The following is a 57,671-nucleotide window of genomic DNA, read 5'->3' on the forward strand; positions in this document are numbered from 1 at the left end:
CCCGCAGCGGTCACCCGGCAGATCGGGCGCAGGACACCACGGTCAGCGAGTCGGTGAGCCAGAACGACCGCTGCGGGGCTCCCCTACATCCTCACTGCGAGTCGGGGGCGGGGCGCACACGTGTCGCGGGCCGACTGCGGTTGTCCGGGCCGGTCCCTGGCCCCAGACTCGTTCCGTGGACGCCTCACTCGCTCGTGCCGGGATGGTCGACGCCCTGCGCGACGCCGGGAGGGTGTGCTCGGCCGCCGTCGAGGAGGCGTTCCGGGCCGTCCCGCGCCACCTGTTCCTGCCGGGGCTCGGCCTGGCGGAGGCCTACGCCGATGAAGCGGTGGCCGTGCAGTTCGCCGGGGGCGTGGCCACGAGCTCGGCATCCCAGCCGTCGATGGTGGCGATCATGCTCGAGCAGCTGGACGTGCGGCCCGGGCAGCGGGTGCTCGAGATCGGCGCCGGCACCGGGTACAACGCGGCGTTGCTGGCGCGGCTCGTCGGCCCGACCGGTGCCGTCACATCGGTGGACATCGACGAGGACCTGATCGACCGGGCGGCCGTGCACCTCGCCTCGGCCGGCGTCGACAGGGTGGAGCTCGTCGCAGGCGACGGAGCGCTCGGGCACGCGCCGGGAGCGCCGTACGACCGGATCGTGCTGACCGTCGGCAGCGATGACGTGCGACCGGAGTGGCTGGCACAGCTCGCGCCTGGAGGCCGGCTGCTCCTCCCGTTGGCCGTGCGCGGCAGCCAGCTCTCGACCGCGTTCGACCTCGGACCCGACGGGGTCCTGCGCAGCCACTCGGTGCGCAGCTGCGCCTTCATCCGGCTGCGCGGCGCTGCGGCGAGCCCGGACGCGAACACGTGCCTCGACGGGATCGGGGTCGCGCTGCAGGTGCCCGCGGACGGCCCGCAGCCGGACGCAGCAGCCGTGGCGGGCGCGCTCGCGGATCCGCGGGGGCACCGCGACTGCACCGTGCCGCTGGGCTCGGTGGACGTGTGGGACGGTTTCGGGCTGTGGCTGGCGTTGACCGAGCCCGGTGCGTGCAGGCTGCTGGCCGTGGAACCGCAGACCGCACTGCCCGACGACCTGCTCCCGCTCGGAGCCGGCAGCGGCACGGTGGGGCTGGTCGCGGCGCCCGGCGCGGTCCCCGGAGTGGCTGCGGTGGTGCTCGGGGGAGACGACCGGGCCCCGTTGCGGGTGCGCGCCTCGGGTCCGAGCGGGGACGCCCTCGCCGAGCGGCTGCTCGCCACGCTCGAGCGCTGGGGCGCCGTCGAGCGTCCCGGTGCGCCGGACTGGCGGTTCGTCGCAGTCCCCCGCGGCATCGATGTCGACCTGCCCGAGCGCGCGGCGGTGGTGGACAAGCGCCACTGCCGGCTGCTGGCCGACCTCCCGGGCCGCACGATCGTCTGACACACCGACTTCTGCGCTCTCACACCGACTGCAGTCGGTGCACGAGAGCAGAAGTCGGTGCACGAGAACGGAAGTCGGTGTGCGACGCGGAAGTCGGTGTGTGGGCGTCGCACACCGATTGTGGCGCTGGCGCACCGACTGCAGTCGGTGCGCCGGCGAAGATGTCGGTGTGCCGCTACTCGACTCAGGGTTGGAGACGCAGGAGCACCTTGCTGCTGCCGGGAGCGGCAGCGGCGCGCAGGGCCTCGGCTGCGTCGTCGAGGTCGAAACGGTGGGTGACGAGCGGGGCGACGTCGAGGCCGTCCTGCAGGGCGCGCAGCGCGTCGGAGATCTCCTCCACGAACCGGTACGAACCGACCCAGGTGATCTCCCGGGTCACCAGATCGCCCAGCTGAGCGGGCGCCGGGGTGCCGGGGAGGTTGCCGACCTGCACCAGCGTGCCGCCGCGCGCCGTGGCCCGCAGCACCGCGCCGAGCGCGGCGGGAGCGCCGGACGCCTCGACGACCAGCTCGACGTCGGACGGGAGCGACGCGCCGGCCCCGAGGTCGACGGTCTCGTCGGCGCCCATGGCGGTGGCCACGGCCAGTGATTGAGCCGAGAGGTCCGCGGCGATCACGCGCGCGGCGCCGCGGTGCTTCGCGGCGGCGACGACGAGCGCCCCGATCGGCCCGGTGCCGTTGACGAGCACGGTGCGCCCCCGCACGTCCCCCGACCGGTGCACGGCGTGCAGCGCCACCGCCAGCGGCTCGGCGAGGGCACCCTGCTCCGTGCCGACACCGTCGGGCAGCGGGCGGATCTGGTCCGCGGGCACCACCCGGTACTCGCTGAAGCCGCCGTCGGTGTGCGGATCGAAGGCGGCGGAGCCGAAGTAGCGCACCTGCGGGTGCAGGTTGGTGCGCCCGGCGATCCGGTCCGGCAGCTGCACGTCACCCACCAGCAGTGCGGGGTGGACGGTCGCCGCCGTGCCTTCGGGCAGCCCCGTGACACCGGCGCCGACCGCCGCCACGCGCCCGGCGACCTCGTGCCCGAGCACCAGGGGGTGGCGCAGCTGCGCCGTGCCGGACGCGCCGCGGGCCCAGTAGCCGAGGTCGGAACCGCAGATGCCGCCCCACTCCATCGCCAGCAGGACCTCGCCCGGGCCGGGCTCGGGATCCGGGAAGCGGTCGACCCGCACGTCGCCGGGACCGTGTACCACGACAGCTCTCATGCAGCGTCCTCCAGACGGACCAGGTCGCGACCCCGGGTCTCGGGGGACAGCACCGCGGCCACCAATGTGATCAACGAGTACGCCACGAGCATCGCGGCGATGGGCCACCAACTGCCCGTGACAGCGGTGAGCGTGGCCGCGAGGACCGGGCCGATCGCGGTGGTGAGGATCCCGCCGACCTCCTTGGCCAGCGCGAGCTGGGTGAACCGGGTGCGGGAGCCGAACAGCTCGGCCATCGTGACGCTCTCCATCGCGAACAGGCCGAGCACACCGATGTTGAGCGCCAGGACCATGCCGATCACGAGGGCGACGGTGCTCCCACTTGTGATCATCAGCAGCAGCGGGAAGGCGAGGACGGCGGTCAGCGCGCTGAACGCGACGTACACCGGGCGGCGGCCGAGGCGGTCGCCGAGCAGCCCGACCACGGGCACCGTGACGAAGCCGAGCACCGAGCCGTAGACGATCGCGTCGGTGGGGACGGAGCGGTCCACCAGCAGCGTCGTGGCCACGTAGCCGACGAGGAACGTCTGGACGAGGCCCGAGTTCCCGGCCTGACCCAGGCGCAGCCCGAGCGCCAGGAAGAACGCCCGGCCCTTGCGCTGGCGCAGGCCCGATTCCAGTACCCCTTCCCCGCGCTCCTCCGCGAGCTCGCTGCGCGACAGGGCGCGGCCGTCGACGACGTCGGTACGCTCCTCGAAGACCGGGCTCTCCTTGAGGCTCCGGCGCAGCCAGACCGCGAAGATCATGAGCGCGAAGCTGAGCAGGAACGGGAGTCGCCAGCCCCAGCTGAGCAGCTGCTCCTCGGTGAGGACGGCCAGCAGGATCGCCCAGATGCCGGACGCGGCGAGCGTGCCCGAGTTGGTCCCGAGCGACACGAGCGAGGAGATCAGCCCGCGGCGCTTCACCGGGGCGTACTCGGTGAGCATCACGGTGGCGCCCGCGATCTCCGCACCCGCGCCGAAGCCCTGCACCAGGCGCAGCACCACCAGCAGGATCGGGGCGAGGATGCCGATGGTCGCGTAGGTCGGCAGGACGCCGATCAGCGTGGTCGACGCCCCCATCAGCAGGATCGTCAGGTACAGCACTCGCTTGCGCCCGATCCGGTCGCCCATCCGGCCGAAGTAGACCGCGCCCGCGAGCCGCGCCACGTACCCGACTCCGTAGGTCGCCATCGCGGCGATCAGCCCGATCGCCGGGCTGACCTCGGGGAAGAAGAGCTGGTTGAAGACGATGGCGGCCGCCAACGAGTAGAGCTGGAAGTCCATGAATTCCATCGCCGTGCCGAGCCAACCGGACACGGCGGCCTTCGTCAGGTCCCGCGTCGTCCTGGTCGCCGGGCCGGCCGCCCCGGTGGTCGTGTCGTCGGTCATGGTGAGCTCCGTTGGTCTACCTGTCGAGCAGTACTGGTATACAAGCATCTGTCGGGCAGGTGCCGCAACCGCTACGCTGCTCGTGTGGCCCGTCCGACGTCCCGGAGCAACCGCCGCACCGTCTACGAGACGCTGCGGCGCGAGGTCCTCACCCTCGAGCTCCCTCCTGGCTCCGCGCTGTCGGAGAACGAGCTCGCGGCCCGGCTCGGCGTCAGCCGCACGCCCGTGCGCGAGAGCCTGATCCTGCTCGCCGAGGAAGGCCTGGTGCAGGTCTTCCCGCAGGTCGGATCGTTCGTCTCGCGGGTCGACCCGGCCCGCGTCGCCGACGCGCAGTTCCTCCGCGAGGCCGTCGAGCTCGCGTCGCTCGAGGACCTCCCCGCCCGGCCGGACCCCGACCTGGTCCGGGAGCTGCGGGAGAACCTCTCCGCTCAGCGGCGTCCCGGCCTGGACGTGGAGGAGTTCTTCGCCCTCGACGAGGCCTTCCACCACGCCCTGCTGCGCCTGTCCGGGCACGGCAACGCGTGGACCACCGTGGTGGCGGCCAAGGGGCACCTCGACAGGGCCCGCCGCCTCGGGCTGCAGGCCACCGCCCCGCCCGCCTTCACCGACCAGCACGTCGAGATCCTCGACGCCGTGCTGGCCGGTGGTGTGGCCGCGGCGCGGACGGCCATGCGCGCCCACCTGCGCGCCGTCTTCGACGACGTCGAGCAGATTCGCGCGCGCACGCCCGAGCTCTTCGCGAGCGGCCCGACCTCGGTGCCGGTGCGCCGCAACGTCGTGGTCTGGGAGTAGCAGACCTGCTGCTGCAGGAATTCCGGCCGGGCAGGGTCGGGTACGTGCTGGAGTGCCGGGGGCGCGACTCGCGGACATGGCACCCCAACTCGCGGGGGTGGGGGCGCGACTCGCGGGGGTGGGGGCCCGACACGCGGGGGGCCCGCGAGTCGGGGTTTGGGTGCAGGTGTGTCGCGGGGCGGGCGTCGCCTCAGGCGCCGCGCATCGGGACGAGGTCGTCGGCGTGCACGACCTCGCGGCGCTGCTCCGGTGCCAGGTCACGGCTGCGGCGGCCGATCAGGGACGGGAGCTCGGCCGCGTCGAAGGCGACGACCCCGCGGGCGACGACGGCGCCGTGCGGTCCGACCAGGTCGACGACGTCACCCGCGACGAACTCGCCCGAGACACCGTGGATCCCGGCCGCGAGCAGCGAGCGCCGGCGTTCGATCACCGCGGCGACCGCGCCCGCGTCCAGGTCGAGCGTGCCCCTCACGTCGGCGGCGTGGCGCAACCAGAACCGGCGCGCCGACATCCGGCGGCCCGAGGGCCGGAACGCGGTGCCGACCTTCGGGCCGGGCTCGGCCGCGTCCAGCGCGGACGAGACGTCCTCGGCCGCCGCGAGCAGCACCGGGATGCCCGCTGCGGCGGCCATCGCGGCCGCGGTGATCTTCGTGGCCATCCCACCGGTGCCCAGGGCGTCGGCCCGCGCCCGCGCCACCTGCACCGCTTCCAGGTCGGCGGGGGCTTCCACCTCGGGCAGCAGGTGGGAGGTGGGGAGCCGGGGGTCGCCGTCGTACAGGCCGTCGACGTCGGAGAGCAGCACCAGCCCGTCCGCCCCGATCAGGTGGGCCACGAGCGCGGCGAGCCGGTCGTTGTCCCCGACCCGGATCTCGTCGGTGGCCACGGTGTCGTTCTCGTTGACGACCGGCAGCACGCCGAGCCCGAGCAGCCGCTCCAGGGTGCGCTGCGCGTTGCGGTAGTGGGCGCGGCGGATCATGTCGTCGGCGGTGAGCAGCACCTGCCCGATCGGCAGCTCGTGACGGCCGAACGCCGCTGCGTAGGCCTGTGCAAGCTGCAGCTGCCCGACGGCCGCGGCCGCCTGCTGGGTGGCGAGGTCGCGGGGGCGGCGGGTGAGCCCGAGCGGGGCCAGCCCGGCCGCGATCGCGCCCGACGAGACGAGCACCACCTGGCTCCCCGCCGTGCGCCGGGCCGCGAGCGCGTCGACGAGGGCCTGCAGCCGCAGCGGGTCGAGACCACCGTTCAGGCTGGTGAGCGACGACGAGCCGACCTTGACGACGATCCGACGGGCCGCACCGAGCTGCGCGCGGGGGGTCATGCGTCCTCGGGATCCTCGGCGGACAGCTCCTCGTCGGAACGCGCGCGACGGCGCTCGGAGCGTGCGGCCTTGCGCTCCGCAGCGGCGGGCCGGGAGCTCTGCGGCTCGACCCTCCGGTCCGTGCCGCGGCCCGACATCATCACGGCCACGCCGGACGGTGTGCTCGGCTCCCAGTCGAAGGTGACGTCGCCGATCGTGACCGGGCAGCCCGGTTGCGCGCCCGCCGCGGCGAGGGCGTCCTCGACGCCGAGCCGGGCCAGCCGATCGGCGAGGTAGCCGACGGCCTCGTCGTTGTCGAACGAGGTCTGACGGATCCACCGCTCGGGACGGGCGCCGCGGACGATGAAGCCGTCCGGCTGCTCCGGGTCGGCCTCCACCCTGAAGCCCGCGTCGTCGACCGCCTGCGGACGCAGCACGATCCGGGTGGGCTCCGCCACCGGCTGGGCTTCCCGGTGCGCGCGCACCTGCTCGGCCATCGCGAACGCCAGCTCGCGCAGCCCGTTCCGGGACGCGGTGGAGATCGGCAGGACCGGCCAGCCGAAGCGCTCGGCCAGGTCGGCCGCGACGAGCTCGGCCATGTCCTTCGCATCGGGCACATCGATCTTGTTGAGCACGATCAGCCGCGGCCGGTCGGAGAGCTCGCCCCCGAGCGCCGGCGTGTAGCGGGCGAGCTCCTCCTCGAGCGCCTGCACGTCCGACACCGGGTCGCGGTCCGGCTCGAACGTCGCGCAGTCGACGACGTGCACCAGCACCGAGCAGCGTTCGATGTGCCGGAGGAAGTCGAGCCCGAGCCCGCGGCCCTCGGACGCGCCCGGGATCAGCCCCGGCACGTCGGCGACGGTGAACACGTCCTCGCCGGTGGTGACCACCCCGAGCTGCGGGACGAGCGTCGTGAACGGATAGTCCGCGATCTTGGGCCGCGCCGCGGACAGGGCCGCCACGAGCGACGACTTGCCTGCCGACGGGAACCCGACGAGCCCGACGTCGGCCATCGAGCGCAGCTCGAGCACCAGGTCGGCGCTCTCACCGGGCTCCCCGAGCAGCGCGAACCCGGGCGCCTTGCGGGCCGCCGACGCCAGCGCGGCGTTGCCGAGCCCGCCACGGCCACCTTCAGCAGCGATGAACCGGGTGCCCACCCCGACCAGGTCGGCGATGATCGCACCCTGTGCGTCGAACACGACGGTGCCGTCCGGGACGCGCAGCTCCATGTCCTCGGCGTTGGCGCCGGCCCGGAACCCGCCCTGCCCCTGCTTGCCGCTGCGGGCCATGGCGTGCGGGCGGTGGTGGAAGTCGAGCAGCGTGTGCACGCCCGGGTCGACGACCAGCACGATCGATCCGCCACGCCCACCGTTGCCGCCGTCGGGCCCACCGAGCGGCTTGAACTTCTCGCGGTGCACCGAGGCGCAGCCGTTGCCGCCCGCGCCCGCCGTGGCGTGTACCACCACGCGGTCTACGAACTTCGACATCGACTCTCCTCACACGACAACGGCGGGCCACCCCTCGGGCGGCCCGCCGTTGTCCGGTTCTGCGGGGTGGGTGCAGGCCTCAGACCTGCGCCGGCACCACGTTGATGACCTTGCGGCCCTTTGCGTAGCCGAACTCGACCGAGCCCTCGACCAGCGCGAACAGCGTGTCGTCGCCGCCCCGGCCGACGCCGAGACCCGGGTGGAACTTCGTGCCGCGCTGGCGGATGAGGATCTCACCCGCGTTGACGGCCTGGCCGCCGAAGCGCTTCACGCCGAGACGCTGTGCGTTGGAGTCGCGCCCGTTGCGCGAGCTGGACGCACCCTTCTTGTGAGCCATGGTGTCGCCCTCCTACTTCGCGATGCCGGTGACCTGGACCTTGGTCAGGGGCTGACGGTGCCCCTGGCGCTTGTGGTACCCGGTCTTGTTCTTGAACTTGTGGATCCGGATCTTCGGGCCCTTGGTGTGCTCCACCACCGTGGCGGTGACGGACGCGGACGCGAGCGCCCCGGCGTCGGCGGTGACGTCGTCACCGTCCACCAGGAGCACGGCCGGAAGGCTCACCTCGGCGCCGGGTTCACCGTTGATCTTCTCAACGGTGACCACGTCGTCGACGGCCACCTTGTACTGCTTACCGCCGGTCTTGACGATCGCGTACATCGACGCACTGCTCCTGAAGCTCGGGGGACATAGCACAAGAGGACCCTGTGCGGGCCGCGACTGCTCGGAGCGCGGCGCAGGTTTCCCAGAATACCGGACGGGTGGACAGGTGGGTCATGCCGGGTCGCTCCCGCCCTCGGCGACGGGCGGGCCCGCCGGTCGAGACGCCGCGCGGCGGGTGCGGCGAGGCCGCGCAGCGGGAGCGGGCTCGGGCTGCGGCGGCGCGGTCACCGGCACCGCGGGCTCCGCCGCGGCCGGCACCGTCGGCGGTGTCGCCGACGATGCCTCGGACGGCGCTGCCGCCGTCGGCTCGGGCGTGCTCGCGACGGTGACCACGGCCGCAACCGGGGTGTCTCCCACCGTGGCGGTGGGAGAACCGGCCGTGCGCGTGACCCGGCCGCGACGCCGTCCGCGGGCCCGGCCGTTCTGCTCGCCGTCCGCGTCCTGCCTCGGCTCGGCCACGCCGTTCTCGGTGCCGCTCTCGGTGCCGCCGCTCGTCGCGACGGCCTCCTCCGCGGCGGCCATGTCCGCAGCAGCCTTGTCCGCAGCGGCCTTGTCCGCAGCAGCCTTCTCGGCCGCAGCCTTCTCGGCCGCAGCCTTCTCGGCCGCAGCCTTCTCGGCCGCAGCCTTCTCCGTGGCATCCGGCTCGGGACGCGAGTGCGCTGCCGCCACGGAGCGCTCGACGACGACCTCCTCGACCGCGTCGGCCGCCACGTCGGCAGGTCCGTCCGCGGGCGAGGTCTCGACCGCGGAAGGTCCGGCGGGCCGCCGCGCGCTGCGGCGCACGCGGCGCCCGCTCGGGGTCTTCGGCTCGGCCGGGGTTTCCGCGACCGGAGCCGGCGGCGCCGGGGTCTCCCCCGTGGCGTCGAGCGCCGCCGGGGTCACGACCGGAGCGGGCGCGCCCACGTCGACCGCGGCGTCGGCTCCCGACGTCTCCGCGCTGCGGCCGTTGCGGCCCGAGGCGCTGCCGGACGGTGCGGGGGTTGCCGCCCCGTTCCCGTCGGCGACGGGTTCGGCCTTGCGCACGTCGTGGCCGTTGCGGTCCTCCCCGTCCCGGCGGCCGCGACCCCGCGAACGGCGTCCCTCCCGTTCCGAACGGTCGTTGCGGGCCGCAGTCTGACCGCTGCCCACCTCCGGCTCGGTGGTGACGACGACACCGCGCCCGCGGCAGTGCTCGCACGGCGTGGAGAAGTGCTCCAGCAGCCCGCCGCCCACGCGCTTGCGGGTCATCTGGACCAGGCCGAGGGAGGTCACTTCGGCCACCTGGTGGCGGGTGCGGTCCCGGGCGAGGCACTCGGTGAGCCTGCGCAGCACGAGATCGCGGTTGGCCTCGAGCACCATGTCGATGAAGTCGATGACGATGATGCCGCCGATGTCGCGCAGCCGCAGCTGGCGCACGATCTCCTCGGCCGCCTCGAGGTTGTTGCGGGTGACGGTCTCCTCGAGGTTGCCGCCGGAGCCGGTGAACTTGCCGGTGTTGACGTCGACGACGGTCATCGCCTCGGTGCGGTCGATCACCAGCGTGCCGCCGGAGGGCAGCCAGACCTTGCGGTCGAGCGCCTTGAGCAGCTGGTCGTCGATGCGGTGCTCGGCGAACACGTCGGTGATGCCGACGTGGCGGTGCAGCCGGTCGCCGAGCTCCGGCGCGACGTGCCCCACGTAGTTGGACAGGGTCTCCCACGCCTCGTCGCCCTCGACGACGAGGCGGGAGAAGTCCTCGTTGAACTGGTCCCGCACGACCTTGATGAGCAGGTCGGGCTCCTCGTAGAGCAGGGTGGGCGCCTTGGGCTTGCTCGGCCCCGTGGCCTCGGCCTTGCCCTTGACGACCTCCCACTGGGCCTGCAGCCGGCGCACGTCGCGCTCCAGCGCCTCGTGGCTCACGCCCTCCGACGCCGTGCGGATGATCACCCCCGCCTCGCTCGGGACGATCTCCTTGAGCATGTCCTTGAGCCGCTTGCGCTCCACGTCGGGCAGCTTGCGGCTGATCCCGGCCGCGCCGCCGCTGGGCACGTAGACGAGGAAGCGCCCGGCCAGGCTGATCTGCGTGGTGAGCCGGGCACCCTTGTGCCCGATCGGGTCCTTCGTGACCTGCACGAGCACGCTGTCGCCGCTGGACAGGGCCTGCTCGATGCGTCGCTGCTTGCCCCCGAGCCCGGCGGCCTCCCAGTCGACCTCGCCCGCGTACAGCACCGCGTTGCGGCCCCGGCCGATGTCGACGAACGCGGCCTCCATGCTCGGCAGCACGTTCTGGACACGGCCGAGGTAGATGTTGCCCACCATCGAGCCGCCGTCCCGACCGGCGACGAAGTGCTCCACCAGGACGTCGTCCTCGAGCACCGCGATCTCGACGCGGTCACCGCGCTCGCGCACGACCATGGAGCGGTCGACGGACTCGCGGCGGGCCAGGAACTCGGCCTCGGACAGGATCGGCACGCGTCGCCGGCCCGCATCGCGTCCGTCGCGGCGGCGCTGGCGCTTGGCCTCGAGCCGGGTGGAGCCGCGGACGCTCTGGACGCCGTCGCCCTCGTCGTCGCGCTGCTCCCGCGGCTCGCGCGGGGCGCGGACCTTGGTGACCGTGTTCGGCGGGTCCACCTCGTCGCTCGTGTCACCGTCGTCGCCCGAGCCACGACGGCGGCGCCTGCGACGGCGCCTGCGCGACCCGCCCGACTCGCCGTCGGAGCGGCCCGACTCGTCCGACTCGTCCGACTCGGAGCCGTCGTCGGTGTCGTCGTCCTCGCCGGACGTGGTGTCGCGGGCGCGGCCCTCGCCGTCCTCGCCGGTGGACTCGTCGCTGTCCTCGTCGCCGGTCGACTCGTCGCCGTTCTCCTCGTCGCCGTTCTCCTCGTCGGCGCCGTCGGCACCGCGACCGCGGCCGCGACCCCGGCGACCCCGGCGCCTGCGCCTGCGGCCGGAGGCATCGTCGTCGTCGTCACCCTCGTCGGTGGCAGGCGCGGCGGGAGCGGCTTCCGCGGTGTCGACGGCGGGGGCGGGGGCGGGCTCGCTCTCGCCGGCCTGCTCCGCGGGCTCGACGGCCTTCTTGCGCGAGCGGCGGGTGGGCGCCTGGAACAGCGGGGCGGGCGGCGCGAACACCGGCGCCAGCGCGGCGGCGGGGGCTCCCTGCTCGGCAGCCCGCTCGTCCGCGGCGGGCGCGGGAGCGGTGGCGGGGTCGCTGCCCTCGCCGGCGGCCTGCTCGGTGAAGGCCGGATCAGGGGATGCCTGCTCAGGAGGCGCCGTGAGCGCGGCGGCCACCTGCTCGGCGACCTTCCGCTCGACGCTGGACTGGGCGCTGCGCACCTCGACGCCCAGGGTGGCCAGCGCCGCGAGCACCTCGCGGCTGGTACGTGCGAGCCTCTTGGCGAGCGCGTGCACCCGCATCCTCTCCGGCAGATCGTCCAGGGCGGGTACGGCGGCAGGCCCGCCGGGGCTTCCGGCGGGCAAATCGTTATTCGACATCCAGCTCCTCCGCCCCCGGGCGCCTCTGGTGGAGGCGGCCGCGCAGGGGCACGTGCAGTTCTCTCCTCGCGCGGTGCGCGACGAGCAATCCTCGGGTCTCGCTCCACCCCAGGGGGGCGGTCCTCCTCGGCGACGCGCCGGGCCCCGATCCGCCTGCCTCAGCCCTGGGCGGTGACCCGGGCGGAGCCGAGCGGATCGGCCAGTTCGTCTCGATGGTCGAGCAATCCTTGGGCCGTCCGTGTCGCCCTTGCGGGCGCCGGAAGCCTGAGGCCTGCGACAACATCGAGCGCACCCAACACGTCGTCGGGTCGAACGGCGGGTGTCGTCTGCCGCACGACCGCCGTCATTATCGCACAGACTCCCGCCCGATCGGGGGGCGCGACCGCCGTGCCACCCGTCGGGGAGGTCTCCTCGGACGCACGATCCCGCACGTCGATGCGCACGAGCGCGGCCCGCACATCGATCTGGCGACGGCCCGACGGTGTGACGCGTTCGACGACGACGCTCTCCTGCGCGAGCAGCGCCGCCACCGCCTCGGCCAGCGTGGACTGCTCGACGCCGGGCAGTTCCAGCACCCAGCGGCCCGCGTCGATCCGCTCCGCCAGCGCGGGGGGCTCGGCAACGGCGGCCGCGAGCACGTCGAGCCCGTCCGGCAACGCGGCGTCCAGCGCGGTGACGAGTGCGGCGGGGTCGACCGGGCGTGTCAGCCCCATCTCCACGTACTCGGCCTCGCTCGCCGTGCCGGTGGGCGCCGCCCCGACCCACGAGAGCCGCGGGTGCGGGCTGAAGCCGTGCGAGTGCGCCACCGGCAGGCCGGCGCGACGGACGGCCCGCTCGAAGCTGCGGGCGACGTCGCGGTGGGACAGGAAGCGCAGCCGACCCCGCTTCGCGAACCGGAGCCGGATGCGCTGCACGGTGGGCGGAGCGGGGTTTGCAGCCTCCCCCGGACGGACACGGGCCATGCGCGGGAGTCTAGGAGGCACCGCGGGAGCTGGCCGCTGCGACGGCCCGCCGGGTGGGATGCGGAGCGGTTCGGAGCGCGATCCCGTCGAACCGCGTCCGGTCGTCACCGTCTGGCGTGCGCCGGCCTCCTACGGTTCCGAGTCCCCGCACGGTGCAACAGGATCACCGTGGCGGCCACGCTCTGCGTGCCCAGCCACGCCCATCCCGCGCCGGCGACACCGATCATGGGCACCAGCACGACCGTGCCGGTGATCACGGCGATGCTGGTTGCGGCGGGCAGCCCGACGAGCACGGCGGCGTTGCGGTGGATGCGCGCGGCCCACGTCGTGGAGGCGGTGATGACGTGGGGGATCGCCGACAGCGCCAGGAGCACGAGCAGGACGGAGCCCGCCTCGGCGTAGGCGGACCCGAAGAGCGAGAGCAGGGGCCGCGCCCCCACGACGATCACGACGACCGCGGGCACCAGGAGCGTCAGCGCCTTGCGCTCCATGCCCCGGCGGGCCCGTTCGGCCCGGCCCAGGTCGCCGGCCGCGTGGGTGACCATCGACTTGCCCATGCCGATCGCCACGAGGTAGAGGCCGAAACCGATCTGCCAGATGACGTTGTACGTGGCGGCGCCCTCGGCGCCGGCGAGCGCGATGACGACCAGCGGCAGCCCGAACACGGCTGCCTGCCAGAAGACGTTGCCCGCGTAGTCGGCCCGCACGAAGCCCGCGAGATCCCGGGCGGTGACCGGTTCGCCCGGACGCCCGGCTCCGGAGGTCATCGTCCGGGCCAGGAACCCGATGACCACGAGCACGACGAGCGCGGTCGCGACGACCCACGCGACCGCGATCCCCCCGGGCACGCCCAGGAGGGCCACCAGCACGAGCAGGCCGATCTTCAGCAGTGCGAACACGGCGTTCTCCACCAGCACCAGGTCGGCACGCCTGATGGCGGTGAGCGCCGCGTCCTGCAGCACGAACAGCGTCCAGATCGGCGTGCTCACCACGAAGAAGCCGACCAGCGCCGGGTAGCCGAACGCGTCGACGAGCTCCGGCGCCCAGATCCCGGCACCGGCCGCGAACGCGAGCCCGAACACCGCGCCCACCCCGGCCCCGACCGCGAAGCAGCCCATCACGAGCGCCTTGCCGCGGCCTCCGGCCACCGGCACGAATCGCAACAACGCGTTGCCGAGGTTCAGGTGCGCGGCCGAGCCGAGCAGCGTCATCGCCGCCAGGGCCGCCGACGCGACCCCGACCACGGCGTGATCGAAAAGGCGCGCGGCGAGCACCCAGAACAGGAGCCCGATGACCGACGCCACGCCCGAGCTGAGCACGAGCGCCATTCCGTCGCGGTGCTGCGGGGCCCGCCAGCCGTCGAGAACGCCGCGCGCGACCGAACGGGCGCGGCCGGTCACCGGGGCGTTCCCCGGCTGCGACGGCATGGTCGTCGTTTCTCCTCCCGCGAGGCAATGGGCGTTGCGACGGTCCTATCGCCACGCGACCGCCTCACGTTAGCCCGCGACCTCGAAAGATTTGTCACGAACCGGGCAACGGCCCTTGCCCGACCAGCCGGAAAACGGCGCCTCGGGGCCGTGTAGCGTTTCCCGTTGCTACAGCCATTGCTCCCCATCGGGTGAATCGGACAAGCGGCGCAGAGCGGCAGCCGTGCTGGGCCGCGCAGTGGCTCGTGCTCCGAGTGCCGCCGATTGGGGGACGACATGAACGGTTTCTTCGACCACGTCATCGTGGGAGGCGGTTCGGCAGGCTCCGCCCTGGCGAACCGCCTGTCGGCCGACCCGGCACGCACCGTGCTCGTCCTCGAGAGCGGGCGCCCCGACTACTCCTGGGACGTGCTGGTCCGCATGCCGGCGGGCATCGCCTTCACCCGGGGTCGCAGCTTCTACGACTGGCGCTACCGCAGCGAGCCCGAGCCGCACCTGCGCGGGCGGCGCATGAACCTGCCTGCGGGCCGCATGCTCGGCGGCACCAGCAACCTCTACGGGATGCTGTACCAGCGCGGCAACCCGATGGACTACGACGGCTGGGCCGCCGCGCCGGGTATGCAGAGCTGGGACTACGCCCACGTGCTGCCCTACTTCAAGCGCATGGAGGACGCCGAGACCCGCGGCCCGTTCCGGGGACGCGGGGGCCCGCTGACCGTGCAGAAGTCCCGGCCCAGGAACCCGCTCGAGCAGGCGTTCCTGCTCTCCGCCCAGGAGGCCGGGCACCACGCCACCGAGGACGTCAACGGCTTCCGCCAGGAGGGGTTCGGCCCCCTCGACCACAACATCCGCCGGTCCCGGCGCTGGTCGGCCACCCGCGCCTACCTCCGACCGGCGCTGCGCAGGCCCAACCTCACCGTCCGCACCGGCGTCACGGTCTCGAAGATCGTCTTCGACGGCAAGCGGGCCGTGGGCGTCGAGTACGTCGACCGGCGCGGCCGCGTGCACCAGGCGCTGAGCCGGGACACGATCCTGTGCGCCGGTGCCATCAAGAGCCCGCACCTGCTGCAGCTTTCGGGCGTCGGCGACGCCGACGCCCTGGAGTCCGTCGGGGTCCCGGTGGTCCACCACCTGCCCGGCGTCGGCGCCAACCTGCAGGACCACCTCGCCGTGCAGATCCAGCACAACTGCACGAAGCCGGTGTCGCTGCAGCCCACCGCGAACCTGAAGAACGCGCCGTGGATCGGTGCCCAGTGGCTGTTCCTGCGCAGCGGCCCCGGTGCCACCAACCACTGGGACGCGGGCGGGTTCGCCCGCAGCAACGACGGGCTCGCCTTCCCGAACCTGATGTACCAGTTCCTGGCCCTGGCTTCGAAGTCCTACCCGACCTCGCCCACCGGCCCGCACGGCTACCAGGTGCACGTCGGCGTCATGAATTCCAACTCGCGCGGCAGCATCCGGGTCACCGCCCCCACCTGGCGCACGCCGCCTGCGATCCAGTTCAACTACCTGTCCACGGAGCAGGACCGCCGCGACTGGATCGACGCCATCCGCGTCACGCGCGAAATCATGAGGCAGCCCGCGCTCGCGCGCTACGACGGCGGCGAGGCCGCGCCCGGCCCCGATGTGCAGACCGACGACCAGATCTGGGACTGGGTGGTCACGAACGCGAAGTCGGCCATGCACTACTCGGGCTCGTGCCGCATGGGCACCGGCGACGACGCCGTGGTCGACCCGGACTCGATGGGCGTGCACGGCCTCGACGGCCTGCGCGTCGTGGACGCCTCCGTGATGCCGCAGGTCACGAACGCCAACACCTACGCACCGGTGATGGTGATCGCCGAGAAGGCCGCGGACATGATCCTGGGCCGGTCCGCCCTGGAGCCGGACCGCACCGAGTTCTTCCGACACCGACCGGACAAGCGTGCAGACGTCTCCGGAGCGGAGGCGTCCGCCTAACCGGGCCGGGTCACTCCACACACCGGCTGTCCACTCCACACAAGGCGGGCCTTGTGTGGAGTGGCAGCTGGGTGTGTGCAGTGGCGCCTTACCGGGCTTACCGGGCTTACCGGGCGTCTGGTTCCAGTACCAGGAAGCCGTCGCCTGCCGGGACGAAGCCTGCCCGCTTGTAGAACGGTGCGCTGCCGGCCGTCGGGGCCAGCAGCAGGCGCCGGTAGCGGCGGGTGTGCGCGTGCTCGACCACCGCGGTGAGCAGCGCCCCGGGCACGCCGCGGTCGGCGAACGAGGCCAGCACGAAGGCGTTGCCCACGTGCCCGATCCGGCCGCCGCGCGCACCCGGCCGGGGCATGTGCACGATCTCGAGCACGTTGATCGAGCCGATCGCGGTGTAGCCGCTGCGCGGCGATCCGATCTCGGCCAGCCAGAACGTGCGGCGGGGCAGCTCCACCCGCCACCACTGCGCGAACGCGGCCTCGAAGCCGGGGTCCTCGACGGGGTGGCCCGTGCGCTCCTCCAACCACGCGCGGCGCAGCCGGGCCAGCGCGCCGACGTCGCGCTCGTCGGCGACGCGGATGGCGAGCTGCCGGGCGGAGGTGGCGCCGCTGCCGGTGCCCTCAGCCACCCGCGCCTGCGTCCCCCCGGGTCGGTGCCGTCCCTGCGCTGAGCGGGTTCACCACGGTGAGCGGCAGCAACGTCGTGCCGCTCGGGCCGACCTCGATGTCGGTGCCCGTGGTGGGGCAGACGCCGCAGTCGAAGCACGGTGTCCAGCGGCAGTCGTCCTGCTCGCGGGCGGCCAGCGCGTCCTGCCAGTCGTCCCAGAGCCAGTCGCGCTCCAGGCCGGAGTCGAGGTGGTCCCACGGGAGCACCTCGGCGCGCTCGCGCTCGCGGGTGGTGAACCACTCCAGGGACACGCCCAGCGGCTCCAGCTCGGCCGCGGACGCGTCCACCCAGCGCTGGTAGGAGAAGTGCTCGCTCCAGCCGTCGAACCGGCCGCCCTCGCGCCACACCCGCTCGATGACGCGCCCGACGCGGCGGTCGCCGCGGGCCAGCAGGCCTTCGATGAGCGAGGGCTGCCCGTCGTGGTAGCGCATGCCGACGTTGCGGCCGAGCTTGCGGTTGCTGTTGACCTTCGCCCGCAGCTTGCGCAGCCGGTCGTCGACGACGTCCGGGTGCGCCTGCGCGGCCCACTGGAACGGCGTGTGCGGCTTGGGCACGAACCCGCCGATCGAGATCGTGCACCGCACGTCGTTGCGGCCCGACGCCTCACGGCCCGCGCGGATCACGTTGTGCGCCATGTCCGCGATCTGCAGGACGTCCTCGTCCTCCTCGGTGGGCAGGCCGCACATGAAGTACAGCTTCACCTGCCGCCAGCCCTGGGCGAAGGCCTCGGAGACGGTGCGGATCAGGTCCTCCTCCGACACCATCTTGTTGATCACGCGCCGGATCCGCTCCGACCCGCCCTCGGGGGCGAACGTGAGCCCGGAGCGGCGGCCGTTGCGGGAGATCTCCTTGGCCAGGTCGATGTTGAACGCGTCTACGCGCGTGCTCGGCAGCGAGAGCGACGTGTTCGTGCCCTCGTAGCGGTCGGCGAGGCCCTTCGTGATCTCGGCGATCTCCGAGTGGTCGGCGCTGGACAGCGACAGCAGCCCGACCTCGTCGAACCCGCTCGAGCGCACCGCGGAGTCGACCATCTCGCCGATCCCCTGCAGGGAGCGCTCCCGCACCGGGCGCGTGATCATCCCGGCCTGGCAGAACCGGCAGCCGCGCGTGCAGCCGCGGAAGATCTCCACGCTGGCGCGCTCGTGCACCGTGTCGGCCAGCGGCACGAGCGGCTGCTTGGGGTAGGGCCACGCGTCCAGGTCGCTGGTGGTGCGCTTGGTGACGGTGCGCGGCACGCGCTCGTCCAGCGGCGTGACGGCCGCGATCGCGCCGTCGTCCCCGTAGCTCACGGCGTAGAGCGACGGCACGTAGCACCCGTCGACCGCGGCGAGCCGCAGCAGCAGCTCCCGGCGGCCACCGGGGCGGCCCTCGGCCTTCCAGTCGCGCACGACGTCGGTGATCTCGCCGACGACCTCCTCGCCGTCGCCGATCGCGGCGACGTCGACGAAGTCGGAGATGGGCTCCGGGTTGAACGCCGCGTGCCCGCCCGCGACCACGACCGGGTGGTCGATGTCGCGGTCGACCGCGTGCAGCGGGATGCCGGCGAGGTCGAGCGCGGTGAGCAGGTTCGTGTAGCCGAGCTCGGTGGAGAAGCTGACGCCGAGCAGGTCGAACGCGCCGAGCGGCCGGTGCGCGTCGACGGTGAACGCGGGCACGCCGTGCTCGCGCATCAACGCCTCGAGATCCGGCCAGACCGCGTAGCAGCGCTCGGCGAGCGCGTCGGGCCGCTCGTTGAGCAGCTCGTAGAGGATCATCACGCCCTGGTTGGGCAGCCCGACCTCGTACGCGTCCGGGTACATCAGCGCCCACCGCACGGCGGCCGACTCCCAGTCACCCACCTGTGCGTTCAGCTCGCCGCCGACGTACTGCACCGGCTTCGACACGCGCGGGAGCAGCGGTTCGAGGTCCGGGAAAACCGACGGTGCCGTCATGTCGGTCCAGGGTAGCCGCGCCGTCACACGCTCCGTCACACGCCCGGGTGCGAGCGTTCGCGCCGGTCCACGAGGGGCCGCCGAGGAGGGGAACCATGAGCACCATCGACACACCGGCCACGCCCACCGACCAGCAGGTCAAGGCCAGGCACCGCGCGATGTGGGCGTCGGGCGACTACCCGGCGGTGGCCCGGGAGCTGGTCCCGGAGCTGGGACCCGCGCTCGTCACCGCGTGCGGCGTGCGGCCGGGTCAGCGGGTGCTGGACGTCGGGGCGGGCACCGGCAACGCGGCGCTCGCGGCCGCCGCGGCCGGCGCCACGGTCGTGGCGTCCGACCTCACGCCCGAACTGCTGGAGGTCGGGCGGAAGCGCGCCGCCGACGCCGGCCTCGAGCTGGAGTGGAGGGAGGGCGACGCCGAGGCCCTGCCGTTCCGGACCGGCGAGTTCGACGTCGTGCTGTCGTGCATCGGCGCGATGTTCGCCCCGCACCACCAGCCGGTCGCCGACGAGCTCACGCGCGTGTGCCGCCCCGGGGGCACCATCGGGATGCTCAACTGGACGCCGACCGGTTTCGTCGGCCGGCTGCTCAAGACGATGAGCCCGTTCGCGCCGCCCCCGCCGCCCGGCGCGCAGCCGCCGCCGCTGTGGGGCAGCGCGGAGCACGTCCGGGAGCTGTTCGGCCACCGGGTCACCGACCTCGACCTGCGCACCGCGATGGTGGCCTTCGACCACTGCGGCGACCCGCTGGAGTTCCGCGAGTACTGGAAGCGCAACTACGGCCCGACGATCGCGACCTACCGCCACAACGGCGCCGACCCGGAGCGCACGGCGGCGCTCGACGCGGCGTTCCTGCAGTTCCTCACCGACTCCGACGTGGCGGGGCCCGGCGAGCGGGCGCGGTGGGAGGCCGAGTACCTGCTGGTGACGGCAGAGCGCAGCGCCTGACAGAGCGCCGGCGCTGGTCCGGGCGGGCGCTCGACCCGGGCGCCCTGCGGTGGGATGCTGACCGGTCCCTCTCCAGTGGGGACCCGCCCATGACCACCGTCGTCCGCCTGCTCGGCCCGCCGCACGCGCTGCGCTGCGGCGCAGAGCTGCCCCGGCCCCGCGGCCGCAAGCCGTGGGCGCTGCTGGCGCTCGTCATCGCCAGCAGCGGCCCGGTCCCGCGCTGCCGCGCGCAGGCCCTGCTGTTCCCCGACGCCGAGGATCCGCAGGCGGCGCTGCGGTGGGCGCTCTGCCAGGCCCGGCGGGCCACCGGCGGCGCGGTGGAGGTCGGCGGCGACCCGTTGCGCGCCCGGCTGGTCGGCGACACCTGCGTCGACGTGCTGGACGTGCTCGCCGGGCGCGTACCCGCGCACTGGGCCGTCGGAGAGGCCGGGCTCCCGCTGCTGGAGGGCGCGGAGCCCGACGTCGCCGAGTTCGGCACGTGGCTGCTCGGGCGCCGGCAGGCGGTGCAGGAGGCCGCGGCGGCGCTGTCCCGACCGTGCGCCCGGCCGTCGGCGCCTGCCGGGCGCACGGCGGTGCGCGACCTGGTGCGGCTCGGTGGGCAGGTGCTGGACAGCGGGGCCGCGGCGGACGGCGCGCGGATCCTCGCCGAAGCGGTCCGGCGGGCCCGCGGGCTCGGCGACGACGCCGTGCTGGCCGACGCGCTCGCCCACTTCGGCAGCGGTGTCGTGCACGCGGTCGCCAGCAGCCACGCGGGAGCCGCGAGGGCGCTGCGCGAAGCGGTGGCCGCGGCCACCCGGGCGGCCGAGCGCGAGACCGCGGCGCTCGCCCTGCGCGAGCTGGGGTTCGTCGCGGCGGCCGCGGGAGACCTGCCGGGCGCGCTGCGCCTGCTCGCCCGCGCGCAGGACGCCGCGCAGGGCCTGCCCGACCAGCTCGCCGGCGTGCACTACGTGCGGGGGTTCGCCCTCATCGACGCCGGCCGGTCCACGGACGCCGTCGCGGAGCTCGACGCGGCGGTGCGCCTCGCCGAGCGGGCCGACCGGCCGCGGCGGCTCGCCTCGGCGCACGCGATGCGGGCCCGAGCCCGGCTCCAGCGCGACGAGGACGACCGGGCCGCCGAGGACGTGGCCGCCGCGCACGCGCTGGTGTCGGCGCTGCACTGGACGGCGATGCGCCCATGGGTCGACGTTCTGGACGCCGAGCTCCTGCTGCGTGCCGGGCGTGCCGACGCCGCAGAGGACCTCCTGCGCGACGCGCGCACGCTCGCCGAGGTGCTGCGCGACGACTGCTGGCTCGCGCTGACGTGCCGCGGTCTGGCCGCCACGCTCGAACGGCACGGCCGGCCCGACGAGGCGGTCACCGCGCTGGCCGACACCGCCGAGACGTTCGACGCCAGCACCGACCTGTGCCGGTGGATCGACCTGACCGTGCGCGACGCGCTCTGCGCCGCCGCGCTCGAGTCGGACCCGGGATCGGTGCGGGCCCACGCGGCGCGGATGGCAGCGCTCGCGGAACGGACGGGGCTGGTCGAGTACGCCGTCCGCGCCGCGCTGCACCGGGCCCGCGCGGGCGACCGCGAGGCCGCGTCCGAGGCGCGCGCCCGGGCGGCGCAGCAGGACAACCCTGCGCTCGCCGTGCACGCGAGCCGGGCCTAGGTCCCCCCGGGTTCAGGCGCCGGCGGCGACGCCCGCCGCGCGCAGGGCCGCCCGGACGTCCTCGTGATGCACCTCGTCGAGCGGCACCAGCGGCAGCCGGATCGCCCCGTCGATGAGCCCCAGCTCCGCCAGCGCCCACTTGACCGGGATCGGGTTCGGCTCGACGAAGAGCGCGCGGTGCAGGCCTGCGATGTCGGCGTCGACGGCCGCAGCGGTCTCGCCGTCGCCCGCGATGGCGGCGGCGCACATCCGCGCCATCGCCTCGGGCACGACGTTGGCGGTCACCGAGATGTCGCCGTCGAACCCCTCGAGCATGCTGGCACGGGCCGTGGCGTCGTCACCGGAGTAGAGCGCGAAATCCGTGAGCCCGAGCGCGACGAGGTCGCGCACCCGGTCGAGATCGCCAAGCGCCTCCTTGAGGCCCACGATGTTCGGGACCTCGGCGAGCCGCTCCACGGTGGACGGCAGCATGTCGCACGCCGTACGGCCGGGGACGTTGTAGAGGATCTGCGGGAGGTCGACGGCCTCGGCAACCGCGCGGAAGTGCCGGTAGAGGCCCTCCTGCGGCGGCTTGTTGTAGTAGGGGGTGACGAGCAGCGCCGCGTCGGCGCCCGCCTGCTGCGCCGCGCGGGTCAGGTGGATGGCCTCGCCCGTGTTGTTGGCACCGGTTCCGGCGATGATCGGCACGCGACCCGCGGCCGCGTCGATCGTGCGGCGGATGACCTCGGTGTGCTCGGGGACCGACAGCGTGGAGGACTCCCCGGTCGTCCCCACCGAGACGATCGCCGAGCTCCCGGCCACGATGGTCCGTTCCACGAGCCGCTCCAGCGCCTCGTGGTCGACCGCGCCGTCGGCCCGCATGGGCGTGACCAGCGCGACGATACTTCCGGTGATCATGGGTCCTCCTGGCACGACGCGACGTGCGACGGTAGCAAGCGGCCCGAGCCGGCCTCCGCCGTCAGGGGGCCGGGCTCAGCCGAACGCCGCGCGCATCGGGTACCCCGCGGTCGTGATCCGCCGCGTCACGGACGCGAGGACGACCACGATCGCGATCGCACTCGCGACGGCCACCGCGGCGGGCGGGTCGTTCAGCGCCACGCCCACGAACCCCCAGATCACGGCCACCGCGAACGGGACGACCGCGGTACCGGCCAGCACCGCCCAGGACACGACCGCGGTGACCGCGAGCAGCACGACGACGGCCGTGACCGCGGCGAGCGGACCCGCACCCGGCAGCCCGACCCAGACACCCGTGGCCGCGGTGCCCGCGGCCGTGGCCACGCTCACCCAGCCGGCGTAGAGGGCGATGCCGGCGCGCACCGCCACCCGTTCCGGAGTTCCCTCGGCCGGCGTGCGGGAGAACCGCCCGAACGCGAGGCAGACGCTCACCAGCAGCCCGAGGATCAGGAGCTCGGCCAGCGGCAACCAACCGGCCCCGAACGACAGCACCCACCCGGCGTTGAAGACGGCCGACGCCGCGAGCCACCACCCGGTATCGCGGTGGATCGGCCGGGTGCGCTGCCCGGGCAGCGCCTGGAACGCGGCGTAGCCCAGGAACCCGGCGTAGATGGGCAACCACACGGCGAACGTCCAGCCCGCCGCGAGCAGCGGGCTCGAATACTCGCGCGCGACCGGCCCGACCGCGTCGCCTGCGACAACGGCCACCACGACCTGGACGATCGCGAGGAGCGCCACCACGACGTTCCGGACGATGTCGGCCCGGGTGGTATGCGGGGAAAGGACCGTCATGACGCCATTGTCAGCCCGGAACCGCGCCCTCAGCCACCCGAGTCCGTCCTGCCGCCCGTTCGCGTCGGCACGGTGACCCCGCGGGCGCGCCGCAGCGGCGGGTCAGGCGGAGCGGGCGCGGACGTGGGCGCGCTCGCCCTGACGGCCGAAGAGGATCAGCAGCTCCACCGGGGCGCCCCCGGCGGCGTCGAACCAGTGCGGGAGGTGGGTGTCGAACTCGGCCGCCTCGCCCGGGGTCAGGACCAGCTCCTGCTCCCCCAGCACCATCCGCAGCCGCCCGTCGAGCACGTAGAGCCACTCGTAGCCCTCGTGGGCCTGGGGATCGGGCTCCACCGGCTCCCGCCGGCCCGGGATGAGCATCTTGTAGGCCTGCACCCCGCCCGCCCGGCGGCTCAGCGGGATGAACGTCCTCCCGTTCCGGTGCACCGGACGCAGGTGCACGCGCGGGTCCCCGGTGGGCGGCGCGCCGACGAGGTCGTCGAGGGGCACCCCGTAGGCGCGGGCCAGCGGCAGCAGCAGCTCCAGGTTCGCCCGCCGCCGGCCGCTCTCCAGCCGCGACAGGGTGCTCTCGGAGATGCCCGTGGTGACCGACAGATCGGCGAGAGTGATCCCCCTGTTGCGGCGCAGCGACCGCAGTCGCGGCCCCACCGCCTCCAGCACGCCCACCAGCTCGTCCATGTCGACCATATTGCCGGTCCGGCACGGATGCGTGCCGCACCGATCGGCCACGGCGCGCGCGGGTGCGGCGGTAGGTTCTGCGCACCGACCCGGAGGGAGGGCCGTGCCGGACGCTCCGCACCCGCTGCGCCCGACGCTCGAACGGGCCGTGGCCGAGGGCATCGTCACGCGTGCACAGGCCGAGGCGATCGCCGCGCTGGAGGACGGGCCGCACACCGCGGGCCGCCGTGCCGTGGCCGCCGAGGTGCTCGGCTACCTCGGCGGCGCGCTCGCCGTGGTGGCGGCGCTCCTGCTGGGCCGCGAGGTGTGGCAGGAGCTCGGGCCCGCGGTGCGGGTGCTGCTGCTGGCCGTGGTCACCGCGGCCGTCCTCGCCTCCGGGGCCGTGCTGGGCGGGCGCAGCGGGCCTGCAGGCAGGCTGGGCGGCTTCCTGTGGGCCGTCGCCGCGCCGGCACTGGCAGGCACGGTCGGCGTCGCCGCGTCGGACGCGTTCGGCGTCGCGTTCGACGTGAGCGCGGTGCTCGCCACCGGTTCCGCGCTGGTTCTCGCGGCCGTCCTGTGGTGGCGGCGGCGCGAGGTGCTGCAGCACGTCTCCACGTTCGCGGCCGCCACCGCCACCCTGTTCGCGGTGGTCGGCCTGGTCGACGACCTCTACCGCTCCCTCGGCCCGCTCGTCTGGGTGCTGGGCCTGCTGTGGATCGCCGCCGCGGCGAGCGGGTGGGCCCGGCCCGCGCCCGCCGGCTGGGTGCTGGGGGCGCTGGCCGTGATCTCCGGGCCGCTCGGCGCGGACACTGGGCGCTCCGCGTGGGCCGTGGTCGGCGTGCTGAGCGCCGCCGCCCTGGTGGTGCTCGGTGTGCGCGGCCACCGGCAGTGGCTGCTCGCGATCGGCACGGTCGGGCTGTTCGTCGCGGTGCCGGTGGCCGTCGCCGAGATCTTCGATGCCGAGCTGGGCCCGCTGCTCGGCCTGCTCGTCGTGGGCCTCGTGCTGGTGGCCCTGGCCGTGGTCCTCACGCGCCTGCGGCGCCCGTGAGTGGATACGGGTGCCGGAGCACCCGTAGCCACTCACGGCCGTGTCACAGGTTCGGGAACCAGAGCTTGATCTCGCGGGCGGCGCTCTCGGCGGAGTCGGACCCGTGGACGAGGTTGAACTGGGTCTCCAGGCCGAAGTCGCCGCGGATGGTGCCCGGTGTGGCCTTCTCGACGGGGTCGGTGCCGCCGGCGAGCTGGCGGAACGCCGGGATCGCGCGCGGCCCCTCCACGACGGCGGCGAGCACCGGCCCGGAGGTGATGAACTCGAGCAGGTCGCCGAAGAAGGGCTTGCCGTCGTGCTCGGCGTAGTGCTGCTCGGCGAGGCTGCGCTCGACGGTGCGCAGCTCGAGCGCGACGAGGTCGAGCCCCTTGCGCTCGATGCGGGCGAGGACCTCGCCGATCAGGCGGCGCTGCACGCCGTCGGGCTTGACGAGGACGAGGGTGCGTTCAGTCACGCGGACGAGCGTATCGGCGTCTCACACGACGGCCGGTTCCAGGGCGGCTGCCGCGAACGACACGGCGAACCGCTCGCACCACACGCTCACGCCGGGCAGCTGCGCGAGGTCGACGTCACGTGGGAGGGCGTAGTTCGAGCTGCCGATGTTGCCCTTGAGGTCGCCGAGGTCGACGTACCTGCCGTCGTCGAACACGTGCCACCCGTCGCGACCCTCGATCACCGGTGCGTCGGTGATCCACACCTTCAGGGCGGGGCCGTTGCTCGTGTCCAGGTCTTCCAGCCGCAGGACCCGGGACCCGTCCGGGAGCTCGAGGACGACGACCGATCCGCTGCTCTCGTGCTCGTGGCTGATCAGCTCGCCGCGAGCGAGCACGATCGGCTCGACGGGAGGCGCCGGTGCCTCGGGAGCGGCCGGCACCGCGGGAGCAGCGGGCGCGGCGACCGGGACCGCCTCGGCCACCCGGTCGTCGACCACGAGCTTCCACGGTTGGAACAGTGCCAGCGCCACCGCGGCGAGCACCACGCCCGCGGCGGCGAAGGTCCAGGTGAGGCGAGTGCGGAGAGCCATGTCGCCAGCCTCGCGGAGAACCGGCGGGATGATCCTTACGGTTCCCGGACCTGCTGGCTCGGCAGCTCACCACGGGCCATCTTGCCGGCGAGATCCCGGCGCAGCAGCAGCAACCCGCCCCAGACCAGCGCGAACACGACGCCCATCACGCCCAGCGCCGGCACCAGCAGCCCGCAGGCGATCATCACGACCTGCAGCGCGAGCGCGAGGCCCAGGCCCCACGCGCGCCGCTGCATCCCGGCGGCCACGACCATCGCGACGGCGAGCACCGTGATCACGGTGACGCCCAGCGGGGTGGCGCCCGCGCCGAACTTCGACAGCACCAGCAGGGACAGCGCCACCACGATCGCCTCGAGGGTCAGCGTGGCGGCGAACACCCCGCGCAGACCCTTCATGGGGTCCGGAGCCGTCATGACGCAACCACGACGGCGGTCACGACGGTTCCTTCCCGAACAACGCCCGTGCCTCGCCCGCCGTGACCACCGATCCTGTGATCACGACGCCGACACCGGACTCGCCGCCTTCCTCGGCCACCTCCCGGGCCTGCTCGACGGCCTCGGAGAACGTCGGTTCCACGCTCACCCGCCCGGAGCCGAACACCTCGGCGGCGAGCGCGCCGAGCTCGTCGGCGTTCATCGCACGGGGCGAGGCGCTCGCGGTGACGACGACCTCCTGCAGCACCGGCTCCAGCTCGGTGAGGATGCCGCGGGCGTCCTTGTCGCGCAGCACGCCGAGCACCCCGACCAGCCGGGCGAAACGGAACTCGGTGGTGAGCGCCTCGGCGAGCGCGCGGGCGCCGGCGGGGTTGTGGGCGGCGTCGGCGAGCACGGTGGGCACGCCCTGGCCTGCCGCGAGCCGCTCCAGCCGCCCGGGCGATGAGACGCCGGCGAACGCCGCGCGGACGACGTCGGCGTCGAGGGGTTGCTTCGGGCCGGCACCGACGAGCGCCTCCGCCGCGGCGAGTGCGAGCGCGGCGTTGTTGGCCTGGTGCTCGCCGTGCAGGGGCAGGAAGATGTCGTCGTAGGTGCCGCCGAGGCCCTGCAGCGTCAGGCGCTGGCCGCCCACCGCGATCTCCCGCTCGCGGACGCCGAACTCCACGCCCTCCCGCGCCACCTGCGCGTCGACCTCCGCGCAGCGCTCCAGCAGCACGTCGGCCACGGGCTTGTCCTGCGCCGCCAGCACGGCCACGGCCCCGGGCTTGATGATCCCGCTCTTTTCCCGGGCGATGCCGACGAGGTCCGTGCCGAGGTACTCGGCGTGGTCGAGCCCGATCGGGGTGACCACCGCGACCGTGCCGTCGACGACGTTGGTGGCGTCCCAGCGCCCGCCCAGGCCGACCTCCACCACCCCGGCCTCCACCGGCGCGTCCGCGAAGGCCGCGAAGCCCATTGCGGTGAGCACCTCGAACTTCGAGAGGGGGGTGCCCTCCTTCGCGTCGATCAGGTCGACGAACGGCGCGACGTCGCGGTAGACCTGCACGTAGCGTTCGGGCGTGACCGGCCGGTTGTCGATGTTGATCCGCTCGGTGGCGCGCTGCAGGTGCGGGCTGGTGTAGCGCCCGGTGCGCAGGCCCACCTCGGTGAGCAGGGCGTCGATCATCCGCGCGGTGGAGGTCTTGCCGTTCGTGCCGGTGAGGTGCACGACCGGGTAGCCGCGGTGCGGCTCGCCGAGCACGTCCACGAGCGCGCTGATCCGCTCGAGGGAGGGCTCCATGACCGTCTCGGGCCAGCGCCGGTCGAGCTCGGCCTCCACGGCCAGGAACTCCGCGTAGCCGGCCGTGGAGGACTGCGCGGGCACCACGTCGGGGGTGTCGCCGCCGCGGATGGCGTCGAGGACGTGCGAGAGCACGGCGTCCTCCGCGGTGGGGACCTCGCCCTCACCTTCGGGGCGCTCGTCGGGCTCTGTCACGCACCCGAGTCTACGAGCCACTACGCGGGCAAACGCCTCGACCGCCCTGGCTACCGTGGGCCCATGACACCGCCCGTTCCCTCCCTGCCGGAACGGCCCACGATCGACGGCCTCGAGCCGGTGTGGGCCTCCCGATGGGACGAGCGCGGTGTGCACCGGTTCGACCGCACCCGGCCGCGCGAGGACGTCTACGCCATCGACACCCCGCCGCCGACGGTGAGCGGGTCGCTGCACGTCGGGCACGTGTTCTCCTACACCCACACCGATGTCGTGGCCCGCTACCAGCGGATGCGCGGGCGCGCGGTGTTCTACCCGATGGGCTGGGACGACAACGGCCTGCCCACCGAGCGTCGGGTGCAGAACCACTTCGGCGTCCGCTGCGACCCCGCACTCCCCTACGACGCCGCCTTCGAGCCTCCCGAGAAGCCGGGCGATCGCCAGATCCCGGTGTCGCGGCGGAACTTCATCGCGCTCTGCGAACGCCTCACCGAGACCGACGAGGTGGCGTTCGAGGAGCTCTGGCGCCGCCTGGGGCTGTCGGTCGACTGGTCGCTGACCTACCGCACGATCGGCACCCGGGCCCGGGTGGCGGCGCAGCGGGCGTTCCTGCGGGGGCTCGCGCGCGGCGAGGCCTACCTGGCCGAGGCGCCGACGCTGTGGGACGTCACGTTCCGCACGGCCGTGGCCCAGGCGGAGCTGGAGGACCGGGAACGCCCGGCGGCGTTCCACCGGCTGCTGTTCACCCGCGCCGACGGCACCGACCTGGAAATCGCCACCACCCGTCCGGAGCTACTGCCGGCCTGCGTCGCGCTCGTCGCCCACCCCGACGACGCGCGCTACCGCGACCTGATCGGCACGCGGGCGCGCACGCCCGTCTTCGGGGCGGACGTGCCGGTGCTCGCCCACCGGGCCGCCGACCCGGAGAAGGGCACCGGCATCGCGATGGTCTGCACGTTCGGCGACACGACCGACGTGCTGTGGTGGCGCGAGCTGGCGTTGCCCACGCGCACGGTCGTCGGGCGCGACGGCCGGTTCGTCGCGGACGCGCCCGACGGTGTGGACGCGGAGCCGTACGCGCAGCTCGCCGGCACCACGCCGCACACAGCCCGGGAACGCGTGGTCGCGCTGCTGCGCGCGCAGGGCAGGCTGGTCGGCGAGCCGGAGCGGATCACGCACGCGGTGAAGTTCTACGAGAAGGGCGACAAGCCGCTCGAGATCGTCACCACGCGGCAGTGGTACCTGCGCAACGGCGGCCGCAACGCCGACCTGCGCACGGCGCTGCTGGGGCGTGGCCGTGAGCTGGGCTGGCACCCGGCCCACATGCGCGCCCGCTACGACAACTGGGTCGAGGGCCTCAACGGCGACTGGCTGGTCAGCCGGCAGCGGTTCTTCGGCGTGCCGTTCCCCGTCTGGTACCCGCTCGACGAGCACGGCGAGCCCGTGCACGACCGCCCGATCGTCGCCGACGAGGCGGCGCTGCCGGTCGACCCGAGCACCGACGCCCCGCCCGGGTACGCCGAGGACCGGCGCGGGGTGCCGGGCGGTTTCGCGGGCGACCCCGACGTGATGGACACGTGGGCCACCTCGTCGCTCACGCCGCAGATCGCGGGCGGCTGGTGCGCCGACGACGACCTGTTCGACCGGGTCTTCCCGTTCGCCCTGCGCCCGCAGGCCCACGACATCATCCGCACCTGGCTGTTCTCCACCGTCGTGCGCTCCCACCTCGAGCACGGGGAGCTGCCGTGGCGGCAGGTCGCGCTCTCGGGGTGGATCCTCGACCCCGACCGCAAGAAGATGTCGAAGTCCAAGGGCAACGTCGTCACGCCGATGGCGCTGCTGGAGCAGTACGGCTCCGACGCCGTCCGGTACTGGGCGGCGAGCGCCCGCCCCGGCACCGACACCGCGTTCGACCCGGGCCAGATGAAGATCGGCCGCCGGCTCGCGATCAAGATCCTCAACGCGAGCCGCTTCGCGCTCTCGACGGGGATCGCGGACGGGCCCGTCACGGCGCCGCTGGACCGCGCCCTGCTCGCGGAACTGGCCACCGTCGTCGATGCCACCACCGCCGCGTTGGACGAGCTCGACCACGCCCGCGCGCTGGAGGTCACCGAACGGTTCTTCTGGCACTTCTGCGACGACCACCTGGAGCTGGTGAAGTCCCGCGCCTACGGCGAGCACGGCGCCGAGGCCGCCGCGTCGGCCCGGGCAGGCCTGACCACGGCCCTGTCGGTGCTGCTGCGGCTCTTCGCCCCGGTGCTGCCCTTCGTCACCGAGGAGGTGTGGTCGTGGTGGCAGGAGGGCTCGGTCCACCTGGCACCCTGGCCCGACGCCGCCGCCCTGCGCCGCAACGGCGGTGACCCAGAGGTCCTCACCGCGGCCACCGCGGTGCTCACCGCCGTGCGGCGGGCGAAGTCCGAGGCCAAGGTCTCGATGCGCGCGGACGTCCGGCGCGCGGCCGTGACGGCCGACCCCACCGTCCTCGCCCGGCTCACCCTCGCCGAGACCGACCTCCGCGCGGCCGGCCACATCCAGGAGCTGGAGCTGCAGGAACGCCGCAGCGCCCCACTGGAGGTCCAGGTCACCCTCTGAGCAGCTCCCCGGGCGCAACGAACGGCACGTTCGCCCGCTCACGGCCACGCGCGTCCACCGGGCCACGTCGCGACCAACCCGCCGACACTCCGCCCGCACCACCCCGTCGACGGCGCGGCGCGAATCCAGGTGCGCGGCGGGACGCCGGCGGGCGCGAGCACCCTCGACCTGGCGCGCCCCGCCGTCGCTGTTCCCCGTGACCCTGCCTCGTAGGCCGGGTTGCGGTGGGCGCGCCGTTCCCGGCTCGACGCCTCCTGCCCCACCCCCGTATCCGGGTCTCACTCGCAGTGGGTCCGGTGCCGAGCCCGACCTCCCGCGCCGAGGGCGGCCGGGTTGGGCACAAACCACGAATATCGTGGTCGTCCGGGCGGCCGTCCCCGGCGCGGGCCCAGGCCTGTCCACGACGAGCCCGTCGCGGCCGGGTGCCCGCGCAACTGGCTGTGGTGCCGTTCCGAAACCCCTCCGAAACGGCCTTGATCAGCGAACGAGGGACATGAGCCGCACCCCTGCAGCTAATGTCCCGATCCTGCCGATCATGAGGTGGGACACGCCTCGAACCGGCCCGATGATCATCGTGAGGGGGTGGATCGGGACCACCGCAAGGTGCGCGAGCACGCAGCAGGGACGGTCTCGTCCCGACAGGCCTGGGCCCGCGTCGGGGACGGCCGCCCACCCAGCCCCGATACTCGGCAGTTCTGCCAACCCGGCCACCCCGTCGACGGGCAGGAGCCAGGGGGAACCCGGCCGACTGCGCGGAAGGCCAGGGCCGGGGTGTGGGGCAGTGGTCGCGAGCCGGGGACGGCGCGCCACAGGAGATTCCACGACGACGTAGACGTGAGCGGGGTTGGATCTTTCCTGAACCCCGCTCACGTCTACATCGTCATGGAGAGGACGGCTTTGATCAGCGAAAGTGGCGATCATGACGGCGAGCCGGCGCGCGAGCCGCACGTGAGCGCGGTCGCGAGGGCTCTGACGTACGACTCGCATCCGCGCCAGGGGATCGACGAGCACCGATCGTCCGGTCTGGAGCGCTGATCGTTCCGAGATCGAGCTGATCGCCCTCGGCAGGGCGCTGAGGTCGACCTCAGACCGATCATGGGGCGGTGATCGATCCGAGATCGAGCCGACCGCCCTCGACGGGGCGATCAGCCGGACCTCGGAACGATCTTGGCCGACTCGCTCGCCGTCGCGGCCGAGGGAGGGACGCGCGCGCCTCCGCAGCGCTGCGACCAGCCGCACACACCCGCACGACCCCGCACACACGCCCGGACATGTGTGCGTGGACCGGGAGGTGTGTGCGGACGGGCCTCAGGCGCTCGGCAGGGCCGCGAGCCGGCCCGTCACGCGCTCGATCTCGGCCACCGCGGCCTCGCGGCGGCCGCGGATGCCGTCGACGACGTCGGCCGGCGCCTTCTCCAGGAACTTCGGGTTGCCCAGCTTCTTGTCGGCCTGGTCGAGCTCCTTCTGCGCCGTGGCGAGGTCGCGGCCCAGGCGGGCGCGCTCGGCCGCGACGTCGATGGCGCCGGAGGTGTCGATCTCGACGTGGACCTTCCCGCCCGAGAGCAGGACGTCCAGTGTGGCGGTGGGCGCGAAGCCCTCGCCCGCGTCGTCGAGCCGAGCCAGCGCGCGCAGGGCGGCGCCCGCCCCACCGGGGCCCTGTTCCCCGAGGCCCGCAGCGTCGAGGCCTTCGACCCGGGTGGCGACGCGACGGCTGTCGGGCAGGCCCTGTTCCGTGCGGAACCGGCGGACCTCGGTGATCAGCTTCTGCACGTCGGCCAGCCGGCCGTTGGCGGCCGCGTCGACCGGCGCTCCGGCACCCATCGGCCACGGCGCGACGACCACCGACTCCCGGCCGGTGAGCGCCGTCCACAGCGCCTCGGTGACGAACGGGCTGATCGGGTGCAGCAGCCGCAGCAGGGAGTCCAACACGTGGCCGAGCACCGCGCGGGTGCCGGCGGCCGTCGCCTCGTCGCGCAGCTGGACCTTCGCCAGCTCGAGGTACCAGTCGCACAGCTCGTCCCACGTGAAGTGGTAGAGCCCCTCGGTGGCCTTGGCGAACTGGAAGTCCTCCAGCAGCGCGTCGGTCTGCTCCGAGACCTCGGCGAGGCGGCCGAGGATCCACCGGTCGGCGTCGGTGCGGTCGGCGTCTGCGGGCAGGTCCAGGTCCGGCGAGGCGCCGTTGGCCAGCGCGAGCCGCGTGGCGTTCCACAGCTTCGTGCCGAAGTTGCGGGAACCGGCGACCCACTCCTCCGACAGCGCCATGTCGGCGCCCGGGTTCGCGCCGCGGGCGATCGTGAACCGCACCGCGTCGGCGCCGTAGCTGTCGATCAGCTCCAGCGGGTCCATCGTGTTGCCCTTGGACTTCGACATCTTCTTGCCGAACTGGTCGCGGATCAGCCCGTGCAGGTACACGTGCTCGAACGGCGGCTTGCCGTCCATCGCGTACAGCCCGAACAACATCATCCGGACGACCCAGAAGAACAGGATGTCGTAGCCGGTGACCAGCACGGACGTCGGGTAGTAGCGGCGCAGGTCGGCCGCGTCGGCATCCGGCCAGCCGAGCGTGGAGATCGGCCACAGGCCCGAGGAGAACCAGGTGTCGAGGACGTCCTCGTCCTGGCGCCACCCCTCGCCCGACGGCGGCTCCTCGTCCGGCCCGACGCAGACGACCTCGCCGGCCGGTCCGTACCAGACGGGGATGCGGTGGCCCCACCACAGCTGCCGGCTGATCGTCCAGTCGTGCATGTTGTCGACCCAGTCGAAGTAGCGCTTCTCCTGCTCCTTCGGGTGGATCGTGGTGCGGCCGTCGCGCACGGCGTCGCCCGCGGCCTGCGCCAGCGGCGCGACCTTGACGAACCACTGCAGCGACAGCCGCGGCTCCACCACGGTGTCGCAGCGCGAGCAGTGGCCGACGGCGTGCACGTACGGGCGCTTCTCCGCGACGATCCGGCCCTGCGCGCGCAGCTCCTCGCGCACGGCCTCGCGGGCGGCGAACCGGTCCATCCCGTCGAAGCGGGTGCCGGACCCGGCGATGACCGCGCCCTCGTCCATGATCGAGGGCATCGGCAGGTCGTGACGGCGGCCGATCTCGAAGTCGTTGGGGTCGTGCGCCGGCGTCACCTTCACCGCGCCGGTGCCGAACTCCGGGTCGACGTGCTCGTCGGCAACCACGCGGATCTTCCGGCCGACGATCGGCAGCTCGATCTCGCGCCCGACCAGGTGCGCGTAGCGCTCGTCGTCGGGGTGCACGGCGATGCCGGTGTCGCCGAGCATCGTCTCGACGCGGGTGGTGGCGACGACCACCGAGTCGTCCCCGTCCCCGTAGCGGATGGAGACGAGCTCGCCCTCGTCGTCGTGGTGGTCGACCTCGATGTCCGACAGCGCCGTGCGGCACCGCGGGCACCAGTTGATGATCCGCTCCGCCCGGTAGACGAGCTCGTCGTCGTAGAGCCGCTTGAAGATCGTCTGCACGGCCTTGGACAGGCCCTCGTCCAGGGTGAACCGCTCGCGGCTCCAGTCGACGCCGTCACCGAGGCGGCGCATCTGGCCCAGGATCGCGCCGCCGGACTCGGCCTTCCACTTCCAGACCTCGTCGACGAAGGCCTCGCGCCCGAGGTCGTGGCGGCTGCGGCCCTCGGCGGCGAGCCGGCGCTCCACGACGTTCTGCGTGGCGATGCCCGCGTGGTCCATGCCGGGCAGCCACAGCGCGTCGTATCCCTGCATCCGGCGGCGCCGGGTGAGGATGTCGATCAGCGTGTGGTCCATGGCGTGGCCCAGGTGCAGGCTGCCGGTGACGTTCGGCGGGGGGATGACGATGCAGAACGGCGGGCGGTTCGACTCCGCGTCGGCCTCGAAGTAGCCGCGCTCCACCCACCGCTCGTAGAGCACGCCCTCTACCTCGCCCGGGTTCCACTGGGCGGGCAGGTCGGCAGTGCGCGGTGGGAGGGTGTCGGTCACCCGGGAAAGTCTACGAGCGGCGAGGCGGGGACCTCGGCCGGGTACTCGGCGACGAGTCCGGCGGAACGGGGCCGTTCGGTCTAGGTTCCTGAAGATGTCGGTCATGCGGACGCTCTCCGTCGAGCACATCCTGAAACGCGGTGAGGACGCGAACCTCCGACGGACGCTGCGGGGACGCGACCTCGTCGGCTTCGGCGTCGGGATCATCATCGGCACCGGCATCTTCACCCTCGCGGGGGTGGAGGCGAAGGAACACGCCGGGCCTGCGGTGACCCTGTCGTTCGTGATCGGCGCCGTGGTGGCCGCCCTGGCCGCCCTCTGCTACGCGGAGCTGGCCTCCTCGGTGCCGACCGCCGGCTCCGCCTACACCTACGCCTTCGCCACCCTCGGCGAGATCTTCGCGTGGATCATCGGCTGGGACCTGCTGCTGGAGTTCGGCCTCGGCCTCGCCGTGGTCTCGCGCAGCTGGTCGGGCTACCTCGCGAACCTGTTCGGGCTCCCGGAAGTGCTGTTCGGCGAGGCCGCCCCGGTCAACATCGGAGCCGTCCTGATCATCGCTGTGCTCACCGTGGTCGCGGTGGTCGGGATCCGCGAGTCGTCCCGGCTGACGAACGTACTGGTGGCCGTGAAGCTCGCGGTCTGCGTACTGATCATCGCCGTCGGGCTGTTCTTCATCGACGCCGCGAACCTCGTCCCGTTCGTGCCGCCGTCCGTGCCGGCCGCCGAGGACGCCTCGGTGCTCAACCAGCCGGTCGTGGAGGGTGTGCTCGGCATGCCGGCCACGCTCTTCGGCGTCGGCGGGATGCTCACCGCGGCCGCCATCGTCTTCTTCGCCTACACCGGCTTCGAGGCGCTGGCGAACCTCGGCGAGGAGACCAAGAACCCGCGCCGCGACCTGCCGATCGGGCTGCTCGGCGCGCTCGCCGTGTGCGCGCTGCTCTACATCGCGGTGTCCTTCGTGCTCACCGCGATGGTGCCCTACGACCAGATCGACACCGGCGCCCCGCTGGCCGCGGCGTTCCAGAGCGTGGGCCTGCCCTGGGTCGCCGCCCTGATCTCGCTCGGCGCCGTCACCGGGCTCACATCGGTGATGATGGTCGAGCTGGTGACCATCGGGCGGATCGGCTTCGCCATGGGCCGCGACGGCCTGCTGCCGATCCCGATCGGCACCGTCCACCCGCGCTTCGGCACGCCGCACCGCATGACGATCATCGGCGCCGTCGTCGTCGCGCTGATCGCGGCGACCACGCCGATCTCCGAGCTGGCCGACATGGTCTCGATCGGCGCGCTCAGCGCCATGATCATCGTGGCCATCGCCGTGCCGGTGCTGCGGCGCACGCGCCCCGACCTCGACCGGCCGTTCCGGGTGCCGTTCTCACCCGTCGTGCCGATCCTCGCCGCGGTGGCGTGCTTCTACCTGATGCTGAACCTCGAGCTGATCAGCTGGCTGCGGTTCGCCGTCTGGCTGGTGATCGGCCTGCTGATCTACGTGTTCTACGGCCGGAAGCACTCGCTCCTGGCCCCCCGCACCAACTGAGCGTCAGACGGGCAGCAGCAGCGCGTGCAGCCGGTCGAACCCGAGCACCCGGGCCAGGCGCCGCTCGCGCACCAGCCGCAGGTCGAGGGCGCGGATCTGGGCGCTCGTGGGTTCGTACACGCGCCAGCGGCCGTCGTCGAGCACACCGAGCGCCAGGACGTAGTGGCGCGGTACCAGCGAACCGACCAGCAGCGGCACCGGCCGCCCCGCGGCGAGCGCCGACCCGGCTGCAGCGAGGGCAGCGGCGAGGTCTGCGGCCGACGCGTCGTCCACCGGGCGCACGCGGTACGGGCCCGCACCCGGCGCGTACCGGCGCAGCCACCCGACCATCCCCCACGGGCTCGTACCCAGCGCTTGCGGCCAGAACCGGGCGGACTGGCGGTGCACCTGCCGCTGGCGGGCGTCGTAGCGCGCGCCGAAGCCCGTGACGACTCCCGCCCGCGCGCCCGCCGCGGCCCCGCCTGCTCCCGCGGCCGCCCGCGCCGGCTGTTCCCCGTCCAGACGCACCGTCTCCGCCGGATCCGCCCAGGCCGCGAGCGCAACCAGCACCGCGCTGCCGCACGCGGTGGAATCGACCTGGTCGAGCCGCACACCACCACGCCGCTGCTCGCCGAGACCGTTGCCGAGCAGCGGGCGCCGTCCGCCCGCGAGCGGTCGCACGCGCGCCACCACGGCCGGTTCGGCCCACACCCACCGCAGCGGCGTGCGCCCGGCGAGCGCCCGCACCCGCCGCACCACTCCGAACACGGTCCGCATGCGTCGATACTCCCTCGCGGGAGGGCCTTCACGCCACGGCTTGCAACGAGGTGGACCAGAGCTCACCACCGTCCTGGCCCCGCAGCACCACACGCAACGCGCCGTCCGGCGCGATCTCCACCTCACCGAAGTGCTGGAACCCGTCTGCGGGCGACGTGTTGGGCGTGGGCGGCGCGTGCTCGAACACGGCCGCCGGGCCGAACGTGGCGTCCAGTGGGTTCGGACCGAACGCGCCGGCGTGCAGCGGTCCGGACACGAACTCCCAGAACGGGTCGAACTCGGTGAACCCCGCTCGCTCGGGCGCGTAGTGGTACGCGGCGGAGTAGTGCACATCCGCGGTCAGCCACACCACGTTGCGCACCCGACGCCTGCGCAGCTCCGAGAGCACCCAGGCGAGCTCCGCCTCCCGTCCGCTCGGCGGACCCGCCACACCGTTCGCGACGGCCTCCCACGCGCTCCCGTCGGGCACGTGGACCCCGATCGGCATGTCCGAGGCGACGAACTTCCAGGTGGCCTGCGATGAGGCCAGCGCATCCACCAGCCACCGCGCCTGCCGCGACCCGAGGATGCGCCCCTGCGCCCCGGTGTTCACGCCGTTGGCGTCGCGGTAGGTGCGCATGTCGAGGACGAACAGCTCGGCGTGCGCTCCGTAGGGCAGCCGCCGGAACACGCGGCCGTCGACGGCCCGGCGCGGATCCAGCGGCACCCACTCGCGGTAGGCGCGGAAGGCCCGCTCGGCGAGCACGTCCACGCGCTTCTCCGTGTAGCGGTCGTCGGTGAGCACCTCGCCCGGGTACCAGTTGTTCGTGACCTCGTGGTCGTCCCACTGGTTGACCTGCGGCACCTGCGCCGCGAACGCACGCACGTTCTCGTCGAGAAGGTTGTAGGCGTACTGCCCGCGGAACTCGGCGAGCGTCTCGGCCACCTTGAGTTTCTCGGGGGTCACGACGTTGCGCCACGTGCGCCCGTCGGGCAGGGCCACGCTCTCGGTGAGTGGGCCGTCGGCGTAGACGGTGTCGCCGCTGTGCAGGAAGAAGTCCGGATCACGATCGGCCATCGAGCGGAAGATCCGCATCCCGCCGAGATCCGGGTTGATCCCCCAGCCCTGTCCGACGACGTCGCCGGACCAGACGAACCGCACGCCCTCGCTCCGGGCGGGCGGCGTGCGGAACGAACCCGTCACCGGCTCGCCGGCGACGCGCCCGTCGAGGTCCTCGGCGGTGACGCGGTAGTGCACGGTGCGGCCGTCGCCGAGCACACGCACCGCGCCGGTGAAGTCGGTGTCCGGCGTGAGGACGGGGCCGACGACGCGGCGCACGTGCTCGAACCCCGGCTCGTCGGAGACCTCGACGACCATCCGCGACGGCCGGTCGGCCCGGGTCCAGACCAGTCCCGAGCCGCGGATCACGTCGCCCGACTGCACACCGTGGGTCAGCACGGGCCGTTCGGTGCGCACGAGGCCGGGCGCCGCGCGCACCGGCGTCACGCTGCCGACGGCCGCCGCGAGGCCGCCGAGTGCGGCGGCGCGGAGGAACGAACGGCGGTCGGCGTAGGGAAAGCGCATGCGCCCTGGTCTAGCCCATCCGGGTGAACGGGCGCCGGTACGCGGGTGAACAGTCACTCCGCGACACCCTGATCGACGAGATCGAGTCACACCGCCGGTCAAGCGCCGACCACGGCCGGTCCTCGACGTCAGCGGGGCCTGGACCCGCCGCTACAGTCGCTCCCATGGTCGAGATCACGCCCGAGGTCCGCGCGTTCCTCACCCACGGCACCCGCACCGGCAAGGTGGGCTACCTCGCCGCCGACGGACGGCCCTTGGTCGCCCCGGTCTGGTTCGTGCTCTCCGGCGACGAGCTGCTGTTCAACACCGGCGCGGGCACCGCCAAGGGACGCGCGATCGCCCGGGACCCGCGGCTGGTGCTCTGCGTCGACCTGGAGGACCGCCGTTCGCGTTCGTCCAGATCCAGGGCACGGCCACGATCTCGACCGATCCCGACGAGCTCCTGGAGACTGCCACCGCGATCGGCGGTCGCTACATGGGCGCCGACCGGGCGGAGGAGTTCGGGAAGCGCAACGGCGTTCCCGGCGAGCTCGTCGTCCGCCTGCAGCCGACCCGCATCATCGCCGAGCTCGACATGACCGGCTGACCGACGCACCACCGCGCCCTGAGTGCACGCGTGTCGCGCTCCGCCCCCCGCGAGTCGAGCCGCCAACCCGAGTCGCGCCAACCCCGCGAGTCGCGCCACCAACCACGCGAGTCGGGGCCCTAGCCACGCGAGTCGGGGCCCTAGCCACGCGAGTCGGGGCCCTAGCCACGCGAGTCGGGGCCCTAGCCACGCGAGTCGGGGCCCTAGCCACGCGAGTCGGGGATCAGCTTGATCGTTCTCACCCGCACTTGAACTCGCCGCGGGCCGCGCTGATGTACGGCTCGCAACGATCAACAGGCGAAGATCGCCGCGAGAAGTACATCAGGGTCGCCCAGACCGCCGTGGTGTGCGTATCGAATCGATCATCGCCGTTCGGGTGTCTGATCCGCACGTCCGTTACGAGGCCGCCCAACCGTACGTACACCTCGAACCAGAACGTTCATGTCCTCGCCAGCACGGGCCCCGTCCGCCTCGCGACCCACATGCTGAGCCGCGACTCATGCGCTTTCAGGCACCGACTCACGGCCCCACGTCACACCGCGACTCGGGGGCGCACCGAAGCCCGAGTCGCAGAGACTCAGGAGCGCGAATCGCACGCACCCTTACGCCGACTGGCGGAGGTCAGGGCCCGACTCGCGGGGGTCAGAGCCCGACTCGCGGGTGTCACGGCGCAACTCGCGGGGGGTAGGGCGCGACTCGCGGGACTCAGAGCCCGACTCGCGGGGGGTAGGGCGCGACTCGCGGGACTCAGGGCGCGACTCGCGGGGCTCAGGGCCCCGACTCGCGGGAGTCCAGGGCGCGGCTCGCGTTCCTGGCACCTCGGCTCGCGGAGGTCGTCCCGGGTGGGGGTCAGGCTCGGCGGCTCTGGTCGTTGGCGGGGGTGCCGCGTTCGGCGTCGCTCCGCCAGCCGTCGGCCAGCGCACTGATCTTCTGGGCGTAGTCGCGCGCCGCGACCGCCGGGTCCTCGGCGCGTCCCGCGGCCACGCCGACCAGGAACGCGGTGACCGGGGCGCCGGGGCGGGACACACCGTGTGCCACGTCGGAGGTCAGGTCCAGCACCATGTCGACGCTGCTGGCGGTGTCCAGCGCGCCCTCCAGACCCAACTCGCGCACCACGGCGGTGACCCACTCGGACAGGGCGCTCGCATCACTGCTCTCAGCCACGTCGCGACCCTAACCGCGCGCCCGTCCATCCGCTCGGCGGCATCGGCGCCTCACCCACCGAACAGAGCGGGGATCCGCTCGACCAGCTTGTACAGCCCGTACAGGAACGGCACGACCACCCAGACCCAGGCCAGCCACGCGACGGCGGGCGGCCCGGACCGGGTACCCGTGGTCTCCGCGTTCGCGTTCATGCCTTCGCCCCCGTCCTGCCCGCGACCACGTCGGCCGGTTCGTGGTAGCGCTCGTTCACCGGCCGGATCAGCTCGTTGCAGACGAAGCCCACGACGAGCAAACCGATCATGATCGAGAACGCCAAGGTGTACACCGCGGGGCCTTCCTGCCCGGCCGCCTCCTGCGCGTCGGCGATCCCGTTCACGATCACCGGGCCGAGCACCCCTGCCGTGGACCACGCGGTGAGCAGGCGGCCGTGGATGGCGCCGACCTGGTAGGTGCCGAACAGGTCGCGCAGGTACGCCGGCACCGTCGCGAAGCCCGCCCCGTAGAACGAGATGATCAGCATCGAGGCGATCACGAAGACCGCCTGGTTGGTGTCGCCCAGGAGGGTGATGAGCAGGTACAGCAGCGCCCCGACGCCGAGGTACATGCGGTAGATGTTCTTGCGGCCGATCAGGTCAGAGGTCGAGGACCAGACGAAGCGGCCGAGCATGTTCGCGAGCGACAGGATCGCGACGAAGCCGGCCGCGGCAGCCGCGATCTGCGTGCCCGCGTCCGGGAAGTAGTCCTGGAAGATCGGCGACGCCCGCTCGAGGATGCCGATTCCCGCGGTGACGTTGAACGTCAGCACGACCCACAGCAGCCAGAACTGGGGCGTCCGGATCGCGTTGTTCGCCGACACGTTCGCCGTGGTGATCAGCGAGCCCGTCTTCGCCTCGGCCGGGTGCCAGCCCGCGGGCCGCCAGTCGTCAGCGGGCACCCGCACGAGCAGCCAGCCCACCGACATGAACACCGCGTACACGACCCCGTGGACGAGGAAGGCCATCGCGATGCCGCCGGCCTGCGCGTCGTCGCCGGTGGCGCCGAACCCGCTGAGCATCGACGCCGACCACGGCGACGCGATCAGCGCTCCGCCGCCGAAGCCCATGATCGCCAGGCCGGTGGCCATGCCCGGGCGGTCCGGGAACCACTTGATCAGCGTGGACACCGGTGAGATGTAGCCGATCCCCAGGCCGATCCCGCCGATCACCCCGTACCCGAGGACGACCAGCCAGTACTGGTTCAGCCACACGCCGAGCGCCGACACCAGGAAGCCGGTGGAGAAGCAGACCGTGGCGATGAACATCGCCCAGCGGGGGCCGTTGCGGTCGACGGCGGTGCCGAACACCGCCGCGGAGACCCCGAGCATCACGATGCCCAGCGTGAACGGCAGCGCGGTCAGCGTGCCCGCCGCAGCGTTGCCCTCCAACATGGTGGCCGCGAGCGGGTTCTTGAAGACGCTCCAGGCGTACGCCTGACCGATCGCGAGGTGGATCGAGAGTGCCGCCGGCGGCACGAGCCACCTGCTCCATCCCGGCGGCGCGACGATCCGCTCGCGTTGCAGGAACCCGGCGGTCATGGCAGCTCCCTAGTGGCGTCACAAGACACGTCCGCGTGAACCTAGATCGCGATACGTGCACGTGCAACTGCTGTTCGGGCAGGTGGACCGCCGGCGAGCCGGGCACCGCGACCGGCGGGCCCATCCGCCGCCGAACGGTCGACGAACGGCGCACCAACTGTGCGGCCGGGTGCGGTACCCACAGCACGACGCCGGCCCGCAGTAGCGGACCGGCGTCGTGGTGGTGCCGTGTGGTGTGTGGCTCGGTGCCCGAGCCCGCCCGTTCAGGCGGAGCGCTCGCGGCGCTCCCGACGGGGCGGAGTGCGCGGCACGATGGTGGGGTTGACGTTGCTGCGCACCGTCTGCCCGGTAACGACCACCTTCGCCACGTCGTCGCGGCTCGGGATGTCGTACATGACGGGCAGCAGGACCTCTTCCATGATCGCCCGCAGGCCACGGGCGCCGGTGCCGCGCAGGATGGCTTGGTCGGCCACGGCCTCGAGCGCGTCCTCGGTGAACTCCAGCTCCACGCCATCCATCTCGAACAGCTTGCGGTACTGCTTCACCAGGGCGTTGCGCGGCTCGGTGAGGATCTTGACCAGGGCGTCCTTGTCCAGCGAGGTGACCGAGGCGGTGATCGGCAGGCGACCGATGAACTCGGGGATCAGGCCGAACTTGATGAGGTCCTCGGGCAAGGTGTCCCCGAAGCTCTCGGACGTGTCGAGGTCGCGCTTCGAGCGGATCTCGGCGCCGAACCCCAGCCCGCGCTTGCCCACCCGGTCGCCGATGATCTTCTCGAGGCCGGCGAACGCGCCCGCCACGATGAAGAGGACGTTGGTGGTGTCGATCTGGATGAACTCCTGGTGGGGGTGCTTGCGCCCGCCCTGCGGCGGCACGCTCGCGGTGGTGCCCTCCAGGATCTTCAGCAGCGCCTGCTGCACGCCCTCGCCGGAGACGTCGCGCGTGATCGACGGGTTCTCCGACTTGCGCGCGATCTTGTCGACCTCGTCGATGTAGATGATGCCGGTCTCGGCGCGCTTGACGTCGTAGTCTGCGGCCTGGATCAGCTTCAGCAGGATGTTCTCGACGTCCTCGCCCACGTACCCGGCCTCGGTGAGTGCCGTGGCATCGGCGATCGCGAACGGCACGTTCAGCAGCTTGGCCAGCGTCTGCGCGAGGTAGGTCTTGCCACAGCCGGTGGGGCCGAGCATGAGGATGTTGGACTTGGCGATCTCGATGCCGTCGCCGTTGTCGCCGCCGGTGCGGCGCTCGCCCGCCTGGATGCGCTTGTAGTGGTTGTAGACCGCCACCGACAGCGTGCGCTTGGTCTGCGACTGACCGACGACGTACTGGTCGAGGAAGTCGTGGATCTCGGCGGGCTTGGGCAACTCGTCGAGCTTGACCTCACCGGCCTCGGCCAGCTCTTCCTCGATGATCTCGTTGCAGAGATCGATGCACTCGTCGCAGATGTAGACGCCAGGGCCGGCGATCAGTTTCTTGACCTGCTTCTGGCTCTTCCCGCAGAACGAGCACTTGAGCAGATCACCGCCGTCGCCGATGCGTGCCATGAGTGCAGACCCCAAATCCTCTTCTGCGCTGCCCCGGCGGGTCCGGGAGGCGCGCTCTCTGGACGGTACCCGTCCGACGCGAACTCCGGGGAGCTTCGCGCACCGGAGATTCGGCAACGGGTCGGCGGACGGTCGGTGCCGGGACCGTCACGGCCCCGGCAGCCGACCACGCCTGGAGAAAATTGTCAGACAGCGGAGAGCTTGCGGCTCTGGATGATCTCGTCGACCATCCCGTACTCCTTGGCCTCCTCGGCCGTGAGGATCCGGTCCCGCTCGATGTCCTCGTGGACCTGCTCCGGCGTACGACCGCTGTGCTTCGCGAGGGTGGACTCCAGGAGCTTGCGCATCCGGGAGATCTCGGCCGCCTGGATCTCCAGGTCCGACACCTGCCCGTAGAAGCCTTCGGTGGCGGGCTGGTGGATCAGGATGCGCGCGTTCTGCACGGCGAGCCGCCGACCCGGCGTGCCCGCGGCCAGCAGCACCGCCGCCGCCGACGCGGCCTGCCCGAGGCAGACCGTCTGGATGTCGGGGCGGATGAACTGCATGGTGTCGTAAATGGCCATCAGCGACGTGAACGAGCCGCCGGGCGAGTTGATGTACATGCTGATCTCGCGGTCCGGGTCGGCCGACTCCAGGCACAGCAGCTGCGCCATGACGTCGTTGGCCGACGCGTCGTCGATCTGCACGCCGAGGAAGATGATGCGTTCCTCGAAGAGCTTGTTGTACGGGTTGGACTCCTTGACCCCGTAGCTCGTGCGCTCGACGAAGGACGGCAGCACGTAGCGGGACTGGGCCGGCTCTGAGGCCCGTCCACCCGGCATGTCGAAGCTTCTCACTTGCCGCTCCCGTTCTGGCTCCCCGCGTCCGGCAGCTGGCCGGCCCGCGCGATCACGTGGTCGACGAAGCCGTACTCCAGCGCCTCCTGCGCGGAGAACCAGCGGTCCCGGTCGAAGTCGGTCATGATCCGCTCGACCGTCTGGCCGGTGTGCTCGGCGATGAGCTCCGCCATCTCGCGCTTGTGGCGCCGGAACAGCTCCGCCTGGATGGTGATGTCCGACTCGGTGCCGCCCACACCCGCGGACGGCTGGTGCATCAGGATCTGGCAGTGCGGCAGCGCGTAGCGCTTGCCGGGTGTGCCCGCCGAGAGCAGGAACTGCCCCATCGACGCCGCCATGCCCATGCCGTAGGTGGCCACGTCGCAGGGGATGAACTGCATCGTGTCGAAGATGGCCATGCCGTCGGGCACCGAGCCACCGGGCGAGTTGATGTACAGCGCGATGTCCGCCTCGGCGTCCTCCGCCGACAGCAGCAGCATCTGCGCCGCGATCCGGTTGGAGATCTCGGAATCCACCTGCTGGCCGAGCACGATGATCCGCTGCTGCAACAGCCGCTCGTACACCGAGTCGGACAGCGTCATCCCCGTGGGCGCACTGCCACGTCGCATCTCCGCTCCGCCACGGTCCGCGGTACGCGGGCCGGTGTCTTGTGGCCTCACTTCACCCTGCCTTCTGCTGGTTCGGCTCGCGTGTCCATCGAATTCGACCCTACGCGGGCGGGCCGACAAACCGCCCCGTACGGCCTGGTTGTTCGCTGTGGGCGTGGCGCCGCCCGTGACCGGCGTCAGGAGCCGGCGGACGTCTTCTCCTGCGACCCCTGACCCGACTCCTCCGCGGCGTCCTCCGCCGGCTGCTCGACGGCCTCGGCCTCGGGGGCCTCGACCTCGGTCGACTCGGCGTCGGTGGCCTCGACCTCGGCCACCTCGGGCTCGTCGTCACCGAGCAGGTCGGACATGTCGACCTCGGTGCCCGACTCGTCGGTGACGGTGGCCGCGCGCACCGCCGAGATGAGCGCCTTGCTGCGGCGCACGTCGGCGTAGACGGCGCCGAGCTGGCCCGCCTGCTGGATGCGCTGGACGAACTCCTGGGGGTCCATCTGGTACTGCTGCGCCTGGTAGACGATGCGCTCGGTGAGCTCCTGGTCGTCCACGCTGGTCTGCTCGCGGTCGGCCAGCGCGTCGAGCACGAGGCGGGTGCGCACGGACTTCTCCGCGGTCTCCCGGGTCTCGGTGTCGAACTCCTCGCGCGTGCGGCCCTGCGACTGCAGGACCTCGGCGAAGCGCTCCTCGTCGTGGTCGAAGCCGTGCACCGCGTCGTGGAGGGCGGAATCGACCTCGGCCTGCACGACGCTCTCCGGCAGCGGCACCTCGGTGGCCTCGACGAGGGCGTCGAGCACCTTGTCACGCGCCTGGGTGACCTGCTCCATGCGGCGGACGCGTCCGAGGCGCTCGCGCAGGTCGGCGGTGAGCTCCTCGAGCGTGTCGAACTCGCTGGCGAGCTGGGCGAACTCGTCGTCGGCGTCGGGGAGCTGACGCTCCTTGACCGCCGTGACCTTCACGGTGACCTCGGCGTCGCGGTCGGCGAACTCGCCGGCGACCAGCGTGGAGGTGAAGGTGGCCTCCTCGTCCGCGGACAGCCCCTCGACGGCCTCGTCGATGCCGTCGATCAGCCCGCCCTGGCCCACCTGGTAGGAGAACCCGGTGGTGGAGGCCTCCTCGACGGGCTTGCCGTCGACTGCGGCCGAGAGGTCGATGAGGACGAAATCGTCCTTGGCGGCGGGGCGGTCGACGCCGGTGAGGGTGCCGAAGCGGGCCCGGAGGTTCTCCAGCTGCTCGTCGACGTCGGCGTCGGTGACCTCGACGTCGTCGACGGAGACCGCGAGCGAGCCGAGGTCGGGCAGCTCGATCTCCGGGCGCACATCGACCTCGGCCTTGAAGGCCAGCTTGTCGCCGTCGGCGATCTCGGTGACCTCGATGTCGGGGCGACCGATGGGGGTGAGGTCCTCCGCGGCGGTGACGGCCTCGGTGTACTTGGTGGGCACCGCGCCGTTGACGACCTCCTCGAGCACCACTCCACGGCCGAGGCGCGCCTCGATGATGCGGGCCGGGACCTTGCCCGGGCGGAACCCGGGGACGCGGACCTGCTGGGCGATCTTCTTGTAGGCCCGGTCGAAGTCCGGCTTCAGCTCGTCGAAGGGCACCTCGACGTTGATCCGGACTCGCGTCGGGCTCAGCCGCTCGACGGTGCTCTTCACGGTGGGATGACTCCTCATTGGTACTGGACGTGCGTTCGTACTCTGGGTGCGGCGCGGGCCGCGGCGAGGTGGGCCCGCAGGCCCGCCCGGCCGCGTTGCCGTGGGCTTCCGGCCGGTCGTCCTCGCGAGTCTACGGGTCCGGCCGGTCCCGGCCCGGGCGGGCCGCTGCGCGCGGCGGGGCGGACACGACGTCGGAGAACGTCACCTCGACCGGCACGGGGCCGAGCACGCCGCGCACGACGGCGCCCAGCTCCTCGGCCAGGCGCGGCAACGGGATGCCCAGCCGCACGACGACGGCGAGCTCGACGGGCTCCTCACCGACCCCGAGGCGCACGCCGAGCAACCGGCGCCGTCCCGGCCGGTAGGAGGCCACCGTGCCGAACGGGCCGCCGTCGAGCCGGGCCACCGCCGGATGCGCCAGCACGGCGGCGGCGACCTCCGCGGCCTGGTCCGGGGCCTGGTCCGGGGCGTCGGGCACCGACGCAGGTTATCGCCCGGCCGGACCCGGCGTGGTCACCGCCGGGCGAGGCGCCCCGGCTACCGTGTCGGGGGGTCGGTCGGGTGGGGTGCGGTGAGAGTGCGGTGACGGCGAGCCGGAGGATGCGGCGGGAGGCGGTGGACGCCGCTCCGCGCGCCGCCGAGCTCGACGAGACCACGCTCGTGGTGCGGGCCCAGGAGGGTGACGTCCGGGCGTTCGAGGCGCTCGCCCGGCGCCACCAGGCCGCGCTGTACCGGCTCGCCGTGCGGGTGATGGGCGATCCCGGCGAGGCCGAGGACGCGCTGCAGGAGGCGCTGCTCGACGCGTGGCGGCGGATCGGCGGGTTCCGCGGCGACTCCGCCTTCTCCACGTGGATGTACCGCGTGGTGACGAACCGCTGCCTCGGCATGCTGCGGCGGCGCAGGCCACTGCCCGTCGAGCGCGTCGAGGAGGCCGTCGACGAGGCCGTGGCCCGCGACTCCCCCGAGCGCTCGGCCGAGGTCGACGCGGGGATGGCGGCCCTGGGCCGGGCCGTGCAGGGTCTGCGCGACGAGCTGCGCGTCTGCTGGGTCCTGCGGGAGCTGGAGGGCCTCGGGTACGTCGAGATCGCGCAGATCACGGGCGCGAGCGAGGATGCGGTACGCGGGCGGATCCACCGTGCGCGCCTGCAGCTGGCGGAGGTGATGCGACCGTGGCGGTGAACCCCGAGGCGACCCCCGACGAGCCCGTCGCCCCGCTCGCCTGCGGCCGGGACGCGGCGCGGCTGTGGGACCGGGCGGCGCGAGGCACCTCCCTCGACGAGCACGAGCGGGGCTGCCCGCACTGCAGGGCGGCCTACGCCGACGCGCGCGGCCTCGACGCGGTGGTGCACCGGATGGCCGCGCAGGAGATCGAGCCGCCCGACACCGTGCTGGACCGGGTGATGGGCGCCCTGTTCACCGAGCTGCGCCCGCAGGAGGTGCTGAGGCTGCCCTCGCCGCACGGGCCCGCGCAGCTGAGCACGCCCGCGGCAGCCGCGGTGCTGCGCCGCGTCGTCGACGGGATGGGCGGCCTGCGGGCCCGCAGCTGCCGCATCACGCAGGACGGCGACGGTCAGGGCGACGGCGGCGACGCGCTGGACGTGCGCATCACGGTCGCCGCCCGGTTCGGCGTCGACCTGGCGTCGGTCACCGCGCGGGTGCGGCAGATGGTGGTCGCGGCGGGCGAGCAGGCGCTCGGGCTGCCGGTCCGCACGGTGGACATCCACGTGGTGGACCTCTTCGAGGACGACGCGCGCGAGGAGCGACCGTGACCGGGCCGGTGCGGATGCACGTGGGCGACGCCGTCGTGGCGCGAGTCGCGGCCCGGCACGCACGCCAGGTGCCCGGCGTGGTGGCGCTGCGTGCCGATCTGGCGCAGGCCCTGCTCGGGGTCGCGGGCGTGGTGCTCGGCCAGGACCGTTCCTGGCTGCCCGCCGACGGCGTCACGGCCGCGGTGCACGGCGACTCGGCCGAGGTGCGGGTGACGATCGTGAGCCGCCTCGGCCACAACTGCCGCGACCTCGCCCGTGCCGTGCAGCGGGAGGTGGCCACGGGGGTGCGCGACTACACCGGCCTCGACGCGCTGGTGACCGTCACGATCGCGGACGTGCTGCTGGACTAGCCGGACGCCCTCGTGAGCACGCAATCCCCGCAGAGCCCGCCGCCCGGCACGCGGTAGTAGAGGCAGCAACTGCGCCTGCGGAAGGTCCAGAAGCGGTCGGGCTCGCGGGGCGCCAGCAGCTCCCCGGAGCCGGCCAGCGCCCCCGAGGCGAGCAGCGCCTGCGCAACCTCGGCGGCCCGAGCGGCCGCGGCGGGGCGCGCCGCGGTGACGAGCCGCTTCGCGGCCGCGATCGTCGACGCCGCATTGCCCCACAGCAGCCGCTCGGACACCGCGACCTGGGCACGCACCGCCGCCACCAGCGGCACGAGCAGCTCGTCCAGCAACGGGCCGAGCGCGGGGGCGGACCTGGTCGTACCGCTGCGCAGCGCCCATCCCCCGTCCGGGGTGCGCCGCCAGTGCAGGTCGTCGGGAGTCAGGGCCGGCACGACCCCGTGCAGGACGGCGGCCGCGTACGGCGCGGAGACGAGCTGCGCCGCGAGGCCCTGGAACGCGAGCGAGGCGGCCACCCGGTTGTCGCTGCGCAGCGACCGGCGCACGTGGGCGATGCGGTCCTGCAGCGGCTGCGGGTCGGTGTGCAGGTCGGCCACCGGGCGCTCGCCCTCCTCGGCGGGCCCGGTGCCTATCGTGAAGTACGGCCCGAGGCCGGCGACGTCGGCGAGCACCGCGAGCACATCCACGTCCCCAGTGTGACGGGGTCGGGCGCCTGGTCACGGCACGCGCACGGACGCTCACGGCGCGGTACGGTGGCGGCAGCCGCAGCGGGACGAACCGGCACATGGGCGAAACCGGCCCGACACAATACCCGCCGAACGGTCGATGTCGCGCGTCGAAGGCCGGTAGCCGTGGTCACGTCGGCCCTCACTGGCGAATCGCCACCCCGACGTGCAACATTGTCCCCTCGCGAAACCGCACCCGCTGCCGCGTGCGCTCGCAATCGTGCGCAAGAACCGGCCGACGCCCCACCACGGTGTCCGGTCGTCGTGCCGGCGTCCGCGGCCACCACGTCCGGACGCACGGTGCTGCCGTCGTACCCGAAGCCCGCACCAGAACCGGCGGAGCCGAGGGGCCGGCCCGATACTCCTTTCCCAGCGCGACCGTCCGTAACCACCACGATCGCTCTTCCACCCCGCACATCCGGTGGAGGCGACCATATATGGAGGCACTCTTGGCTGCGATCCCAGCGGGTACCTCGGCAGGTCTGTACAACCCGGAGTTCGAGCACGACGCATGCGGTGTCGCCTTCGTTGCCGACCTCGCAGGCCGCCGCGGCCACGGCATCGTCCGCAAGGCGCTCACCGCGCTGCTGCGCATGGAGCACCGCGGGGCCCGGGGCGCGGAGGCCAACACCGGCGACGGCGCGGGAATCCTGATCCAGCTGCCCGACGAGTTCTTCCGGGCGGTCGTGGAGTTCCCGCTGCCCGCCGAGGGTGCCTACGCGGCCGGTACGGCGTTCCTGCCGGCCGATTCCGGTGCTGCCGACGCCGCGGTCGCCGACATCGAGCGGCTCGCCGCCGAGGAGGGCCTGCGGGTGCTGGGGTGGCGCGAGCTGCCCGTCGACCCGGAGAAGGCCGATCTGGGCCCCACGGCGCTGGCCGCCATGCCGGGCTTCCGCCAGCTGTTCGTCGCCGGTGCCGAGGACGAGACGGGCCTCGCCCTGGAGCGCCGCACGTTCTGCCTGCGCAAGCGCGCCGAGCACGCGACGAGCGCCTACTTCCCGAGCCTGTCGCCACGCACCATCGTCTACAAGGGGATGCTGGCCGAGCCGCAGGTCGAGGCGTTCTACCCGGACCTGTCCGACGAGCGCGTGACGAGCGCGCTGGCCGTCGTGCACTCCCGGTTCTCCACGAACACGTTCCCGGCGTGGCCGCTGGCGCACCCCTACCGGTACGTGGCGCACAACGGTGAGATCAACACCCTGCGCGGCAACCGCAACTGGATGGCCGCGCGCGAGGCCCTGCTGGCCTCCGACGTCATCCCCGGCGACCTGGCCCGGCTCTCCCCCATCGTCACGCCCGACGCCAGCGACTCCGCCACGTTCGACGAGGTCCTCGAGCTCCTGCACCTGGGTGGGCGCAGCCTGCCGCACTCGGTGCTGATGATGATCCCGGAGGCCTGGGAGAACCACGACGAGATGGACCCGGCGCGCCGGGCCTTCTACGAGTTCCACTCCACGTTGATGGAGCCGTGGGACGGCCCCGCGCTCGTCTGCTTCACCGACGGCACCCAGATCGGCGCCGTCCTCGACCGCAACGGCCTGCGCCCCGCGCGCTACTGGATCACCGAGGACGGCACCGTCGTGCTGGCCTCGGAGGTCGGGGTTCTCGACGTCGAGCCCTCCGCCGTGATCCGCAAGGGCAGGCTCGAGCCGGGCCGCATGTTCCTCGTGGACACCGAGGCGGGCCGGGTCATCGACGACGCCGAGGTCAAGGGCGCGTTGGCGGCCGAGCACCCCTACGCCGACTGGCTGCACGCCGGCCTGATCCGGCTCGAGGACCTGGCGCCGCGCGAGCGCGAGGTTCCCAGTCACGCCGCGCTCAACCTGCGCCTGCAGTCGTTCGGCTACAGCGAGGAGGAGCTGAACCTCCTGCTCAAGCCGATGGCGAGCTCCGGCGCGGAGCCGATCGGCTCCATGGGCAACGACGCGCCGCTCGCACCGTTCTCGGAGCGGCCGCGGCAGCTGTTCGACTACTTCACCCAGCTGTTCGCCCAGGTCACCAACCCGCCCCTGGACGCGATCCGCGAGGAGCTGGTCACCTCGCTCGGCTCGATGCTCGGGCCCGAGCAGAACCTGCTGGGCGCGAGCCCGGCCACCTGCCGCACGATCTCGGTGCCGTTCCCGGTGCTCGGCAACGACGACCTCGCCCGGATCGCGCACATCAACGACGACGGGGAGTTCCCCGGCTTCGTGTCGGTCACGGCGATGGGAGTGTTCCGGGTCGCCGAGGGCGGGGCCGGGCTGGCGCGGCGGCTGCAGGAGATCTGCAAGGAGGTGTCGGAGGCCATCGAGGACGGCGCGCGGCTGATCGTGCTGTCCAACCGGGGCGTCACCAAGGACCTCGCCCCGATCCCCTCACTGCTGCTCACCGGGGCGGTCCACCAGCACCTGGTGCGCGAGCGCACCCGCACCCGGGTGGGCCTCATCGTCGAGTCCGGTGACGCCCGCGAGGTGCACCACATCGCGCTGCTGATCGGCTTCGGCGCCGCGGCCGTCAACCCGTACCTGGCCATGGCCACCGTCGAGGACCTCGCCCTGCGCGGCGACATCCCCGGCGTGGACCCGGCCAAGGCCGCGAAGAACCTGGTCAAGGCGCTGGGCAAGGGCGTGCGCAAGACCATGTCGAAGATGGGCGTATCGACGGTGGCGTCCTACACCGGTGCGCAGATCTTCGAGTCGATCGGGCTCGGCCGCGAGGTCATCGACACCTGCTTCACCGGCACCACCTCGCGGCTGGGCGGCGTCGGCTTCGACGTGCTGGCCGAGGAGGTGCTGCGCTCGCACCGCCGCGCGTTCCCGCCGGACCAGGTGCGCGCCAACCACCGGTCGCTGCCGGTCGGCGGCGAGTACCAGTGGCGCCGCGAGGGTGAGCTGCACCTGTTCAACCCGCAGACCGTGTTCAAGCTGCAGCACTCCACCCGCCAGGGCCGCTACGAGGTCTTCAAGGAGTACACCCGCGCCGTCGACGAGCAGGCGGGGCGGCTCATGACGCTGCGCGGCCTGTTCCGGTTCAAGGACGGGGCCCGCCCACCGGTGCCGATCGACGAGGTCGAGCCGGTCGAGGAGATCGTCAAGCGGTTCGGCACCGGGGCCATCTCCTACGGCTCCATCTCCCAGGAGATGCACGAGACCCTCGCGATCGCGATGAACCGGCTCGGCGGCCGTTCCAACACCGGCGAGGGCGGGGAGGACCCGGGCCGCTTCAGCCCGGACAAGAACGGCGACTCCCGCCGCAGCGCGGTCAAGCAGGTGGCGTCCGGCCGGTTCGGCGTCACCAGTGAGTACCTGGTCAACGCCGACGACCTGCAGATCAAGATCGCGCAGGGCGCCAAGCCGGGCGAGGGCGGGCAGCTGCCGGGCAGCAAGGTCTACCCGTGGATCGCGAAGACCCGCTACTCCACGCCCGGCGTCGGGCTGATCTCCCCGCCGCCGCACCACGACATCTACTCGATCGAGGACATCAAGCAGCTCATCCACGACCTGAAGAACGCCAACCCGGCCGCGCGCGTGCACGTCAAGCTCGTGAGCCAGGTCGGCGTCGGCACGGTCGCGGCGGGCGTGGCGAAGGCCCACTCCGACGTCGTGCTCATCTCCGGGCACGACGGCGGCACCGGCGCCTCGCCGCTGAGCTCCATCAAGCACGCCGGCGGCCCGTGGGAGCTCGGCCTGGCCGAGACGCAGCAGACGCTGCTGGCCAACGGCCTGCGCGACCGGATCGTCGTGCAGACCGACGGGCAGCTCAAGACCGGCCGTGACGTCGTCATCGCCGCCCTGCTCGGGGCCGAGGAGTTCGGCTTCGCGACGGCGCCGCTGGTGGTGTCGGGCTGCATCATGATGCGCGTCTGCCACCTCGACACCTGCCCGGTCGGCGTCGCCACCCAGAACCCGGAGCTGCGCAAGCGGTTCGACGGACGCCCGGAGTACGTCGTCAACTTCATGCGCTTCATCGCGCAGGAGGTGCGCGAGCACCTGGCACAGCTGGGCTTCCGGTCCATCGAGGAGGCCGTCGGGCACGCGGAGGTGCTCGACACCGACGACGCCGTGCGGCACTGGAAGACCGAGGGGCTCGACCTCTCCCCCGTCTTCCACATGCCGGAGCTGCCACCCGGCGCCGCCCGCCACCGGATCAAGGCGCAGGACCACGGCCTGGACAAGGCCCTGGACAACACCCTGATCGAGCTGTCGGAGGGCGCGCTCAAGTTCGGCGACAAGGTGCACCTGGAACTCCCGGTGCGCAACGTCAACCGGACCGTGGGCACGATGCTCGGCTACGAGCTCACGAAGCAGTGGGGCGGGGAGGGCCTGCCCGACGACACGATCGACGTCACGCTCAGCGGCTCGGCCGGTCAGAGCTTCGGCGCGTTCGTGCCCGCCGGGATCACGCTGCGCCTGGTCGGCGACACCAACGACTACTTCGGCAAGGGGCTCTCGGGCGGGCGGCTCACGCTGCGCCCGGACCCGGCGGCCCCGTTCGCGGCCGAGGAGAACGTGATCGCGGGCAACGTCATCGGCTACGGCGCCACCTCGGGTGAGATGTTCATCCGCGGCGTCGTCGGCGAGCGGTTCTGCGTGCGCAACTCGGGCGCGCTGGCCGTCGTCGAGGGCGTCGGCGACCACGGCTGCGAGTACATGACGGGCGGCCGTGTGGTGGTGTTGGGCGGCATCGGGCGCAACTTCGCGGCCGGCATGTCCGGCGGCGTCGCCTACCTGCTCGACCTGCCCCGCAGGCGGATCAACCACGAGATGGTCGACATCGACCCGCTCGACGACGAGGACCGCGAGTTCCTGCGCTCCACCGTCGAGCGCCACCACGCCGAGACCGGCTCGGCGGTCGCGCACGACCTGCTCACCGACTGGGACGTGGCCGTCGACCGGTTCGGCAAGGTCATGCCCAAGGACTACAAGCGGGTGCTGCAGGCCCGCGCCGCGGCCGAGCGCGACGGCCGCGACATCGACCAGGCGATCATGGAGGCGGCACATGGCTGACCCCAAGGGCTTCCTGAAGGTCCCCCGCGAGGCACCGACCCGCCGTCCCGTCCCGCTACGGCTCATGGACTGGCGCGAGGTCTACGAGGAGTTCCCGGACACCGACCTCGAACGCCAGGCCAGCCGCTGCATGGACTGCGGCATCCCGTTCTGCCACCAGGGCTGCCCGCTGGGCAACCTGATCCCGGAGTGGAACAACCTGGTCTACCGCCACGACTGGCGGGAGGCGATCGAGCGACTGCACGCCACCAACAACTTCCCGGAGTTCACCGGGACGCTGTGCCCGGCGCCGTGCGAGGCCGCATGCGTGCTCGCGATCAACAGCGACGCCGTGACGATCAAGCAGGTCGAGCTGCAGATCATCGACCACGCCTTCGAGGAGGGCTGGGTCGGTCCGCAGCCCCCGGCCACGAAGACCGGCAAGAAGGTGGCCGTCGTCGGCTCCGGCCCGGCCGGGCTGGCCGCCGCGCAGCAGCTCACCCGCGTCGGGCACGACGTCGTGGTGTACGAGCGCGCCGACCGCATCGGCGGGCTGCTTCGCTACGGCATCCCCGAGTTCAAGATGGAGAAGAAGCGCCTCGACCGGCGGCTGCGCCAGATGCGCGACGAGGGCACGCACTTCCGCGCCTCCGTCGACGTCGGCACGGACGTCACGGCCGACCAGCTGCGCACGGACTTCGACGCCGTGGTGCTCGCCGGCGGGGCCACGGCGTGGCGCGACCTGCCCGCGAAGGGCCGCGAGGTCGAGGGCGTGTACCAGGCGATGGAGTTCCTGCCGTGGGCCAACCACGTGCAGCAGGGCGACATCGACGCCCCGCCGATCACTGCCGAGGGCAAGGACGTGGTGATCATCGGCGGCGGGGACACCGGCGCCGACTGCCTGGGCACCTCGCACCGCCAGGGCGCCCGGTCGGTCACCCAGCTGGAGATCATGCCGACGCCGCCGGAGAAGCGCACCGAGGGCATGCCCTGGCCGACCTACCCGATGGTCTACCGGGTCTCCTCGGCGCACGAGGAGGGCGGCGAGCGGCTGTTCTCGGTGAACACCACCGAGTTCGTCGCCGACGCCGAGGGCAAGCTCACCGCCCTGCGCCTCGTCGAGGTCTCCCGCGGCGCCGACGGCCGGTTCGTGCCCGTGGAGGGCACGGAGAAGGAGATCCCGGCACAGCTCGTGCTCCTGGCCATGGGCTTCGTGGGGCCGGAGAAGGGCAAGCTGCTCGCCGACCTCGACGTGGAGCTGGACCAGCGCGGCAACGTCGCCCGCAACGGCGAGTTCATGACGAGCGTCGAGGGCGTGTTCTCGGCGGGCGACATGGGCCGCGGCCAGAGCCTGATCGTCTGGGCGATCGCCGAGGGCCGAGCGGCGGCCGCGGGTGTGGACGCGTACCTGACCGGCCGGGACGTCCTCCCGAGGCCCATCGCCCCGACGGACCGCCCGCTCACCTGAGGAACGGCGCTCCCGTTCGCCGGCTGTGATCCCGCGGCGGCGCGCGGTGCGAGTCGTACGTCAGGGCCTCCCGACCGCGCCCACGTACGACTCGCACGCCGGCTCGTCGTCATGATCGCCAGGAGTGGTGCCAGAGCCGCAGATCTGCCGCTCTGGAACCATTTTCGCTGATCATGGCCGCCTCTGCGTTCCGCGGAACGACCAGGGCCACGGGGACGAGCAGCGGCAACACCTCGCGGCACCGGGTCGAGGGCACCCCGTTCTCTGTCACTCTCCCGGATTCGCGCCACGCACCCCGTCGACCGGTCGCACCAACGCAGAAGGGGTGCGTCGGCGGGTGGTCGCGGTGAAGGCCCGTCGCCACCCCGAGGCCCGGGAAGTGACGAGAGCGGCGTGGATCAGCCCGCGGCGGTGTCGAGCGTCGGTCGACCCGTCCCGCGCGGTGCGATCGCCGCCGGCCCGAACCGGGCCCAGGCCACGAACGCGGCCAGTACGCCGAGCACCGCCGTCTGCACCGCGATCGGATAGAAGCCGATGGCGATGTTGATGCCGGTCGCACCGATCATCGTGATCACGAGTCCGGTGGCCGCCACGGGCGTCAGGACGGGCAGGATCCTCGTGGCCGCGGGCAGGACGAGGCCCAGCGCGCCGAGCACCTCGGCGAAGCCCGCGATCTTGAGGAGCACGACGGGCACCCCTTGGCTGCCCGCCGCCAGATCGGCCACGGACATCATCACCTTCATCCCGCCGATGAACAGGAACGCCAGCGCCAGCAGCACCGACACGATCCAGACCGCGATCCTCATGGGAGAGCCCCCTCTGCGTCGTCGCACCGTGCGCACGAGGGTCCTCCTCGAGGGCGGCGGACACCAGCCCGACGGCCTTGATCAGGAAGTCGGGCGCGAAAACGGGCGAAATCGACACTCGAACGCGCCGAACTGCCGATCATGGGCCGCGACCGCGGTTCTTGACCGCCGCCGGAGCCGGTCGATCAGCGCGAACGCGCCGCCGGTCAGCACGCCCATCGCGACGCCGGCCAGCAGTCCGCGCAGCGGGTCGCCATCGGTGAACCGGCCCAGCAGGAGCCCGACACCCATCATGTACACCGACCACAGCGCGGAGCTCGCGAGCGAGCACGGCAGGAACCGGCGCAGCCCGACGCCGTAGCGGCCGGCGGCCGTGGTGCTGACCAGCCGCCCGCCGGGCACGAAGCGCGCGCCGACGATCGTGGCGGCCGGCCGGTGTGCCACGTTGCGGCGCACCCACCCCGCGATCCCGCCCTCCCGGGGCGCCGACACCCGGCGTGACGTACGTCCGAGCGCGAACAGCAGGTGGTCGCCCGCGACGGAGCCGACGAACGCGGCGGCGAGCAGCGCGAGCGCCAACGGCACGTCGTGGGCGCCGATGGCGACCGCCGAGGCCGTCATCAGCAGCGGCTCGCTCGGCACCACGGGGAACGGCCCGTCCAGCGTGACGAGCAGGGCGAGCACCGGCACGAGCCACCCCGTGTGCAGCAGCAAAGCGATGTCCATCCCGCCCCCTGCTCCCCTGGTCCACCGGCCGCACCCCAGCCTCCTCGCTTCGGCGCTCCCGATCAGGCCGGTGTGCACCCCGATCGGACGGGGGGCTGTCCCTACCCCCGGCCGTCGCCTGTCGTACCGTTCGCCGTCACGAGGACGACCGTCCGCAGCAGCAGAAGGTGCCGTTGCGAGTGTGTTATCCGACCGTAACGGCCACGTCCACCCAAAGGGTTGACGCTGCCGCCTGTTAGCGCTCACATTGGGGCCCGCCCAACACGGGCCCGGACGCAGGCTCACCCGGATCGGGGAGCTCGCACCTCGAGGAGGAGACGTGCAGAGAAGGCTCGGAATGGTCGCAGCGGGCGCCGCACTGGCGCTCACGCTCGCGGCCTGCGCCGGCGAGGGAGCCGGCGGCGGGGGCGGCGCCGGCAGCGATGCGCCGGCCGAGGAGCTCCTCGTCGGGGTGTCGATGCCGACGCAGACCTCGGAGCGCTGGATCGCCGACGGCGACAACGTGCGCCAGCAGCTGCAGACCGCCGGCTACCAGGTCGAGCTGCAGTACGCGAACGACGACATCCCCACCCAGTCGCAGCAGGTCGACCAGATGATCACTCAGGGTGCCGATGCCCTGATCATCGCGGCCATCGACGGCACCGCGCTCTCCAGCCAGCTGCAGGCCGCCGCCGACGCGAACATCCCGGTGATCGCCTACGACCGGCTGATCCGCGGCACCGAGAACGTCGACTTCTACGTCACGTTCGACAACCGCGAGGTCGGCGTGCAGCAGGGCACCGCCCTCCTGACCGGCCTCGGGATCCTCAACCCCGACGGGTCACCGGGCACCGCCACCGGTCCGTTCAACATCGAGCTGTTCGCCGGCTCGCTGGACGACAACAACACGGGCTACTTCTTCGACGGGGCGATGTCGGTGCTCCAGCCG

46 protein-coding genes and 1 pseudogene (1 of these 47 running past the window's edge) are annotated in these 57,671 nt (G+C 73.0%); 15 read left to right on the forward strand and 32 right to left on the reverse strand.

Annotated elements, in window-relative coordinates; translation table 11 throughout:
* The first annotated feature begins 175 nt into the window (after positions 1-175).
* Positions 176-1,399, forward strand: coding sequence for a methyltransferase, FxLD system (fxlM, locus tag CFP66_RS25870; protein ID WP_233159721.1), 1,224 nt, complete (start codon positions 176-178; stop codon positions 1,397-1,399).
* A 184-nt stretch (positions 1,400-1,583) separates the two neighbouring features.
* Here fxlM and CFP66_RS25875 read toward each other — a convergent pair whose 3' ends face one another.
* The gene (locus CFP66_RS25875) at positions 1,584-2,606 is read right to left on the reverse strand and encodes an L-idonate 5-dehydrogenase (RefSeq protein ID WP_094927782.1); all 1,023 of its coding nucleotides are present in this window, start codon (positions 2,604-2,606) and stop codon (positions 1,584-1,586) included.
* The gene (locus CFP66_RS25880; RefSeq protein ID WP_094927783.1) at positions 2,603-3,976 is read right to left on the reverse strand and encodes an MFS transporter; all 1,374 of its coding nucleotides are present in this window, start codon (positions 3,974-3,976) and stop codon (positions 2,603-2,605) included. The genes CFP66_RS25875 and CFP66_RS25880 overlap by 4 nt, the downstream gene beginning before the upstream one ends.
* A gap of 84 nt (positions 3,977-4,060) precedes the next feature.
* Here CFP66_RS25880 and CFP66_RS25885 point away from each other — a divergent pair, with 84 nt between their 5' ends.
* A complete protein-coding gene (locus tag CFP66_RS25885; protein WP_094927784.1) occupies positions 4,061-4,768 on the forward strand; it encodes a GntR family transcriptional regulator in 708 nt (235 codons plus the stop codon).
* Between the two features lie 190 nt (positions 4,769-4,958).
* Here the strand turns inward: CFP66_RS25885 and proB are convergent, their stop codons facing one another.
* The 7 genes from proB to CFP66_RS25920 all read right to left on the reverse strand — a co-directional run bounded on the left by proB (position 4,959) and on the right by CFP66_RS25920 (position 14,049).
* Positions 4,959-6,083, reverse strand: coding sequence for a glutamate 5-kinase (gene proB, locus CFP66_RS25890; RefSeq protein ID WP_094927785.1), 1,125 nt, complete (start codon positions 6,081-6,083; stop codon positions 4,959-4,961).
* Entirely contained in the window at positions 6,080-7,549 is a 1,470-nt protein-coding gene (gene obgE, locus CFP66_RS25895; RefSeq protein WP_094927786.1) for a GTPase ObgE, read from the reverse strand. Before obgE ends, proB begins: the two co-directional genes overlap by 4 nt.
* 79 nt (positions 7,550-7,628) lie before the next feature.
* Complete coding sequence (rpmA, locus tag CFP66_RS25900) at positions 7,629-7,886, reverse strand: 50S ribosomal protein L27 (RefSeq protein WP_094927787.1); 258 nt, start codon at positions 7,884-7,886, stop codon at positions 7,629-7,631.
* Positions 7,887-7,898: 12 nt separating this feature from the next.
* Complete coding sequence (gene rplU / locus CFP66_RS25905) at positions 7,899-8,207, reverse strand: 50S ribosomal protein L21 (protein ID WP_094927788.1); 309 nt, start codon at positions 8,205-8,207, stop codon at positions 7,899-7,901.
* Positions 8,208-8,321: 114 nt separating this feature from the next.
* Complete coding sequence (locus CFP66_RS25910) at positions 8,322-11,660, reverse strand: translation initiation factor IF-2 N-terminal domain-containing protein (protein WP_094927789.1); 3,339 nt, start codon at positions 11,658-11,660, stop codon at positions 8,322-8,324.
* A gap of 158 nt (positions 11,661-11,818) precedes the next feature.
* Complete coding sequence (locus CFP66_RS25915) at positions 11,819-12,622, reverse strand: TIGR03936 family radical SAM-associated protein (protein WP_198961673.1); 804 nt, start codon at positions 12,620-12,622, stop codon at positions 11,819-11,821.
* A 104-nt stretch (positions 12,623-12,726) separates the two neighbouring features.
* Positions 12,727-14,049 (reverse strand): lipopolysaccharide biosynthesis protein, encoded by a 1,323-nt coding sequence (locus CFP66_RS25920; protein ID WP_094927791.1) that lies wholly within the window; start codon positions 14,047-14,049, stop codon positions 12,727-12,729.
* Positions 14,050-14,325: 276 nt separating this feature from the next.
* Here CFP66_RS25920 and CFP66_RS25925 point away from each other — a divergent pair, with 276 nt between their 5' ends.
* The gene (locus CFP66_RS25925; RefSeq protein ID WP_094927792.1) at positions 14,326-16,008 is read left to right on the forward strand and encodes a choline dehydrogenase; all 1,683 of its coding nucleotides are present in this window, start codon (positions 14,326-14,328) and stop codon (positions 16,006-16,008) included.
* Positions 16,009-16,114: 106 nt separating this feature from the next.
* On the opposite strand, the gene CFP66_RS25930 is transcribed toward CFP66_RS25925, so the two are convergent.
* A complete protein-coding gene (locus CFP66_RS25930) occupies positions 16,115-16,630 on the reverse strand; it encodes a GNAT family N-acetyltransferase (protein WP_094927793.1) in 516 nt (171 codons plus the stop codon).
* The gene (locus CFP66_RS25935) at positions 16,623-18,599 is read right to left on the reverse strand and encodes a TIGR03960 family B12-binding radical SAM protein (protein ID WP_094927794.1); all 1,977 of its coding nucleotides are present in this window, start codon (positions 18,597-18,599) and stop codon (positions 16,623-16,625) included. The genes CFP66_RS25930 and CFP66_RS25935 overlap by 8 nt, the downstream gene beginning before the upstream one ends.
* Before the next feature lie 95 nt (positions 18,600-18,694).
* Here CFP66_RS25935 and CFP66_RS25940 point away from each other — a divergent pair, with 95 nt between their 5' ends.
* Positions 18,695-19,543, forward strand: coding sequence for a class I SAM-dependent methyltransferase (locus CFP66_RS25940; protein WP_094927795.1), 849 nt, complete (start codon positions 18,695-18,697; stop codon positions 19,541-19,543).
* 89 nt (positions 19,544-19,632) lie between these two features.
* Complete coding sequence (locus CFP66_RS25945) at positions 19,633-21,195, forward strand: hypothetical protein (RefSeq protein WP_094927796.1); 1,563 nt, start codon at positions 19,633-19,635, stop codon at positions 21,193-21,195.
* Between the two features lie 12 nt (positions 21,196-21,207).
* Here CFP66_RS25945 and dapA read toward each other — a convergent pair whose 3' ends face one another.
* The 3 genes from dapA to CFP66_RS25960 form a co-directional block, all read right to left on the reverse strand.
* On the reverse strand, positions 21,208-22,092 hold the full coding sequence (dapA, locus tag CFP66_RS25950) for a 4-hydroxy-tetrahydrodipicolinate synthase (protein WP_094927797.1): 885 nt from the start codon (positions 22,090-22,092) through the stop codon (positions 21,208-21,210).
* Between the two features lie 75 nt (positions 22,093-22,167).
* Positions 22,168-22,944, reverse strand: a complete 777-nt coding sequence (locus CFP66_RS25955) for a hypothetical protein (RefSeq protein ID WP_094927798.1) — start codon at positions 22,942-22,944, stop codon at positions 22,168-22,170.
* Positions 22,945-23,046: 102 nt separating this feature from the next.
* On the reverse strand, positions 23,047-23,622 hold the full coding sequence (locus tag CFP66_RS25960) for a helix-turn-helix domain-containing protein (RefSeq protein ID WP_094927799.1): 576 nt from the start codon (positions 23,620-23,622) through the stop codon (positions 23,047-23,049).
* Positions 23,623-23,725: 103 nt separating this feature from the next.
* Here CFP66_RS25960 and CFP66_RS25965 point away from each other — a divergent pair, with 103 nt between their 5' ends.
* Positions 23,726-24,649 (forward strand): DUF2157 domain-containing protein, encoded by a 924-nt coding sequence (locus CFP66_RS25965; protein WP_158228216.1) that lies wholly within the window; start codon positions 23,726-23,728, stop codon positions 24,647-24,649.
* A 43-nt stretch (positions 24,650-24,692) separates the two neighbouring features.
* Here CFP66_RS25965 and ndk read toward each other — a convergent pair whose 3' ends face one another.
* From ndk to CFP66_RS25985, 4 genes are read right to left on the reverse strand one after another with little or no spacing between them, the layout of a single operon-like run.
* Entirely contained in the window at positions 24,693-25,103 is a 411-nt protein-coding gene (gene ndk, locus CFP66_RS25970; RefSeq protein WP_094927801.1) for a nucleoside-diphosphate kinase, read from the reverse strand.
* A gap of 21 nt (positions 25,104-25,124) precedes the next feature.
* Positions 25,125-25,673 carry a DM13 domain-containing protein gene (locus CFP66_RS25975; RefSeq protein ID WP_094927802.1) on the reverse strand — a complete coding sequence of 183 codons (549 nt, stop codon included), beginning with the start codon at positions 25,671-25,673 and terminating at the stop codon, positions 25,125-25,127.
* A gap of 35 nt (positions 25,674-25,708) precedes the next feature.
* On the reverse strand, positions 25,709-26,086 hold the full coding sequence (locus CFP66_RS25980) for a DUF4233 domain-containing protein (RefSeq protein WP_094927803.1): 378 nt from the start codon (positions 26,084-26,086) through the stop codon (positions 25,709-25,711).
* Between the two features lie 19 nt (positions 26,087-26,105).
* Positions 26,106-27,581 (reverse strand): folylpolyglutamate synthase/dihydrofolate synthase family protein, encoded by a 1,476-nt coding sequence (locus tag CFP66_RS25985; protein ID WP_369805158.1) that lies wholly within the window; start codon positions 27,579-27,581, stop codon positions 26,106-26,108.
* A gap of 63 nt (positions 27,582-27,644) precedes the next feature.
* Between CFP66_RS25985 and valS the strand changes: the two genes are divergently transcribed.
* Positions 27,645-30,170, forward strand: coding sequence for a valine--tRNA ligase (gene valS, locus CFP66_RS25990; RefSeq protein ID WP_094927804.1), 2,526 nt, complete (start codon positions 27,645-27,647; stop codon positions 30,168-30,170).
* Positions 30,171-31,478: 1,308 nt separating this feature from the next.
* On the opposite strand, the gene CFP66_RS26000 is transcribed toward valS, so the two are convergent.
* On the reverse strand, positions 31,479-34,127 hold the full coding sequence (locus tag CFP66_RS26000; protein WP_233159722.1) for a valine--tRNA ligase: 2,649 nt from the start codon (positions 34,125-34,127) through the stop codon (positions 31,479-31,481).
* A 94-nt stretch (positions 34,128-34,221) separates the two neighbouring features.
* Between CFP66_RS26000 and CFP66_RS26005 the strand changes: the two genes are divergently transcribed.
* Positions 34,222-35,664 carry an amino acid permease gene (locus CFP66_RS26005; RefSeq protein ID WP_094927807.1) on the forward strand — a complete coding sequence of 481 codons (1,443 nt, stop codon included), beginning with the start codon at positions 34,222-34,224 and terminating at the stop codon, positions 35,662-35,664.
* A 3-nt stretch (positions 35,665-35,667) separates the two neighbouring features.
* Here the strand turns inward: CFP66_RS26005 and CFP66_RS26010 are convergent, their stop codons facing one another.
* On the reverse strand, positions 35,668-36,420 hold the full coding sequence (locus CFP66_RS26010) for a hypothetical protein (protein ID WP_094927808.1): 753 nt from the start codon (positions 36,418-36,420) through the stop codon (positions 35,668-35,670).
* Positions 36,421-36,448: 28 nt separating this feature from the next.
* Positions 36,449-37,984: an alkaline phosphatase gene (locus CFP66_RS26015; protein ID WP_094927809.1), complete on the reverse strand. Its 1,536-nt coding sequence runs from the start codon at positions 37,982-37,984 to the stop codon at positions 36,449-36,451.
* A gap of 164 nt (positions 37,985-38,148) precedes the next feature.
* On the opposite strand from CFP66_RS26015, the pseudogene CFP66_RS50395 reads away from it, so the two are divergent.
* Positions 38,149-38,304 (forward strand): annotated as a pseudogene (locus CFP66_RS50395) (PPOX class F420-dependent oxidoreductase); the annotation flags it as partial.
* A 1,115-nt stretch (positions 38,305-39,419) separates the two neighbouring features.
* Here CFP66_RS50395 and CFP66_RS26025 read toward each other — a convergent pair.
* The 8 genes from CFP66_RS26025 to CFP66_RS26055 all read right to left on the reverse strand — a co-directional run bounded on the left by CFP66_RS26025 (position 39,420) and on the right by CFP66_RS26055 (position 46,422).
* Positions 39,420-39,734 (reverse strand): DUF6457 domain-containing protein, encoded by a 315-nt coding sequence (locus CFP66_RS26025; RefSeq protein WP_198961674.1) that lies wholly within the window; start codon positions 39,732-39,734, stop codon positions 39,420-39,422.
* Between the two features lie 50 nt (positions 39,735-39,784).
* Positions 39,785-39,925 carry a hypothetical protein gene (locus tag CFP66_RS48625; RefSeq protein WP_198961675.1) on the reverse strand — a complete coding sequence of 47 codons (141 nt, stop codon included), beginning with the start codon at positions 39,923-39,925 and terminating at the stop codon, positions 39,785-39,787.
* Positions 39,922-41,307 (reverse strand): OFA family MFS transporter, encoded by a 1,386-nt coding sequence (locus CFP66_RS26030; protein WP_094927810.1) that lies wholly within the window; start codon positions 41,305-41,307, stop codon positions 39,922-39,924. Before CFP66_RS26030 ends, CFP66_RS48625 begins: the two co-directional genes overlap by 4 nt.
* A 263-nt stretch (positions 41,308-41,570) precedes the next feature.
* Positions 41,571-42,854 (reverse strand): ATP-dependent Clp protease ATP-binding subunit ClpX, encoded by a 1,284-nt coding sequence (clpX, locus tag CFP66_RS26035; protein WP_094927811.1) that lies wholly within the window; start codon positions 42,852-42,854, stop codon positions 41,571-41,573.
* A gap of 185 nt (positions 42,855-43,039) precedes the next feature.
* The gene (locus CFP66_RS26040; RefSeq protein ID WP_094927949.1) at positions 43,040-43,675 is read right to left on the reverse strand and encodes an ATP-dependent Clp protease proteolytic subunit; all 636 of its coding nucleotides are present in this window, start codon (positions 43,673-43,675) and stop codon (positions 43,040-43,042) included.
* 11 nt (positions 43,676-43,686) lie between these two features.
* Positions 43,687-44,298 (reverse strand): ClpP family protease, encoded by a 612-nt coding sequence (locus CFP66_RS26045; RefSeq protein ID WP_094927812.1) that lies wholly within the window; start codon positions 44,296-44,298, stop codon positions 43,687-43,689.
* 176 nt (positions 44,299-44,474) lie between these two features.
* Positions 44,475-45,944: a trigger factor gene (tig, locus tag CFP66_RS26050; protein WP_094927813.1), complete on the reverse strand. Its 1,470-nt coding sequence runs from the start codon at positions 45,942-45,944 to the stop codon at positions 44,475-44,477.
* A gap of 130 nt (positions 45,945-46,074) precedes the next feature.
* Positions 46,075-46,422 carry a hypothetical protein gene (locus tag CFP66_RS26055; protein ID WP_094927814.1) on the reverse strand — a complete coding sequence of 116 codons (348 nt, stop codon included), beginning with the start codon at positions 46,420-46,422 and terminating at the stop codon, positions 46,075-46,077.
* A gap of 104 nt (positions 46,423-46,526) precedes the next feature.
* On the opposite strand from CFP66_RS26055, the gene CFP66_RS26060 reads away from it, so the two are divergent.
* Genes CFP66_RS26060 through CFP66_RS26070 form a run of 3 tightly spaced genes read left to right on the forward strand, consistent with a single transcriptional unit; the run spans position 46,527 to position 48,063 of the window.
* Positions 46,527-47,123 (forward strand): RNA polymerase sigma factor, encoded by a 597-nt coding sequence (locus CFP66_RS26060; protein ID WP_369805159.1) that lies wholly within the window; start codon positions 46,527-46,529, stop codon positions 47,121-47,123.
* Positions 47,114-47,713, forward strand: a complete 600-nt coding sequence (locus CFP66_RS26065) for an Asp23/Gls24 family envelope stress response protein (RefSeq protein WP_233159723.1) — start codon at positions 47,114-47,116, stop codon at positions 47,711-47,713. The genes CFP66_RS26060 and CFP66_RS26065 overlap by 10 nt, the downstream gene beginning before the upstream one ends.
* Positions 47,710-48,063: an Asp23/Gls24 family envelope stress response protein gene (locus CFP66_RS26070; protein WP_233159725.1), complete on the forward strand. Its 354-nt coding sequence runs from the start codon at positions 47,710-47,712 to the stop codon at positions 48,061-48,063. Before CFP66_RS26065 ends, CFP66_RS26070 begins: the two co-directional genes overlap by 4 nt.
* On the opposite strand, the gene CFP66_RS26075 is transcribed toward CFP66_RS26070, so the two are convergent.
* Positions 48,060-48,740 carry a (2Fe-2S)-binding protein gene (locus tag CFP66_RS26075; protein WP_198961676.1) on the reverse strand — a complete coding sequence of 227 codons (681 nt, stop codon included), beginning with the start codon at positions 48,738-48,740 and terminating at the stop codon, positions 48,060-48,062. The two genes, CFP66_RS26070 and CFP66_RS26075, sit on opposite strands and share 4 nt — an antisense overlap.
* 488 nt (positions 48,741-49,228) lie before the next feature.
* On the opposite strand from CFP66_RS26075, the gene gltB reads away from it, so the two are divergent.
* Positions 49,229-53,764 (forward strand): glutamate synthase large subunit, encoded by a 4,536-nt coding sequence (gltB, locus tag CFP66_RS26080; protein ID WP_233159726.1) that lies wholly within the window; start codon positions 49,229-49,231, stop codon positions 53,762-53,764.
* A complete protein-coding gene (locus CFP66_RS26085; RefSeq protein WP_094927817.1) occupies positions 53,757-55,211 on the forward strand; it encodes a glutamate synthase subunit beta in 1,455 nt (484 codons plus the stop codon). Before gltB ends, CFP66_RS26085 begins: the two co-directional genes overlap by 8 nt.
* A gap of 398 nt (positions 55,212-55,609) precedes the next feature.
* Here CFP66_RS26085 and CFP66_RS26090 read toward each other — a convergent pair whose 3' ends face one another.
* Positions 55,610-56,017 carry a DoxX family protein gene (locus CFP66_RS26090; RefSeq protein ID WP_094927818.1) on the reverse strand — a complete coding sequence of 136 codons (408 nt, stop codon included), beginning with the start codon at positions 56,015-56,017 and terminating at the stop codon, positions 55,610-55,612.
* 81 nt (positions 56,018-56,098) lie between these two features.
* Positions 56,099-56,743, reverse strand: a complete 645-nt coding sequence (locus CFP66_RS26095) for a DedA family protein (RefSeq protein ID WP_094927819.1) — start codon at positions 56,741-56,743, stop codon at positions 56,099-56,101.
* A 337-nt stretch (positions 56,744-57,080) separates the two neighbouring features.
* Between CFP66_RS26095 and chvE the strand changes: the two genes are divergently transcribed.
* A protein-coding gene (gene chvE, locus CFP66_RS26100) for a multiple monosaccharide ABC transporter substrate-binding protein (RefSeq protein WP_198961690.1) crosses the window boundary here: on the forward strand, positions 57,081-57,671 show its 5' portion. 534 nt of this gene lie beyond the right edge of the window; 591 of the gene's 1,125 nt are visible here — the first part of the coding sequence; its start codon is at positions 57,081-57,083; its stop codon lies beyond the right edge, outside the window.

The sequence above is a fragment of the Pseudonocardia sp. MH-G8 genome (genome assembly GCF_002262885.1).
Taxonomy (GTDB): domain Bacteria; phylum Actinomycetota; class Actinomycetes; order Mycobacteriales; family Pseudonocardiaceae; genus Pseudonocardia.

What these genes read in the sequence shown, in the direction of transcription:
- CFP66_RS25875 (WP_094927782.1), bottom strand. Translation starts at nt 2,606, where the DNA reads ATGAGAGCTGTCGTGGTACACGGTCCCGGCGACGTGCGGGTCGACCGC.
- CFP66_RS25880 (WP_094927783.1), bottom strand. Translation starts at nt 3,976, where the DNA reads ATGACCGACGACACGACCACCGGGGCGGCCGGCCCGGCGACCAGGACG.
- proB (WP_094927785.1), bottom strand. Translation starts at nt 6,083, where the DNA reads ATGACCCCCCGCGCGCAGCTCGGTGCGGCCCGTCGGATCGTCGTCAAG.
- obgE (WP_094927786.1), bottom strand. Translation starts at nt 7,549, where the DNA reads ATGTCGAAGTTCGTAGACCGCGTGGTGGTACACGCCACGGCGGGCGCG.
- rpmA (WP_094927787.1), bottom strand. Translation starts at nt 7,886, where the DNA reads ATGGCTCACAAGAAGGGTGCGTCCAGCTCGCGCAACGGGCGCGACTCC.
- rplU (WP_094927788.1), bottom strand. Translation starts at nt 8,207, where the DNA reads ATGTACGCGATCGTCAAGACCGGCGGTAAGCAGTACAAGGTGGCCGTC.
- CFP66_RS25910 (WP_094927789.1), bottom strand. Translation starts at nt 11,660, where the DNA reads ATGTCGAATAACGATTTGCCCGCCGGAAGCCCCGGCGGGCCTGCCGCC.
- CFP66_RS25915 (WP_198961673.1), bottom strand. Translation starts at nt 12,622, where the DNA reads ATGGCCCGTGTCCGTCCGGGGGAGGCTGCAAACCCCGCTCCGCCCACC.
- CFP66_RS25920 (WP_094927791.1), bottom strand. Translation starts at nt 14,049, where the DNA reads ATGCCGTCGCAGCCGGGGAACGCCCCGGTGACCGGCCGCGCCCGTTCG.
- CFP66_RS25925 (WP_094927792.1), top strand. Translation starts at nt 14,326, where the DNA reads ATGAACGGTTTCTTCGACCACGTCATCGTGGGAGGCGGTTCGGCAGGC.
- CFP66_RS25935 (WP_094927794.1), bottom strand. Translation starts at nt 18,599, where the DNA reads ATGACGGCACCGTCGGTTTTCCCGGACCTCGAACCGCTGCTCCCGCGC.
- CFP66_RS25940 (WP_094927795.1), top strand. Translation starts at nt 18,695, where the DNA reads ATGAGCACCATCGACACACCGGCCACGCCCACCGACCAGCAGGTCAAG.
- CFP66_RS25945 (WP_094927796.1), top strand. Translation starts at nt 19,633, where the DNA reads ATGACCACCGTCGTCCGCCTGCTCGGCCCGCCGCACGCGCTGCGCTGC.
- dapA (WP_094927797.1), bottom strand. Translation starts at nt 22,092, where the DNA reads ATGATCACCGGAAGTATCGTCGCGCTGGTCACGCCCATGCGGGCCGAC.
- CFP66_RS25955 (WP_094927798.1), bottom strand. Translation starts at nt 22,944, where the DNA reads ATGACGGTCCTTTCCCCGCATACCACCCGGGCCGACATCGTCCGGAAC.
- CFP66_RS25960 (WP_094927799.1), bottom strand. Translation starts at nt 23,622, where the DNA reads ATGGACGAGCTGGTGGGCGTGCTGGAGGCGGTGGGGCCGCGACTGCGG.
- CFP66_RS25975 (WP_094927802.1), bottom strand. Translation starts at nt 25,673, where the DNA reads ATGGCTCTCCGCACTCGCCTCACCTGGACCTTCGCCGCCGCGGGCGTG.
- CFP66_RS25980 (WP_094927803.1), bottom strand. Translation starts at nt 26,086, where the DNA reads ATGACGGCTCCGGACCCCATGAAGGGTCTGCGCGGGGTGTTCGCCGCC.
- valS (WP_094927804.1), top strand. Translation starts at nt 27,645, where the DNA reads ATGACACCGCCCGTTCCCTCCCTGCCGGAACGGCCCACGATCGACGGC.
- CFP66_RS26005 (WP_094927807.1), top strand. Translation starts at nt 34,222, where the DNA reads ATGTCGGTCATGCGGACGCTCTCCGTCGAGCACATCCTGAAACGCGGT.
- CFP66_RS26010 (WP_094927808.1), bottom strand. Translation starts at nt 36,420, where the DNA reads ATGCGGACCGTGTTCGGAGTGGTGCGGCGGGTGCGGGCGCTCGCCGGG.
- CFP66_RS26015 (WP_094927809.1), bottom strand. Translation starts at nt 37,984, where the DNA reads ATGCGCTTTCCCTACGCCGACCGCCGTTCGTTCCTCCGCGCCGCCGCA.
- CFP66_RS48625 (WP_198961675.1), bottom strand. Translation starts at nt 39,925, where the DNA reads ATGAACGCGAACGCGGAGACCACGGGTACCCGGTCCGGGCCGCCCGCC.
- CFP66_RS26030 (WP_094927810.1), bottom strand. Translation starts at nt 41,307, where the DNA reads ATGACCGCCGGGTTCCTGCAACGCGAGCGGATCGTCGCGCCGCCGGGA.
- clpX (WP_094927811.1), bottom strand. Translation starts at nt 42,854, where the DNA reads ATGGCACGCATCGGCGACGGCGGTGATCTGCTCAAGTGCTCGTTCTGC.
- CFP66_RS26040 (WP_094927949.1), bottom strand. Translation starts at nt 43,675, where the DNA reads ATGCCGGGTGGACGGGCCTCAGAGCCGGCCCAGTCCCGCTACGTGCTG.
- CFP66_RS26045 (WP_094927812.1), bottom strand. Translation starts at nt 44,298, where the DNA reads ATGCGACGTGGCAGTGCGCCCACGGGGATGACGCTGTCCGACTCGGTG.
- CFP66_RS26085 (WP_094927817.1), top strand. Translation starts at nt 53,757, where the DNA reads ATGGCTGACCCCAAGGGCTTCCTGAAGGTCCCCCGCGAGGCACCGACC.
- CFP66_RS26090 (WP_094927818.1), bottom strand. Translation starts at nt 56,017, where the DNA reads ATGAGGATCGCGGTCTGGATCGTGTCGGTGCTGCTGGCGCTGGCGTTC.
- CFP66_RS26095 (WP_094927819.1), bottom strand. Translation starts at nt 56,743, where the DNA reads ATGGACATCGCTTTGCTGCTGCACACGGGGTGGCTCGTGCCGGTGCTC.